General features: G+C 68.0%; 45 protein-coding genes (2 of these 45 cut by a window edge). 10 read left to right on the top strand and 35 right to left on the bottom strand.

Annotation, left to right across the window (positions count from 1 at the left end):
• Positions 1–1,525: the 5' portion of an acyl CoA:acetate/3-ketoacid CoA transferase gene (locus EDD31_RS07575; protein ID WP_123303615.1), read on the bottom strand. The gene continues 107 nt to the left of window position 1, outside the view; 1,525 of the gene's 1,632 nt are visible here — the first part of the coding sequence; its start codon is at positions 1,523–1,525; its stop codon lies beyond the left edge, outside the window.
• Positions 1,522–2,259, bottom strand: coding sequence for an IclR family transcriptional regulator (locus EDD31_RS07570; protein WP_170163236.1), 738 nt, complete (start codon positions 2,257–2,259; stop codon positions 1,522–1,524). The genes EDD31_RS07575 and EDD31_RS07570 overlap by 4 nt, the downstream gene beginning before the upstream one ends.
• Positions 2,260–2,328: 69 nt before the next feature.
• Between EDD31_RS07570 and EDD31_RS07565 the strand changes: the two genes are divergently transcribed.
• Complete coding sequence (locus tag EDD31_RS07565) at positions 2,329–3,099, top strand: SDR family NAD(P)-dependent oxidoreductase (RefSeq protein ID WP_123303613.1); 771 nt, start codon at positions 2,329–2,331, stop codon at positions 3,097–3,099.
• Complete coding sequence (locus EDD31_RS07560; protein WP_245991031.1) at positions 3,096–4,406, top strand: AGE family epimerase/isomerase; 1,311 nt, start codon at positions 3,096–3,098, stop codon at positions 4,404–4,406. Before EDD31_RS07565 ends, EDD31_RS07560 begins: the two co-directional genes overlap by 4 nt.
• On the opposite strand, the gene EDD31_RS07555 is transcribed toward EDD31_RS07560, so the two are convergent.
• The 8 genes from EDD31_RS07555 to EDD31_RS07520 all read right to left on the bottom strand — a co-directional run bounded on the left by EDD31_RS07555 (position 4,394) and on the right by EDD31_RS07520 (position 12,683).
• The gene (locus EDD31_RS07555; protein WP_123303612.1) at positions 4,394–5,152 is read right to left on the bottom strand and encodes an SDR family NAD(P)-dependent oxidoreductase; all 759 of its coding nucleotides are present in this window, start codon (positions 5,150–5,152) and stop codon (positions 4,394–4,396) included. The genes EDD31_RS07560 and EDD31_RS07555 overlap by 13 nt on opposite strands.
• A 58-nt stretch (positions 5,153–5,210) precedes the next feature.
• Entirely contained in the window at positions 5,211–6,446 is a 1,236-nt protein-coding gene (locus EDD31_RS07550; protein ID WP_123303611.1) for an ADP-dependent glucokinase/phosphofructokinase, read from the bottom strand.
• A 14-nt stretch (positions 6,447–6,460) separates the two neighbouring features.
• Entirely contained in the window at positions 6,461–7,657 is a 1,197-nt protein-coding gene (locus EDD31_RS07545; protein ID WP_123303610.1) for an ADP-dependent glucokinase/phosphofructokinase, read from the bottom strand.
• A 13-nt stretch (positions 7,658–7,670) separates the two neighbouring features.
• A complete protein-coding gene (locus EDD31_RS07540) occupies positions 7,671–8,531 on the bottom strand; it encodes a ketose-bisphosphate aldolase (RefSeq protein ID WP_123303609.1) in 861 nt (286 codons plus the stop codon).
• A gap of 24 nt (positions 8,532–8,555) precedes the next feature.
• A complete protein-coding gene (locus EDD31_RS07535) occupies positions 8,556–9,425 on the bottom strand; it encodes a ketose-bisphosphate aldolase (RefSeq protein ID WP_123303608.1) in 870 nt (289 codons plus the stop codon).
• 30 nt (positions 9,426–9,455) lie between these two features.
• Entirely contained in the window at positions 9,456–10,295 is an 840-nt protein-coding gene (locus EDD31_RS07530; RefSeq protein ID WP_123303607.1) for a carbohydrate ABC transporter permease, read from the bottom strand.
• 61 nt (positions 10,296–10,356) lie between these two features.
• Positions 10,357–11,304, bottom strand: a complete 948-nt coding sequence (locus tag EDD31_RS07525; protein WP_123303606.1) for a carbohydrate ABC transporter permease — start codon at positions 11,302–11,304, stop codon at positions 10,357–10,359.
• Positions 11,305–11,363: 59 nt separating this feature from the next.
• Positions 11,364–12,683: an ABC transporter substrate-binding protein gene (locus EDD31_RS07520; RefSeq protein WP_123303605.1), complete on the bottom strand. Its 1,320-nt coding sequence runs from the start codon at positions 12,681–12,683 to the stop codon at positions 11,364–11,366.
• 214 nt (positions 12,684–12,897) lie between these two features.
• Here EDD31_RS07520 and EDD31_RS07515 point away from each other — a divergent pair, with 214 nt between their 5' ends.
• Entirely contained in the window at positions 12,898–13,722 is an 825-nt protein-coding gene (locus EDD31_RS07515) for a DeoR/GlpR family DNA-binding transcription regulator (protein WP_148058897.1), read from the top strand.
• 88 nt (positions 13,723–13,810) lie between these two features.
• Here the strand turns inward: EDD31_RS07515 and EDD31_RS07510 are convergent, their stop codons facing one another.
• The 14 genes from EDD31_RS07510 to iolC form a co-directional block, all read right to left on the bottom strand.
• Positions 13,811–15,028 carry a phosphatase PAP2 family protein gene (locus EDD31_RS07510; RefSeq protein ID WP_123303603.1) on the bottom strand — a complete coding sequence of 406 codons (1,218 nt, stop codon included), beginning with the start codon at positions 15,026–15,028 and terminating at the stop codon, positions 13,811–13,813.
• Between the two features lie 120 nt (positions 15,029–15,148).
• Positions 15,149–16,252 (bottom strand): ABC transporter ATP-binding protein, encoded by a 1,104-nt coding sequence (locus EDD31_RS07505; protein WP_123303602.1) that lies wholly within the window; start codon positions 16,250–16,252, stop codon positions 15,149–15,151.
• Positions 16,249–17,352 (bottom strand): ABC transporter ATP-binding protein, encoded by a 1,104-nt coding sequence (locus EDD31_RS07500; RefSeq protein ID WP_123303601.1) that lies wholly within the window; start codon positions 17,350–17,352, stop codon positions 16,249–16,251. The genes EDD31_RS07505 and EDD31_RS07500 overlap by 4 nt, the downstream gene beginning before the upstream one ends.
• 9 nt (positions 17,353–17,361) lie before the next feature.
• Complete coding sequence (locus EDD31_RS07495; protein WP_123303600.1) at positions 17,362–18,534, bottom strand: ABC transporter permease; 1,173 nt, start codon at positions 18,532–18,534, stop codon at positions 17,362–17,364.
• Between the two features lie 4 nt (positions 18,535–18,538).
• Complete coding sequence (locus EDD31_RS07490) at positions 18,539–19,537, bottom strand: ABC transporter permease (protein ID WP_123303599.1); 999 nt, start codon at positions 19,535–19,537, stop codon at positions 18,539–18,541.
• Positions 19,538–19,666: 129 nt separating this feature from the next.
• A complete protein-coding gene (locus EDD31_RS07485) occupies positions 19,667–21,634 on the bottom strand; it encodes an ABC transporter substrate-binding protein (protein WP_123303598.1) in 1,968 nt (655 codons plus the stop codon).
• A 180-nt stretch (positions 21,635–21,814) separates the two neighbouring features.
• The gene (locus tag EDD31_RS07480) at positions 21,815–22,774 is read right to left on the bottom strand and encodes an inorganic phosphate transporter (protein WP_123303597.1); all 960 of its coding nucleotides are present in this window, start codon (positions 22,772–22,774) and stop codon (positions 21,815–21,817) included.
• 6 nt (positions 22,775–22,780) lie between these two features.
• Positions 22,781–23,374, bottom strand: a complete 594-nt coding sequence (locus EDD31_RS07475) for a DUF47 domain-containing protein (protein WP_170163235.1) — start codon at positions 23,372–23,374, stop codon at positions 22,781–22,783.
• Between the two features lie 343 nt (positions 23,375–23,717).
• Complete coding sequence (locus tag EDD31_RS07470) at positions 23,718–24,581, bottom strand: TIM barrel protein (protein WP_123303595.1); 864 nt, start codon at positions 24,579–24,581, stop codon at positions 23,718–23,720.
• A complete protein-coding gene (locus EDD31_RS07465) occupies positions 24,578–25,606 on the bottom strand; it encodes a Gfo/Idh/MocA family oxidoreductase (protein WP_123303594.1) in 1,029 nt (342 codons plus the stop codon). The genes EDD31_RS07470 and EDD31_RS07465 overlap by 4 nt, the downstream gene beginning before the upstream one ends.
• Before the next feature lie 8 nt (positions 25,607–25,614).
• Complete coding sequence (locus EDD31_RS07460; RefSeq protein ID WP_123303593.1) at positions 25,615–27,120, bottom strand: CoA-acylating methylmalonate-semialdehyde dehydrogenase; 1,506 nt, start codon at positions 27,118–27,120, stop codon at positions 25,615–25,617.
• A gap of 14 nt (positions 27,121–27,134) precedes the next feature.
• Complete coding sequence (iolD, locus tag EDD31_RS07455; RefSeq protein WP_211336082.1) at positions 27,135–29,042, bottom strand: 3D-(3,5/4)-trihydroxycyclohexane-1,2-dione acylhydrolase (decyclizing); 1,908 nt, start codon at positions 29,040–29,042, stop codon at positions 27,135–27,137.
• On the bottom strand, positions 29,039–29,953 hold the full coding sequence (gene iolB / locus EDD31_RS07450) for a 5-deoxy-glucuronate isomerase (RefSeq protein ID WP_123303592.1): 915 nt from the start codon (positions 29,951–29,953) through the stop codon (positions 29,039–29,041). Before iolB ends, iolD begins: the two co-directional genes overlap by 4 nt.
• Positions 29,950–30,927, bottom strand: coding sequence for a 5-dehydro-2-deoxygluconokinase (gene iolC, locus EDD31_RS07445; RefSeq protein WP_123303591.1), 978 nt, complete (start codon positions 30,925–30,927; stop codon positions 29,950–29,952). Before iolC ends, iolB begins: the two co-directional genes overlap by 4 nt.
• A gap of 111 nt (positions 30,928–31,038) precedes the next feature.
• On the opposite strand from iolC, the gene EDD31_RS07440 reads away from it, so the two are divergent.
• Positions 31,039–31,776, top strand: coding sequence for a GntR family transcriptional regulator (locus EDD31_RS07440; protein WP_123303590.1), 738 nt, complete (start codon positions 31,039–31,041; stop codon positions 31,774–31,776).
• Positions 31,777–31,850: 74 nt separating this feature from the next.
• Here the strand turns inward: EDD31_RS07440 and EDD31_RS07435 are convergent, their stop codons facing one another.
• The 7 genes from EDD31_RS07435 to EDD31_RS07405 all read right to left on the bottom strand — a co-directional run bounded on the left by EDD31_RS07435 (position 31,851) and on the right by EDD31_RS07405 (position 41,997).
• Positions 31,851–32,894 (bottom strand): transaldolase family protein, encoded by a 1,044-nt coding sequence (locus EDD31_RS07435; protein ID WP_123305294.1) that lies wholly within the window; start codon positions 32,892–32,894, stop codon positions 31,851–31,853.
• Positions 32,895–33,073: 179 nt separating this feature from the next.
• Positions 33,074–34,096 (bottom strand): SIS domain-containing protein, encoded by a 1,023-nt coding sequence (locus EDD31_RS07430; protein WP_123303589.1) that lies wholly within the window; start codon positions 34,094–34,096, stop codon positions 33,074–33,076.
• Positions 34,093–35,796: a hypothetical protein gene (locus EDD31_RS07425; protein ID WP_123303588.1), complete on the bottom strand. Its 1,704-nt coding sequence runs from the start codon at positions 35,794–35,796 to the stop codon at positions 34,093–34,095. Before EDD31_RS07425 ends, EDD31_RS07430 begins: the two co-directional genes overlap by 4 nt.
• Complete coding sequence (locus tag EDD31_RS07420) at positions 35,793–38,870, bottom strand: alpha-mannosidase (protein WP_123303587.1); 3,078 nt, start codon at positions 38,868–38,870, stop codon at positions 35,793–35,795. The genes EDD31_RS07425 and EDD31_RS07420 overlap by 4 nt, the downstream gene beginning before the upstream one ends.
• A gap of 4 nt (positions 38,871–38,874) precedes the next feature.
• Complete coding sequence (locus EDD31_RS07415; RefSeq protein WP_123303586.1) at positions 38,875–39,777, bottom strand: carbohydrate ABC transporter permease; 903 nt, start codon at positions 39,775–39,777, stop codon at positions 38,875–38,877.
• Positions 39,771–40,715: a carbohydrate ABC transporter permease gene (locus EDD31_RS07410; protein ID WP_123303585.1), complete on the bottom strand. Its 945-nt coding sequence runs from the start codon at positions 40,713–40,715 to the stop codon at positions 39,771–39,773. The genes EDD31_RS07415 and EDD31_RS07410 overlap by 7 nt, the downstream gene beginning before the upstream one ends.
• A 28-nt stretch (positions 40,716–40,743) precedes the next feature.
• Entirely contained in the window at positions 40,744–41,997 is a 1,254-nt protein-coding gene (locus EDD31_RS07405; protein ID WP_245991026.1) for an ABC transporter substrate-binding protein, read from the bottom strand.
• 307 nt (positions 41,998–42,304) lie between these two features.
• On the opposite strand from EDD31_RS07405, the gene EDD31_RS07400 reads away from it, so the two are divergent.
• Together EDD31_RS07400 and EDD31_RS07395 are read left to right on the top strand one after the other, a co-directional pair.
• Positions 42,305–43,441: an ROK family transcriptional regulator gene (locus EDD31_RS07400; protein WP_170163234.1), complete on the top strand. Its 1,137-nt coding sequence runs from the start codon at positions 42,305–42,307 to the stop codon at positions 43,439–43,441.
• A complete protein-coding gene (locus EDD31_RS07395; protein ID WP_170163233.1) occupies positions 43,434–44,369 on the top strand; it encodes an N-acetylglucosamine kinase in 936 nt (311 codons plus the stop codon). The genes EDD31_RS07400 and EDD31_RS07395 overlap by 8 nt, the downstream gene beginning before the upstream one ends.
• A 17-nt stretch (positions 44,370–44,386) precedes the next feature.
• On the opposite strand, the gene EDD31_RS07390 is transcribed toward EDD31_RS07395, so the two are convergent.
• Entirely contained in the window at positions 44,387–46,387 is a 2,001-nt protein-coding gene (locus tag EDD31_RS07390) for a DUF6807 family protein (protein ID WP_123303581.1), read from the bottom strand.
• Between the two features lie 249 nt (positions 46,388–46,636).
• On the opposite strand from EDD31_RS07390, the gene EDD31_RS07385 reads away from it, so the two are divergent.
• From EDD31_RS07385 to EDD31_RS07375, 3 genes are all read left to right on the top strand, one after another.
• Complete coding sequence (locus tag EDD31_RS07385) at positions 46,637–47,794, top strand: Gfo/Idh/MocA family protein (protein WP_123303580.1); 1,158 nt, start codon at positions 46,637–46,639, stop codon at positions 47,792–47,794.
• Positions 47,795–47,801: 7 nt separating this feature from the next.
• A complete protein-coding gene (locus EDD31_RS07380) occupies positions 47,802–48,698 on the top strand; it encodes a sugar phosphate isomerase/epimerase family protein (RefSeq protein WP_245991025.1) in 897 nt (298 codons plus the stop codon).
• A 114-nt stretch (positions 48,699–48,812) separates the two neighbouring features.
• Positions 48,813–49,751, top strand: coding sequence for a phosphoglycerate dehydrogenase (locus EDD31_RS07375; RefSeq protein WP_123303579.1), 939 nt, complete (start codon positions 48,813–48,815; stop codon positions 49,749–49,751).
• 102 nt (positions 49,752–49,853) lie between these two features.
• On the opposite strand, the gene EDD31_RS07370 is transcribed toward EDD31_RS07375, so the two are convergent.
• Positions 49,854–53,948 carry a PQQ-dependent sugar dehydrogenase gene (locus EDD31_RS07370; RefSeq protein WP_245991023.1) on the bottom strand — a complete coding sequence of 1,365 codons (4,095 nt, stop codon included), beginning with the start codon at positions 53,946–53,948 and terminating at the stop codon, positions 49,854–49,856.
• 101 nt (positions 53,949–54,049) lie between these two features.
• Positions 54,050–55,030 (bottom strand): LacI family DNA-binding transcriptional regulator, encoded by a 981-nt coding sequence (locus tag EDD31_RS07365; RefSeq protein ID WP_123303578.1) that lies wholly within the window; start codon positions 55,028–55,030, stop codon positions 54,050–54,052.
• A 91-nt stretch (positions 55,031–55,121) separates the two neighbouring features.
• Between EDD31_RS07365 and EDD31_RS07360 the strand changes: the two genes are divergently transcribed.
• Positions 55,122–56,654 (top strand): UxaA family hydrolase, encoded by a 1,533-nt coding sequence (locus EDD31_RS07360; protein WP_123303577.1) that lies wholly within the window; start codon positions 55,122–55,124, stop codon positions 56,652–56,654.
• Positions 56,655–56,657: 3 nt separating this feature from the next.
• Here EDD31_RS07360 and EDD31_RS07355 read toward each other — a convergent pair whose 3' ends face one another.
• Positions 56,658–57,671: the 3' portion of a mannitol dehydrogenase family protein gene (locus tag EDD31_RS07355; protein ID WP_123303576.1), read on the bottom strand. It continues 471 nt past the right edge of the window; the window shows 1,014 of its 1,485 coding nt (coding positions 472–1,485); its start codon lies off the right edge, out of view — the gene reads right to left on this strand; its stop codon occupies positions 56,658–56,660.

Genomic DNA, 57,671 nt, shown 5'->3' with positions numbered 1-57,671 from the left:
CATCGATGCCGGGAGCGACCTCGATGAGTTCCAGTCCGTCCTCGCCGAGGCGGAAGACGGCTCGTTCGGTGATGTAGAGAACCTCCTGACCCAGCTGGCGGGCACGTTCGGCACTGAAGGTGATCTGAATGACGTCCCGTACGAACTTGCGGATCCGCCCTTCGGAGCGCACGGCCAGCACGCCGTCACCGACGTCGAAGCTCGCGCCCACGGCGGTGAAGGCACCACAGAAGACCACCCGTCGCGTGCCCTGGCTGATGTTGATGAAACCGCCTGCCCCGGAGATCGTGCCGCGGGGGCGGCTGGCATTGACGTTGCCGAACCGGTCGACCTCGGCCATGCCGAGGAAGGCGATGTCCAGTCCGCCTCCGTCGAAGTAGTCGAACTGGTAGCCGGCGTCGATGGAAGACGTGGCGTTGTAGACCGCGCCGAACTCGACACCACCGGCCGGTGACCCACCGATGTGCCCCTGTTCGACGGCGAAGGCCAGATCACGGAGCATGCCGCGCTCAGCAGCGACCTGGGCGATGCCGTCCGGCATACCCACCCCGAGGTTGACCACCGAACCGGGAGCGATCTCCTCGACAGCGCGCTCGGCGACGATGCGCCGGGGACCGGAGGGCAGGACGGGCAAGCTGGTGATGGGCACCCGGCTCTGGCCGGTGAAGCCTGGCTGGAAGTACTGTCGCGCGGTCTGCGGCTGCTCGGGCACCACGGAGATGGTGTCCACCAGGCTGCCGGGGACCTTGACGCGGTGCGGGTGCAAGGAGTGCGCCTCCACGAGGTACTTCACCTGCACATGGACCTTTCCCCCGCAGGCCTGCACCGCCTGCGCGACCGAGAAGGCCTCGAGCAGGGCGGCCTCCTCGTGGAAGCTGAGGTTGCCGTACTCGTCCGCAGCGGTGGCGCGCAGCAGAGCGACATCGAAGCGCGGCGCCCGGTAGAAGAGGTGTTCACTCCCCCCGAGCTCGACCACCTCGACGAGGTCCTCGGTGGTGACGGCGTTCAGGCGGCCGCCCTCGAGACGCGGGTCGACGAAGGTGCCCAGGCCCGTGGTGGTCACCAATCCGGGGCGACGTCCGCCGACCTCGCGCAGCAGCTGGGAGATGACTCCCTGCGGCAGGTTGTAGGCCTCGATACGTTCCTGCTCGGCCAGGGCGGCCATCTTCGGCCCCATGCCCCAGTGACCACCGACGACCCGCTTGACGAGACCTTCGTGGGCCAGCAGGTTCATTCCGGTCTCTTCCCGGTCCCCCACCCCGGAACAGTGCCAGAGGGTGAGGCGACGCGGCGCGTTCTCGGCGCGGAAACGTTCGGATACTGCTTCCAGCAGTGCCCCTGGCTCCTGCAGACCTCCCCCGGAGCCGCCGACGAGCACGGTGGCGTCGTCCGGGAGCTGAGCGGCGACCTCCGCCGGACTCACGACCGGCTTGGGGCCCCAGCGGCCAGGCGGGCGGGCTTCGTCTGCATGGGCGCCGGCCGGAAGAGAGACAGGCGACAGCTCGGCGTGCGTGCGCGTGCTCATCGCGCAACGACTCCGGCGGTCTGCATGGTCGCCACCGTGTCCTCGAGCGCGGCCTTGAACTCGGCACGGCGTTCCGGATTGGCCCGCTGCGCGGGAACGGAGACGCACATGGCGTAGGCACCATCGGGGTCGTTGATCAGCCTCAGCGGGGTGCCGATGGAGACGACCCCCACCTCGTACTCCTCATCGGCGAGCGTGTAGCCGCGCTCAACGCCCCGATCGATCTCGCGCCGGAGGGACTCGACGTCGGTGATGGTGCGCTTGGTGAAGCGGGGCATCTCCAGGCGGCCCATCAGTTCTTCGCGTCGCTCGCGCGGCAGGGCCGTGAGCACCCCCTTGCCCACTGCCGTGCAGTGCAGCGGTCCGCGCTGACTCACACTGCCCTTCACCCCGAGCAGGCCGGGGCCGTGGACCACATCCACGTAGACGAACTCCTCGCCGGTCAGCGTTCCCAGGATGACCGTCTCGCGCAGCCGGGCGGAGAGATCGGCGATCGCGCCGTGCAGATCGGTCAGACGACGACCCTCGAAGACCGCGCCCGCCGCTCCGAGCGCTTGCAGGCCCATGCGATAGGTCATGTCGGTACGCGTCAGCCACCCGCGCTTGGCAAGAGTGGACACCAGCCGGTGCGCCGTACTCAGGGGAAGCCCGAGCTCGCGCGCCACACCGCTGGCGGTATCGCCATGGGGGCGGGCAGCGAAGTGCTGGAGCACATCGAGACCTTTGGTCAGCATGTTCCGCTCAACTTCCACGTTATGGGAGCCTCTCTCGCTTCGTGGGAGTTTGTACCGTAGCATGAAACGATGGATTGCTCTTCCGTCACCGCAGCCGCATCGGATGATCGCTTCGCTTGCCTCGATGGCCGGGTGATTCTCGTGACCGGCGCCGGCGGCGGACTGGGCGCCGCCATCGTCACCTCCTTGACGTCCGCGGGAGCACGCGTGCTCGCCGCAGACCTTCCCGGTGCCGGTGACAGCATCGACGAGGGGCCCGAGGTGCACCGGCTCGAGCTCGATGTCACCTCCGAGGAATCAGTCCGCGATGCGGTGAGCCATGCTCGGCAACGCTGGCCGCAACTCGACGGGCTCGTCGCCAATGCCGGCGTGATGACGGAGGAAGCGGTCGACGGACCACGCATGGCCGAGATCTGGCGCCGCACCATGGACGTCAACCTCGACGGCACCTACCGCACCATTGCGGCCGTCAGCTCGTGGCTCCGGCAGGCGAGAGCGCCGGCGGTGGTGACGGTGGCATCCCAGCTGGCCTACTCCGGCGGCCCGGGCCTGAGCGCCTACGCGGCCTCGAAGGCTGGGATCCTCGGCCTCACCCGCGCGGTCGCGCATGATCTCGGACCGCAGATCCGATGCAACGCCGTGGCACCTGGGCCTCTGCGCACACCGATGACCGAGCGCTACTCCGAGGAGTGGCAGACCAGGAAGACCGCCCGGATGATCCAAGGCAGGTTCGGCCGGGCCGAGGAGGTGGCGCCCGCCGTGCGCTTCCTACTCAGCGACGAGGCCAGCTTCATCACAGGCCAGACCCTGCTCGTCAATGGTGGAGGGGTGATGTCGTGACGGCACATGGCGCCGATGAGATGCTGGCCGAGGCCAGCCACCTGCTCACCTTCGGTGCGGGGTCGCGGCTGAGTGCGGGGGGGTTCGGCTGGATGGACGCCCAGGGGACGCCGATGCCGGCGCACCCCCGGCCGCTGTACGTCACCGGCCGCATGACCCACTCCTTTTCTCTGGGCGCCATGCTCGATGTCCCGGGCGCCGGGGAACTGGCCGATCACGGCATCGCAGCGATACGAGACCTCTTTGCCGACGCCGAGTACGGCGGCTGGTTCACCGCGGTGGATTCAGATTCGGCAACACCGGCGGACGGGGCCAAGTGGGCCTACCCGCACGCCTTCGTCATCCTGGCAGCTTCCTCGGCCACCCTCGCCGGCCGGCCGCACGCCCCGGAGCTTCTCGCGGAGGCTCTCGCCGTCTTCGATCGCTACTTCTGGGACAAGTCGATGCAGATGCCGATCGAGGAGTGGGACCGCGGTTTCACCACCTCGGCCGGATACCGGGGCGCCAATGCCGCCATGCACAGCGTCGAGGCACTGCTGGCAGCCGCCGATGCCAGCGGCGAGGCCCAGTGGGCCGAGCGGGCTGCGCAGATCGCTGGCCGGATCCTCCCAGCAGCCGAGCAGCACGAGTGGCGGCTGCCCGAGCACTACGACGTGGCGTGGCGCCCCCTGCTTGAGCACAACTCCGCGCACAAGGAGGACCCCTTCAAGCCCTACGGTGCGACGCCCGGCCATGCTTGCGAGTGGGCCCGGCTGCTCCTGCACCTGGAGTCCAGCGGAGCGGGCGCCGGTCTCGATCTGCTGGGCGCGGCGCGATCGCTCTTCTCCAGGGCCGTCGACGAGGCCTGGGCCCCGGACGGCACGAACGGCCTGATCTACACCGTGGGCTGGGATGGCGCGCCGGTGATCCGCCAGCGCCTGCACTGGGTGCAATGTGAGGCGATGGCGGCCGCGACCGTGCTCCATCAGCGCACCGGCGAACCCGGCTACGCCCAGTGGCGTGCGCGGCTGTGGAGCTACATCGGCGAGCACCACCTCGACCGCGAGCGCGGCTCGTGGCATCACGAGCTCGACGAGGCCCTGCGCCCCGACGCCCGGGTCCGCCCCGGCAAGGCCGACATTTACCACGCGGTGCAGGCCATGCTGTTGCCCAGCCTCCCGGTGCGGGCCTCGCTCGCCCGGGCGGTCCACGAGGCGCGCAGACTCAGGTTGCCCGCCGTGCAGGCGGGGCGGGCCTCCCGACCGGCACCGGATCAGGGAGCACCCACCCACCGTGGGGCCGCTCCGCGGCCAGATCAGGAGAAGTAGGCACCGCCGTTGACGTCGAGCACGGCTCCGGTCGTGAAGCCCGAGTCGCTGCGCGCCAGATGCTCCGCCGCGCAGGCCACATCAGCCGGGAGGCCGGCTCTGCCGACCGGGATGCCCGCGATCGCCTTCTCCTGATCGGCAACCGGCGTGAAGGTCTCGTGGAAGGGGGTCTCGAGAATCAGGCCGGGGGCGATCGAGTTCACGGTGATCCCCGCTGCAGCCACCTCCTTGGCGAGCGTCCGGGTGAACCCGTCCACGGCCGCCTTCGACGTCGCGTAGACGCCCGCACCGCCCGAGCCCCCGTTCGCACCGGCCAGAGAGGAGATGTTGATGACCCGGCCGCCCTCTCCGAGGTGACGCAGCGCGGCACGCGAGACGTAGAAGACCGAACTCACATTCAGTTTCCAGACGGCATCCCAGTGCTCATCGCTCATTGAGGCCAGCGGATGCCGGGCCACCAGGCCTCCGGCATTGTTCACCACGACGTCGAGACCGCCCATCCGCGCCGCCAGGTCATCGACCACTCGGGTGACGGCTGCGCTGTCGGTGACATCGAGCCGCGCACCAAGCAGGGTGATGCCCTGCCGGGCGGCCTCTGCCACGACCTCCTCGGCGGAGCGGCTGTGGGTCGTCACCGACACCGTGGCGCCGGCACCGACGAAGCGCTCGGCAATGGCACGTCCGATGCCCACGCCGCCACCGGTGATGATCACACGGCGGCCGGTCAGAGTCTGCGGGATGGTCATGGGAGTTCCTCCAAGGGTTGATGAGACGGAGTTGGAGCACGTCGGGGGGTCATGGCCGTCAGGCCGGGCTCGCCTGGGCCAGGAGGTCACCGCTGACGAAGGTGTCCCCCAGGCCGATGGTGGAGTGCGGAGCGGACAGGTAGGGCGTGCTCACCACAGTGGCGTGATATCCGCTGCCGAGGCTGCCGGATCGAGGGCCGCCCTCAGCGAAGGACGCTGCGGCCGGAAGAGTCCACACCCCCCGCGGCTGTCCCGATTCCGCTCGATTGGCCGCCGCAAGGCTCCCCGCCGCCAAGGCGCGCTCCTCACTGCGCGGATCGCCCCGATGCACACTCATCGCCCAGCGATCGGAGTGGACGACCACCCGGCGCAGATCGTGGGCCTGCGCGAAGTCATGGGCAGCCTCGGCCGGCGTGCCCGGGCCGACCAGCCGGCTGAGTTCGTCACCGTTCATCCCCACGGACTGCACGTGGGGGCCGACGATCTCCATCACGCGGGCGAGTTCCTGCCCGTGGGAGTACTCAGCGAGCTCAAGATGCACCAGTCGTGCACCGGCTTCACGCCACCGGGCGACCGTCTCGGCCAGGATCGGCAGGACCACCTCACGGGCGCGCCCGAGGCCGTTGAGGCCGGACACCAGCGCCACGCCACCGCGGACATGGGCCGGGGAGTCCCGCAGAAAACGTTCGTCCATCTGCAGGCGCTTTCTGGTCAGGACCACGGTGATCCTGCTCGAGCGTTCGATGGTGACGTCGCCACCGCGCGTACCGCGAGAGAACTCCAAGACGTGGTTGGAGGGCACCACAGCGTCATCACCGGCTTCGGCCCGGCGCACGGGCTCGGGCCCTGAAGGCCCCAGGACCTGCACGCCGGGGGGTGTCGCATCCAGCTGCCGAGCACTGCGATTCTGCAGCGAGAGAAGGGGCTGAAGCCCCAGGGCGGACCAGCTCCAGCAGGCCTGGATCGACGTCCCACCGCACTGAAGGAGCGCCGGCGGACCGGCCAGCTGCTCCAGCAGCTCCTCCCCTGACTCATCGTCGATGAACAGCTCACCGTCCCGCCCAGCCCGGAGCCACTCCCGCAGCGTGGCGATCCCGTTCCGGAACGCCTCCGACCCACCGACCGTGCCGAGCATGAGCCGCTGCAGATCGGCACTTGAGAGCCGGTGCACGGCATCGGTGGTGGCGCTGAACCCGGCCACGAGAGGTCCGGCCCTCTCGATGAGGGTCGCCTGCTGTTCGACCAGCGCGCTGTAGAACGACCGCCAGTCACGCGGTGAGGAGTGGGGAGCCATGGCCTGCCTTCCGGTCACACGTCACGAGCGAGGGCCAGGCCAGCGAGCAGACCACCGAGGAAGGTGTCGCCGAGCCCGATCGTGGTGGGGTCTTGTGCTTGGACCTGCGGCACGGGAACGACGGCGGTGTGACCGCCTCCGAGCGCTTCGATGCGATCAGCCAGCACAGCGCCACCGTCCTCGGGGCCAGGGCAGGGGAATCTGCGGAAGTCGGTGACATTCCACTGGTCGCCGTGGACGTAGCGTGCCGTGGCCGCCTTGACGCCGAGCTCCAGGGCCGGAGTGAGCCCACTGACGTCACCGTGCGCGAGCGCCCATTCGCCGCTATGCACGATGACGGTCCGCACACCGAGATGGGCGCGGAGGCTGCGCGCTGCCCGATCCACGGCGGTCGCATCGAGCGGATCGAAGGGCATGTTGAGGTAGGCCGCGACCTCGTCCTCGTTCATCGACCACAGGTCCACCTCGGCGGCCAGTCGCCGGGTGATGACGGCGCGCCTCTCGTCATGATGGAAGGCGGCGTCCTCGTAGACCACCATCGCGTCTGCCGGGCGAGCGCGCAGGTACTCGATCAGTTCCTCGATCCGGCGACGGAGCAGATCCTCGGACTCGATCGTGTTGAACCCCGAGATCATGATCAACCGCGCATGTGCCGCGGCCTCACCGAAATCGGGAGCCACCCTCAGCTCGGAGTTGGCGGGATCGTGGACGAAGATCAAGCGGTTGGCCCGCGGGGCGGTCAGCGTCATACCCCCGATCTCGATGACCGCGCCCTGCGGGTACTGCACGATCAGGTGGGGATAGGACGGCGCTGCAGACTCGTGGTGGAGGTACTCCACGCTGCGCGGCAGGAGCTCGCGCACCTGATCATCGACGTGGGCAAGATGCACCGTGGACCGCCGTCCGAGACGGTCCAGCGCAATGGCCGCACGCACATTGGATCCACCCAGCGACACCCTGGTGGCAAAGTGCGCGGACACCTGCGTGAGGATCACCGGGTCGTCCACGTGCCACTCACCGCCCGCACCCCGTCGCAGGCAGTCGACGATCCGCTGGACCAGCGCTCGAGTCGAGCTGATCACCGGTTCGTGCTCCACGCCCATGCCGGCATCGACCTGCCACTGAGAGGCCAGTTCGCTCAGCGCGTCAGCGTCCCACTGGACCTCGGCATCGACGCAACTCCCCATGCCGAGCAGGATCGCCTGACTCATCGCCCGCTCCGGATCAGTAGCTGGAGGCCCGGCCAGCGGCACCGAAGAGCTCGATCTTGTGGATCGCCACCGCGGTCAGGGCCTGCTGGCATGCCGGCTGGATGGCATTGGGCTCTCTCATGCTGGGATCGCTGAGCACCTCACGCATGGCAGAGAAGTACGCCACCTTGATGTCCGAGGAGATGTTGACCTTGTTGATGCCCCGGCGGCATGCGTCAGCGATCTCCCTGTCGGGGTTGTTCGAGCCACCATGGAGCACGAGGGGGACGGAGACCGCAGCATCGATCTCGTCCAGAAGGTCGAGCCTGAGCTCCGGTGTGAGGCTCTCGGGATACAGGCCGTGGCGGGTGCCGATCGCCACCGCGAGCGAGTCGACGCCCGTGCGCTCCACGAACTGCACCGCATCGGCCGGGTTCGTGTAAATGATGTCATCGGCGCCCGCTTCTCCGTACGAGTCCCCCTTGCCGATCGTGCCGAGCTCGGCTTCGACCGAGACGCCGACGGCGTGCGCCGCCTCCGCCACCTGCGTCGAGAGGGCGATGTTCTCCTCGAAGGCAAGGAGCGAGGCATCGATCATGACCGACGTGAACCCGTACTGAATGGCCATCAGCGCCTGCTCGTAGCTGGCGCCGTGGTCCCAGTGGATCGCCGTGGGCACGCTGGAGCGGTGCGCTCGATCGATGAACGCCGGCATCGCCGAACGTCGGAGGTGGGACATCTCATCGGGGTGGATCGCGAGGATGAACGGGGCGTCTGCCTCCTCACAGGCATCGAAGACGGCGTTCATCATGGAGTAGTCGCTGATGTTGAACGCCGGGACGGCGAAGTTGTCGCGGGCTGCGACCTCGAGCAGTTGACGGCCGTTGAGCAGCATGGGGGCTCCTAATCGTGGGCGGGCTCAATGCCCGTAGTGCTGAAGGGTGTCGGCCGACCCGAACAGGCCGATCTTGTGGCGGACCAGCTCACGGGCGCACTCCATGGCCGGAGGTACGACGATCCGCGGGTCCCGGATGGAGCGGTCCTGGAGGGTCTCGCGCAGGCCGTCGTAGAAAGCTCCCTTGATGTCTGAGGAGATGTTCACCTTGTTGATGCCCCGGGTGCACGCCTGCCTGATCTCCTCGTCCGGATTGTTCGATCCGCCGTGAAGCACGAGCGGCACGTCGACCGCGGCATCGATGGAGTCCAGCAGGTCCAGCTTGAGCTCGGGTTTCAGGTCAGGTGGGTAGATGCCGTGCCGGGTGCCGATCGCGATCGCCAGGGAGTCGACACCGGTGCGTTCCGCGAAGGTGACCGCTTCATCAGGCTCGGTGTAGAGGATGTCGTCGGTACCGCCCTCATCGGCGCCCTCGGTCTTCCCGATCGTGCCGAGCTCTCCTTCCACCGACACTCCTGCGGCACGTGCGATCCGGACCACCTCGGCGGTGACCTCGACGTTCTTCTCGAAGGGCTGCAACGAGGCGTCGATCATGACCGAGGTGTAGCCGAGCCGGATGGCGCGGATGACCTCGTCGAGATCGTTGCCGTGATCCCAGTGCAGCGCCGTGGGAACGGAGGATCGGTGAGCCCGGGCGAGGATCGCCGGGATGAAATCCTCACCGATCCAGCCCCCCTCCTTCGGGCCGAGCGCGACCATGAGCGGCGAGCCGACCTCCTCGCAGACCTCGAAGGCGGCAATCATCATATTGTAATCCGACAAATTCAATGCGGGCACTGCAAACCCGTGCTCACTGGCAACCGCCAGTAGCTCAGCCCCTGTTACGAGTGTCATTTTTCAGTCGATCCTCTCATCATCGGACGCCTAGTGCTTCACCGCACCGGAGGTCATTCCTCCGATGAAGTACCGCTGGAAGAAGGTGAACAGCACCAGCACCGGAAGGGAACCCAGAACGCTCATCGCCATCATCTGGTTCCAATCGAACGAATGCTGCCCCATGAGCATTTGGATGCCCACGGGCACGGTGCGCATATTGTCGGTACGCGTCAACGTCAGCGCGAAAAGGAACTCATTCCACGCGAGCATGAACGTGTACATCCCCACCGAGACCAGACCGGGGGCCGAGATCGGGATCAGAATCCGCCACAGCACGCCGAACGAGGAGGTCCCGTCAACCCGCGCCGCTTCATCGAGCTCCCGGGGCAGGGTGTTGAAATATCCCGTCATCATGATGATGGCGTACGGCAGAGTCAGAACCATGTAGGTCAGAATGAGCCCTGGGTACCGATTGTAAAGACCCAGCGTGACGATGAGCCCAAAGTACGGGATCAACAGGGTGACCGGCGGCACGGCTTGAACCGAGATGACGATGACATTGATCAGCCGTTTCCCCGGAAACTCGAACCGACTGAATGCGTAGGCCGCATGCACCGCCACCAGGAGACTCAGCAGCGCCACACAGATCGCCACAAGATAGGAGTTGAAGAAGAACCGGAGCTGCCGTGGATCATTCAGGATGCTGGTGTACGCCTCGATCGTGAAGGACTCGGTGAGGAACCGGGGCGGATAGGCGAAGACCTCCGGATTCGGTTTGAAGGATGAGGACAGCATCCACAGCACAGGTGCGCCTGCGAACACCGCACCCACCAGGAGCCCGATGAGGGTGAGGATCATCGCCGTCCGGCGCCGGGCCGCCCGGCTCATCCCCGTTCGCGCCCCGGCGCCACCGCCGGACCGGTGTGCGAGTGTCTTGTCTTGAGCCATGTCAATCCCTCGCCCTCTGGTGGCGCACATAGGCAACTGCAAGGAGCGCCGTGAGGACCAGGACCACGACGGCGCTCGCCGATGCGGTGGAGAACTGGTACTGCATGAAGGCGTTCTTGTAGGTGTAGGTCGACAGCATCTCCGTGCGGTCGAGTGGCCCACCGCCGGTGGTCATCCAGATCAGCGCGAACTGATGGGAGGTCCAGATCAGGTCCAGCAACCCCATCGAGATGATGATGGGCTGCAACTGCGGAATCGTGATCGAGGAGAACCTCCTGATGGGCCCGGCACCGTCCACCGAAGCCGCCTCGTAGAGCTCATCAGGAATTCCCTGCAGTCCCGCCAGGAGACTGATCATGAAGAACGGGTAGCCGTTCCAGATGCTGATGAGCACCACCGAGAACAGCGCCAGGCGCGGATCCGAGAGCCACTCCTGGGGTTCGCTGATGATCCCCGTGGTGTCGAGAACGTAGTTCAACACGCCATTGGGGTTCATGATCAGCCGCCACAGGACGGCGACGATCGCCACGGTCATCAACCAGGGCAGAACGAAGATCGCCCGGAAGACCGCCTTCACCCAGGGTGGCAGCAACCTCGTGTTGAGCAGCATGGCGAACGTCAGCCCGATGACCAGGTGGGCCGCGACGGAGGCGAACACGAAGACGGCGGTGTTCTTCAGCGCGGCGTGGAACGTCGGGTCGGTCAGAATGGCCCGATAGTGCCGGAGGCCGACGAACTCGGGGTCGGGATTGGTGATGACGTTGTTCTGCAGCGAGTACCAGATGACCATACCGATCGGCAACGCCATCAGAACGGCCAGAAGGATCAGGGTCGGCGAGAGGAAGCCGAGCGCAGAGAATGTCCTGCGCCCGACCCCCTTGCTCGCCGTCGAGGAAAGGCTGGCTGCGTGCTTGACAACCGGCTCAGCCTCGAGGGTCTGCTTCGACATGCGATGTCCCTTCAGCAACACAGCAACGCGATGCGGTGTTCTCGTTCCTGCGGACGGGACTAGAGGATCTCTTCCCACTGCTCCTGAACGGAATCAAGGGCATCCTGGATGTCTTTGTCCTCAGCGAGAATCCGCTGCAGTTCCTCGTTGAAAATGCGCATCAGCTCATCAGCCATGGGAAGCCCGGTGAACTCGCTGACCGGATAGCCGGCATCCCAGATCTCGAAGGCGTCCTCGAAGAGCGGGTCCGCATCGCTGAAGTCAGGGGTCGCTTCCGAGTTCCCGGGGAACCCGTTGGCGTACCCGCTCAAGTCCGCATTCGGCTCGGCACTCATGAGGAACTCGATCAGCTTCCAGGACTCCTCGGGGTGCTCGGTGTTCGCGGCCATGCCGATGCCCCAGGAGGCGTATCGGATGCCCGACTCGCCGGTGTAGCCCTCCTGCACCGGCATGGGAACCACGGAGAAGTCGAGGTCGGGGTTGTTCTCCCTGATGAGATTGATGTGGGCCAGCGAGGACACCATCATCGCGACCCGGCCGTTGGTGAACTCCTCGACCTTGTCCTGCTCGGCCATCGTGAGACCACCCGGCGCGAGCACGCCGTCGTCCCACATCTCCTTGATGAACTCGACGTTGGCAGCCACCTCGGGGTTGTTGATCGCCGGCCCGCCGTCATCGGTGAGCATGCTCCCGCCCGAGGCCCACATCCAGGGGAGCACGTCGATGTGCACGCCGTTCGAGCGCTCCAGGGTCAGGGCGGTGACGAAGCCCGCCGATCCGGTCTCCTCGTGCACGGTCTGCGCCGTCTCCGCGAACTCATCCCAGGTGGTCGGGACCTCGACTCCAGCGGCATCGAGGATGTCGTTGTTCACGAACATGGGGTAGGCAAAGTTCACGACGGGGATCATGTAGGTGGCGCCATCCACCTGGATCTGGGCAGCGAGGGCGGAGTCGTCGTAGTCCGCATCGGCCATGGCCGCGCTCAGATCTCCGATCGAGCCCTGGGTCGCGAAGTCGTGCACCCAGGAGCCGTCGACGCCGAGCACATCGGGCATCGTCTGCGCGGCGGCGCCGGCGACGATCTGGTCACGCACAGTTCCATAGGGGCTGGAGAGCAACTCGACCTCGATGCCCTCGTTCTCTGCCTCGAACTGCTCGATGAGTCCTCGCAGCGCTCCATCCGGGAGCTCCGGCTCCCACCACTGCATGAACTCGATGGTCACAGTCTCACCTCCCGCATCGGCCTCTCCGCCCGTATCCGGGTTCTCGGGGGCGCTGCTGTCGGAACCACATGCCGTCGCCACCAGGGCAAGGGCTGCGGGCAAGGCGACAAGCGTGGCCCGACGGCGCCGCGAGTTCGTCTGAACAACTCTGTTCATGTCTTCCTCCAAAGAGCCTTCGCCGGCGAGAGCATGACGTCGGTGTCATGCCCGGGGATGCCGGCTGCATGCAGATAGTTGCACAGTGCTGCCCGTTCGTGCAAGGTTATGCCTGATCCTGCGCAGTCGCGACGACGGCGTTGCTCGGCAGGTGGCAGTCCCGGCTTGTAGGTTCGAAGCAGCGGACAAAGGTGGAACGGTGGATGAAGAGGTCATGACAACGTCGAACGGCGCAGAGCTCCCTGCTGTGCGGCGCGAGCGCATCGTGGAGTACGTGGAGCAGGTGCAACAGGCGAGCGTGCACGACATCGCCGAGGAGTTCGCGGTCTCCGCGGACACGGTCCGACGGGACCTCATCGCATTACACAAGCGCTCCATGCTGACCCGCACCCGTGGCGGTGCCGTGGCCAACTCGGTGCTGGACAGCCCCGATCGGGAGATCCGCATCCGCCAGCAGCTGAAAGAGCCGGAGAAGCGCGCCATCGGCGCCCGCGCCGCGCAGCTGATTCCCAGCGAGGCGGTGGTCGCCTTCAACGGCGGTACCACCACCCTCGCCGTGGCCCAGCACCTGGGCGCGCACCGCAACCTCACCGTGGCCACGAACAATCTGAGCATCCCCGTCGAGATCCCCCAGCAAGCGGTCCGGAATCTCTACGTCTTCGGTGGGGATGTCCGGTTCAGCTCCCAGGTCACCATCGGCTTCGCCTCATTCCCCGACGCTGACGCTCCGGGCATGGTGCACTTCGACCTGGCGATCATCGGGGTCGGCGGCGTGACACCGGAGGGCTACTCCGTGAGTAACCTCGGAGAGGCCTCCATGATGCGTCAGCTGATCCGTCGCTCGACCACGGTGGTTGTCGTGGCGGACTCGACCAAGTTCTACCGGACTCAGTTCTCGCTCCTGACGTCCCTGGACGCCGCCGACCATCTCGTCACCGACGTCGCCCCGCCGCACGAGCTCAGCGAGGCGATCTCCCGTGCCGGCGTCGAGCTTCATCTCGCCCGCGACGCCGGCACGTCGGGCACCTCGACCGGGTAGAGCCACTCGACCGGCACCACAGGCCTCAGGAACCTGGTCACCTCTTCGGCCGGACGGCTCACCCCGAGCCGCAGGCCTCACGACCGGGTCAGTGAACCTGAACGGCGCCATCCGCGCCCACGGTCACGCGGGCGGTCATCGCCGCCATCAGGTCGAGACGCTGCCAGCCACCGTGCTCGCCCCGAATGTCGAGCGGGTAGCCGGAATCCACAGCCGTGGCTCTCAGGACGTCAGCGCGCTGCTGCTCGTCAAGGGAGGGATGCGCCCCCAGCAGCAGAGCTGGGGCTTCAGCAGGGATCTCGAGCCGCTGACCTCCATCGCCGATCTGGGGGAATCCGTAGGTGAGCAAGCTCCGGTACCACCTGCGAGCCTCACCATCGGACAGGTAGGGCTGATCCGCCTTCGCCACCTCGGCGAGAGGCGCCCCGCACTCCGCTTCCAGCACGCTCCGCAGTTCAGCACGAGCGTCCAGCAGCAGTGGTCGGAACTCCCTGTCACTCCAACGGTTCGCAGCGATATAGCTGCCCATGATCCGGCCACCGATGATATCCAGGGGAAAGTGGGCCCCCATGACGGCTCGGGAATGGCCGGCATCGGCCGTTCGTGCCAGGATCCCCGCTGCCACCTCCGGGAGGAAGGTCGCCAGCATCAGGCCTTGCCAGTAGGCCTCGGAGGTATGGCCGGACGGAAAGGAACCGTCGAGGCCGGCGTGCGCGTCACCGTCGTCAAAGTCGTAGGACTCCAGCTGGTCGGCCACCTGCAGGTACGGGCGCAAGCTCCGGTCCGCCCAGTGCGCCTTCGCGGGGTTGCACGAGGCCCCCTCGCCGCCCACACGGCCGTGGGGGCGATACTTCGACAGCAGCTGGTACGTCCTCGGAGCCTTTCCGGCAAGCATGCACTCCAGGTAGACCGGGCCGAGCTGCTCTCCCAGCCCAGTGTGCAGAGTGAGCAGTTGGTCCTCGTATTGCCCCTGGCGCGCCATATCTTGCAATCGTGGGTCCGATCGAGCCTGGCGGCTGATCTCGACGACCTGGGCGCGGTCGCGCTCGAGAATCTCAGGGTGGTCCTCGAGGAGGACGTCAAAACCCCGAAGGAGCGGGATGAAATCGTGGCCTCCGTGGCCGTCGGACGGAAAGCTCCGGTCGAGTACATGCCGGTCGAAACCGTCCGTCAGTGACTCGAACCGCGGTTCGTACTCCGAGTAGAACCGTGTCCTTCGACCCGCACCACCGGCCTCGGCGCCTCCGGTGTCGTGGGTCCACGACCGCAACCGCGTCCCGGACTCCTCATCGGATGAACTCGTCATCACGCTCCCTCGTCGTCATTCATCCATCCTCGGCCGGGCTCTCGGGCACCGAGGCCCGACAACTCCCTGGAAACGGGCTACGGACACCGGATGCGAGCCGGGGCCACCCCAGAACTCCGCTCAGAGTTCCGCCTCACGCGCGGGATCCTCCCGCGCCTCCATGTCGTCATCTCCGGCAGTCACCGACAGCTGCGCCAGCCCGCGCAGGCTCAGCTCCTCCGCATAGTGGCAGGCGCTGAACCGCCCTTCCTCGACCTCACGCAAGGACGGGCGTTCTTCATGACACCGCTCGGTCGCATAGTGGCAACGAGGAGCGAACAAGCACCCGGGTGGGCGGCTCGCCGGACTGGGAACCTCCCCCTTCGGAACAATGCGCTTCCTGCGCACGTCCGGATCCGGCTGAGGGACCGCCGACAGCAGAATCTCCGTGTAGGGATGCCTCGGCGACGAGAAGATGGCCGAGGTCTCGGCCAACTCCACGATCTGACCCAGGTACATCACGGCGACACGATCGGAGATGTATTCGACGATCGAGAGATCGTGCGCGATGAACAGGTACGTCAGCCCGAGCTCTTCCTGGAGATCCCGGAGGAGGTTGATGATCTGGGCCTGGATGGACACGTCAAGAGCCGACACGGCCTCATCGGCAACAATGACCTGCGGATTCGTGACCAGAGCGCGTGCGATACCGATCCGTTGGCGCTGACCGCCGGAGAACGAGTGCGGATAGCGACGCAGATGTGACGGGTCGAGCCCCACCTTCGCCATGATCTCGCGGACCTTGCCCCGCAGCTCCGCCTTCGACATGTTCGTGGTCGCCCGCAAGGGCTCAGCAATGATCTCGAACACCGTGTGCCGGGGGTTCAGCGACGAGAACGGATCCTGGAAGATCATCTGAATGTCCTTGCGGACCTGCTTGAAATCCCGGCCCTTCAACTTGAGAAAGTCAACTTCTTCACCGCCGGGCGGCGTGTAGTTGACCTCACCGGAGCTCGACTCGATCCCCCGCACGATGCATCGACCGAGGGTCGATTTACCACAACCCGACTCGCCCACCACCGAAAGGGTCTCGCCCTGGTGGAGGGTGAAACTGACCTCGTCCACGGCGGGGAAGGACAGGTTCTTCGCGACTCGAAACTCGCGGGTGAGCTGCTCGACCCGGAGCATCGGCGATCGTGCGCCCGCCGGCGCCGCCGGACTCTCACTGGCATCCACAGCAGTCATGCGGACTCCTCCCTCGGCTCGTGCGGTCCGCTGCCGGCGGCGCCCCGCAACTGCTCAACCCGATCGGGTTCGTGCAGGAAGCACCGCACCACGTGCGTTTCAGTCAGCTCCGTCATGACGGGATTGGCGGTACCGCAGACATCGTCCAGGCGCTCCGAGCAGCGGCCATAGAAACCACACATCGGTGGCATATCAATCGCCTGTGGGACAACTCCGGGGATGACCTCCAGGCGTTCACTGCGACCACGCCCGAGTTTGGGGATGGAGTTGAGCAGACCTCGCGTGTACGGGTGCTGCGGATTCCTGAACACCTCACGAACCGGAGCATGCTCAACAATCTTTCCCAGGTACATCACGGCGACCTCATCGCACATCTCCGCCACCACGGCCAGATCATGAGTGATGAATAGAATCGCCATGCCCAGATCCTCTTGCAGCTGCCGCATGAGCTCCAGCACCTGGGATTGGATCGTCACATCGAGCGCCGTGGTCGGTTCGTCGGCGATCAGCACCTCGGGATTGCAACTCAGCGCGGTTGCGATCATGGCACGTTGACGCATACCACCGGAGAACTCGTGAGGGTACTGGTCGAAACGTCGCTCAGCATCAGCAATACCGACTTTGTCCATCATTTCGATGCTGATTCTACGCGCTTCCTTGGGATCGTCAGTGCGGTGAAGAAGCACCGCCTCCATGATCTGGTTGCCGATGGTGTAGAGAGGCGAGAACGCCGTCATGGGCTCCTGGAAGATCATGGCGACGCGACGGCCACGAACACTGCGGATCACCGGGCCGTCGACCGGCAACGACAACAGCTCCAGCTCGTCATCCTCGCCATGGCCTGCGAGGTTGGCCTCGCCACTCTCCACGAACTGCTTCGGGTTCAGCCGCAACAGTGTCTTCGCCGTCATCGACTTGCCTGATCCTGACTCACCCACCAGGCCCAGAGTGCGGCCGGCACGGAGTGTGAAGGTGACCCCCTCGACCGCTTTGAGTGTCCCATTCTCTGTGGGCAGATGGACGCGAAGATCCTTCACAGAGAGCGTCTCGTCTCCACGCTGAACGCGGCTCCGGGAACCGTCCGTTGCGATGTCAGTCATCATCATCCTTTACTTGTACGGATCCGCGGCGTCCCGCAGGCCGTCACCGAGGAAATTGAATGCCAGGACAGTCATGATCACGAAACCGAGTGGTATCAACTTCCAGGGGTAGTAGGCGACACTGGCCACATTCTGCGCCTCCTGGAGCAGGACGCCCCAACTCGTCGCCGGCGCCTGAATGCCGAGGCCGAGGAAGGAGAGCGCCGTCTCGCCGAGGATCATGGCGGGGATGGCAAGCGTCACAGCGACCACGAGGTAGGACATGAACCCCGGAACGAGGTGGACGGCAATGATCTTGAAGTCATGGACGCCCGAGACACGCGCCGCCATCACGTAGTCCTCATTCTTCAATGACACGAACTTCGACCGCACCACGCGCGCCAGTGTGGTCCATTCGACGAATGCGAGGATGATCGTGATGTAGAGGAACATCTGAACCACTGGTATTCGCGACGGTATCGCTGCGGCCAGCGCCATCCACAAAGGAAGTGTCGGGAATGAACGCAGGATCTCGATCAGCCGCTGGATGATGAAGTCGATGGTGCCGCCGAAGTAGCCGGCCACGGATCCGATGACGAGCCCGAGAACGAAGCTGATCCCCACGCCGACGAGCGGAATGGACAGTGAGACCTGCGAGCCGAGGACGATCCTCGAGAACAGGTCACGGCCCATCGAGTCCGTGCCGAAGAGGAAGACACGACCCGGGTCGTCCACACCGAACAGGTGGGTCGTCGATGAGAACAGACCGAAGAAACTCCACTCGCGACCTTCGGTGAAGAACCGGAGCTGATGCACCTCGGACTCGTCCGGGACCACGATCGTCCGCAGGGTGTCAGGATCCCGGCTGCGCTCGAGCCCATTGACGTGGGGGCCGATGAACTCGCCCTCATGGAAGAGGCGGATCGGCGTCGGCGGCGCATCCACAAAGGAGGAGTCGTAGCTCTGCAGACCGTATGGAGCGATGAATCCTCCGAAGAGGGCGCCGAGGTAGAGCGCGCCCAGGATGACCATGGAGATCTGCGCCAGGCGGTGAGCGCGGAGCTTCTTCCACATGAGCCGCCATTGGCCCGCCGCGTAGTACGACTCCTTGCGTGCGTCTCCCGTCGGGGAGAGCGGGTCCGCTGACTTCGGGGCTTCTTTCCGTGGTCGGAGCAGGCCAGTGTTCGGAATGCTGAACGCCATGTGCTTAGCTCCTGGTTCTTTCGTCGCGAATCCGCGGATCCAGCCAGCCGAGGAGGATGTCAGAGATGAGTGTTCCGATGACCGTCAGCACCGCCATGAACAACAACCAGGTGCCCGCGAGGTACATGTCCTGGCCGAGCATGGCGTCCAGCATGACCGGGCCCTGGGTGGGCAGGTTCAGCACGATGGCGGTGATCGTGGATCCGGTGAAGATGGCCGTGAGCGACCAGCCGATGGTGGAGACGATCGGATTCAGCGCGGCCCGGAGCGGGTACTTCCGGATGACTCGTGACTCCTTCACGCCCTTGGCGCGAGCCGTGATGACATTCGGTTTGTTCATCTCGTCCAGCATCTGCCCGCGCATCACGCGGATGAGCTCACAGGTCGAGGCGGTGCCGATCACCACGATCGGAATGATGAGGTGTTTGAGCAGGTCCAGGACCCGGCCCACGGACCAGTCGGCACCGCGGTACTCAGCCGATTGCAGTCCCAACATGGGATCGCCGAACCAGGTGAACGAGAAGTACATCAGGATGATGGCCAGCAAGAAGTTCGGCGTCGCCATCCCCAAGAACCCGATGGTGGTGAACACGTAGTCACCCACTGAGTACTGCTTGATGGCTGAGTACACGCCGATCGGGATGGCCACGAAGTACGTGAACAGGAAGCTCGCCACCGAGACGATGATGGTCATCACCATGTACTGCTCGACCACGTCGATGACGGGTCTTGCGTAGGCGAAGGAGTAGCCGAAGTCGCCTCGACTGACAATCCCCCAGATCCAGTTCAGGTACTGCTGATAGATCGGTAGGTCCAGTCCGAAGCGCTGTCTCAACGCTTCGCGGTCGGCAGCGGAGAGCTGGTCCCCCTCCTCTGCGAGCTGGCGAGCGTACGTGGAGACGTAGTCACCCGGCGGCAGCTGGATGATCCAGAAGACGATCATGGAGATGATGATGAGGACCGGGATCATCATCAGCGTTCTGCGCGTGATGTATCGGAGCACTGGGCTTCTTTTCGCGAGGGGAATGGTGGTCGCAGATGGTTCAGTCGGTTCTCGGGTAGGGCTGCTGGGCGCGCGGCCCAGCAGCCCTATCCCGCCCCACCGGGCGCGGAGGCCCGGTTCAGGCCAGCGTCAGTCGTCGAGACCGACGAAGGAGAACTGCATAGGACGGCCGTGTCCGAGCTCTCTGAACTCATCCGCGATCGTGGTCTGTTCGGGAACGTTGACGATGTCGTTGTTGACCACGATGAGGTTCGGTACGTGACCGGTGAAGCCCAGGAGCCACTGGTTTTCCATGTGCAACCGCACGATCTCGTCGGAGTAGGACTCGATCGCCTCGACATCCGTGGAAGAGGACAGAGCGCTCCACGCATCCCACATCGCTTCGATCTCCGGCGTGGGCTCGACGCCCGACTCGCCACCGGTCTCGTAGTACGCGCCCCACTGGGAATGCCAGGGCGTCACCATGCTCAGCGGCACGAGGGTGTCGGGGCGGAGGTGGGGGCTCACGCCACCGACGGTGAAGGCGGTGGTGGCGACGTGTTCGTTCGCCCAGAAGGCATCGTCCAGGCTCCCACGGTCGACCAGGCGGACGTTCGTCTGAATGCCGATCTCTTCGAAGTAGAACTGGAGAAGCTCTTCGAAGCGTCCTGCTTGCCCATCGTCGGCCAGCTGGAGAATCTCGAGCGTGACGGGCGTGCCGTCGTCGAAGGTCCACCATTGGCCGTTCTTCTCCAGGCCGATCTCCTCCAGGAGCTGTTCCGAACGATCTGGGTCAAACTCCGCCCACTGCTCTGCCCATCCTTCTTGGTAGTAGGGATGCGCCTCGCTGAAGGATGCTTGAATGGGTTGGCCCAGTCCGAGCGTGAGGATCTCGACCAGTTCCTCACGATCAACGGCGACAGAGAGCGCTTCGCGGAATCGGATGTCCTGGATGAGCTCGCGCAGGTCCTCGTCCTCCACCGTCTGATTGAGCTGGAGGACCTCACTTCCTAGTGCCGCCCAGTCCCACTGGTAGATCCGATAGTTCCCGGCGTCCTGATTCTCGGCCAATGTCGTGAAGTCTTCGAAGCCGAACCTCACGATGTCAAAGTTGCCGGCCATGGTCTCCAACAGGATATGGCTGGCGTCCTGCACCGAGTTCAGCACCAACTCGTCGATGTACGGAAGCTGGTTGCCCTCACCGTCAGTCTTCCAGTAGTACGGGTTTCGCTCCCACACGATACGGTTCTCATTCGGGTCATCGACCGGCTTCCAGGCACGAATCGTGGGACGGTCCGGCCAGATCCAGAAGTAATAGGTGATCGACTCGTAGAAGCCTTCGCGGTCGGCGAAGCCGTACTCCTCCATCACCGCATCCGTGGCGTCGTCACCGACGAACTCGTCGAGGATCTCTTCGAGCCAGTGCGCTGGCGCGTACATCCACTTCGCGTCGATGGCGAGGCGCTCCAGGAAGAGAACCCGGGGGTGGGCGAAGGACACCGTGAAGGTGTGGTCATCGACCTGCTCGATGGTCGCCTGCGTGCGCTCCCCGGTGTCGGGGTCGGTGGAGTAGAACGCGTCGTACACGCTGCGCTGGAAGAGTTCCGGCTGCATGATGTGTTCCCACCAGAAGAGCACGTCGCGGGCGGTGAAGTCTTCGCCATCCGACCACTTCATGCCTTCACGCAAGTAGATCGTGAACTCGGTGTAGTCGTCATTGACGTCGTAGCCCTTGGCCACGTTCGGTTCGACGCCGTCACCCTCTGCGGTAAATCGGAAGAGAGCTTCTTCGGTGATCTTTCCGACCTCCCAGGGCGACTGTTGGCCCATCCACGGCAGATCCCATGAACCACCGTACTCACCGATCTGTTCGTAGACCGGCTCCACCATGATGTCGTCGAGAGCGGGAAGGCGGTCAGCGACTGGAGGTAGATCCCCCGCCTCGACCATGTCGGCCAGCCCGGGGGCCTCCCGCAGATCATCGGCCACATCGGGCCCGTCGCCTGCCACCTCGGCCGGATCGTTGTTGGAACTGTCGTCAGTGTTCGAACCGCAGGCTGCGAGGATCAGCGACGCTACGACGACGCTCACCAGCGATGACTTTCGTATTGCTGTCATGTCTGTTCCCGTCAGGGTAGATGGGTAGGTAGCGAGACCTCGTTATCTCGTACCGCGGAAGCTGCTCTTCCTAGCAGTGCGCTAGGTCACACAGGTTGTCCTGACATTCAGAGTACGGGTGGCCTGTGGCGGAGGTCAAGGCCTTCTCTCTCACTATGAGCAATAAAGCCGGGCTCATGCTCAGAGAACCCACCGCGCCGCCACGACCGCCACCGTGCCGGCCGTTCCCATGGCGAGTGGCAAGGTGAGGAGCCACGCGAGGGCGAGGCTTCGCACGACGCGCCATCGGATCTTCCGGTAGCTCTCCTTGATTCCCGCTCCGAGGAGGGCGCCAACGATCACCTGCGTCATGCTGACCGGCGCACCGAGCGCCGAACTACCGAGCACCGCCGTGGCCGCCGCGAACTCGCCGGTCACCACATGGGCCGGGCGGGATGCGAGGATTCCGCTGCCTACTGAGTGGGCCATACGAGGGAGGCCGAGCATGGTGCCGCCGGCGAAGCCGACGCCCAGGATCGGATACCACCACCAGGAGAGTCGCCCATCGGCACCGGCGAGCCCTGCGGCGAGCAGGAGCACCAGGATCTTCTGACCGTCATTGGCGCCGTAGGCCACGCATTGCAGGGTGAATGCTCCTCGGTGACCCCACGTCATAGCGGAGAGGTACCGCCGGGGGCGAAGCGCGTGCCAGAGCGTCGAACCCAGCAGCGCCAAGGCCATGCCGACGATCGGAGCCAGAGCCGCGATCGAGAGCACCCACCCGACCTGAGTCCACGCCACTGGGGCCCCCAGGCCCCATCCGGCTCCCGCAGCACCGCCGATGACCGCCAAGGAGAGGCTGGTCGGTAGCCCGCGCCTCGTCAGTACCACGACGACGATCACCGCCATGACGAAGCCGATCGCGAGAGCCGTCGCGCCCAGCGGCCCGGGTTCGACGATCGTGTCGGCAAGGGTGTGGGCGACGACGCCACTGGTCAGCCACGGAATGGTCATGACACACGCGGTCAACACCAGCAGGCCGCGGACGACACCGAGGCCCGGGACCCGAAGTCCCGGAGCGAGGATCGCGCCCCCGTCATTGACACCTGTGATGACGACGAAGGCGAGCGCGAGGAGAACCAGGGTCGTCTCGGCCGGCACGGACGTTCAGTAGCCTCGCTTGAGGGCACCGTCGCTCAGCGCATCGGCCGCCTCGCTGATCCGGATCCCCACCCAGTCCAGTCGCTTGATCAGCTCGCGGTGCTTGAGGGAGCCCGTCCCGGCGACCACGGTCCGCGCGAACTCCTCACGATACGCACGGGTCACCCGTCGTGCCGCCTTCTTGACCTCGATCGAACGCATCGGTACCTCGGCGGGCTTGATCCACAGGGTCGCGACCGCTGTCTCGAGCTGCACCAGTGCCTCGTCGGCAGCCACCAGCAGCGGTAAGTACCGCTTCCGATCTTCGAATCCGTACAGGTCCGCTTCCCGCACGAAATCTTGGAGCGTATCGAGAGCGTCGTCGATCGACCGCGAAATGCGGAACAGATCCTCCCGGTCAAGTGGTGTCACCAGCGTGGTACTCAGCCCGCTCACCAGATCAGACCTGCGACGATCACCTCTCCGCTCGACCTCGCCGATCTCGCGGCGCGCCACTGCGGGACTCTCTCCCTCAATCATGCGGCGGGCCACGGCGGCCCCCTCGATGGTCGCTCGCACCTGACCGAGTACCGCGACGCGGAGCGCCGCAGTGCCTCGCACCGGTCGAGCAGACGCCCTCGCACGGCCATGGCCACCGCGCCGGAAAAGACGAACCATCAGGAGTCTCCTCGAATAGCTGGAACAGGCCGAAGGACGTGGGTACTCAGAGCCTCACACTTGACGACGGTGTCAAAGTCGTGGAGATCGTTTCCGCGCGCACATCGCATCCTTGCTCATAGACACAGCGTGGACCGCGCGGGGAGGACGTGCCGAGGGAACTCCCATCCTGATCGGAACGACTTTTCTTGTCAAGGTGATTGAAAAGTGCTGGATTGCGGCCCTCGATCGCCCGCCGCGAGTCGGTATGGATGCCCCTTTCGCTGCGGCGCCGGCACCGCGACACTCAGCGGGGAATCTGCGACCGGAGATACTCCAGGCTCGCGCGCACATCGCGCACGGGCCCCTCCCCCGAGGGCTCTGTGGCCAGCATGGTGTCCTGTTCCAGCACGTACCAACCCGCGAAGCCTGCCTCGTCCAGGGCGGCCACGATCGCCACAAGGTCGACGTCGCCCTGCCCGAGCGGCACGTAGATCCCCTGTGCGACCGCCTCGGTGTAGCTGAGCTCGCCGCTACGCACCTGCTCCACCATGTCGGCCCGGACGTCCTTGGCGTGCACATGGTTGATCCGGCTCGCCCACTGCTGCGTCAGCGCGACGGGGTCGGTGCCCCCGATCATGAGATGGCCGGTGTCCAGGCACAGGTGGACCGAACTGCCGTGCAGCACGCGCTGCACGTCGTCCTCGGTCTCGATCATGGTGCCGACATGGGGATGAACGGTCGCGTGGATCCCGCGACGCTGGGCCACGGCTGCCAGGCGGTCGAGGTTCGCCAGCAGCGTGGCCCACCCCTCGTCGTCGAGCTCGGGCCGGCTGTCGTAGCCGTCCACGCCGGTGGCCGCGGCCAGCACGAGCATGTCTCCGCCGGCCGCCTCGAAGCTGTCGAGTTCCTGCTCGACCTCGGGCACCGGGTCGTGGTCAGTCCGGTGCAGCACCACGGGAACGAAGGCGCCCACGGCCGCTAGGCCGTAGGGCTGGATGGCTTCGGCGCGGGCCGACGGTTCCGTGGGCAGCCAGCCCTGGGGGCCGAACTCGGTCGCGGCGATGCCCAGCTCTGCCATCTCGCGGAGCACCCGCTCCGGCGCCAGTTGATATCCCCAGCCGGGCACTTCACACACGCCCCAGCTGATGGGGGCTCCGGCGATCTTCATGCGCTACTCCTTGCTCCGGGCCGCGTCGCGCCGGCGTCGAGGTTCACCGGCATACCGGTGGTGGCGGATTCAGTGGCGGCGTTCGCCAGTTCGAGAGCTTTCCGGCCATCGAGCATGGTGGGCCCCGGGTTCACCCCGGTGTCCACGGAGGTCAGGAAGCTGTCGAGCTCCGCGCTGTAGGCGGCGGCGTATCGCTCGAGGAAGAAGTGCAGGTACGGATCGGCCATGCCGCTCCCCCCAGCTCCGTTCGCCCGCACCAGAGTGGGTGTCGCATTGCCCACCTCCAGGGAGCCGAGCGGCCCGAAGGCCTCGAGTCGCTGGTCGTACCCGGTGGCGCTCTGGCGCGAGTTGATGATCGTGGCCACGCCGCCGTCGACGCCGGTGAGCGTGGTGACAGCCTGGTCGAAGTCCCCGGCGGCCGCGGTCTCCGGCCGAGTGGAGACCCCCACCGCGTGCACGCTGGCGATCTCGCCCAGCAGGTGCCGGGCCATGTCGAAGTCGTGGATGGTCATGTCGCGGAAGATCCCGCCGGAGCCCGCGAGGTAGGCCTCAGGCGGAGGGGCCGGGTCACGGCTGGTGATCGTGAGCTGCTGCAGCGGGCCGATCTCCCCGGCCTGCACCCGCGTGTACACCTGCGCGAGCGAGGGGTCGAAACGGCGGTTGAAGCCCACCATCACACGGTTCGCCCGCTCTCCGGCGGCCTCGAGGCACTCGTCGAGGCGCGCCATATCCAGTTCCACCGGCTTCTCCACGAGCACGGCCTGGCCGGCGTCGAGGGCCGCCAGGATCTGCGGCACGTGGAATCGGGTGGGCGAGCCGATGATCACGGCGTCGACGTCCGGCGCGGCGAAGACCTCGGCGGCGTCCGAGACGGCCCGAGCGCCCGGTGAGGTCTCCGCCAGGCGCTGCGCGGCGGCGAGATCCGGATCCGCGACCACGGCCAGGGCAGCTCCGGGATGCGCGAGCACGGAGCGGGCGTGCACCACGCCGATCCGCCCCGCACCGATGATGGCGATGCGTAACACGTCGCTCCCTACTTGGCGGAGTCGCCGGAGAAGTGGAAAGAGGCACCCGCGAGGTCATCGCGACGCGGCCACCGCTGGGTGATGACCTTGGCGCGGGTGTAGAAGTGAATGCCCTCGGGGCCATAGATGTGGCTCTCGCCGAAGAGCGAGTCCTTCCAGCCACCGAAGGAATGCCACGCCACGGGGACGGGGACGGGGACGTTGACCCCGATCATGCCCACGTGGACTTGGCGCTGGAAGGTGCGGGCCGCTTCACCCGAGGCGGTGAACACGGCGGTGCCATTGCCATAGGGGTTGGCGTTGATGACCTCGATGGCCTCGGCCAGGTCCTTGACCCGCACGACGTCCAGGACCGGTCCGAAGATCTCCTCGACGTAAGCGGTGTGCTCCGGGCGCACCCGGTCGATCACCGTGGGACCCACGAAGTAGCCGCTCTCGAAGCCGGGCACGATGCAGCCACGGCCGTCGACCACGAGCTCGGCGCCCTCCTGCTCGGCGCTGGTGATGATGCCCTCGATGCGCTCCTTGGCCTCGGCGGTGATGACCGGGCCCATGTCGGTGCCTTCCTGGTCTCCGGCGTTGACCCGCACCCCGCGCGCCCGCTCCGCGAGGCGCTCCACGAGGGCATCGGCCACGGCCTCCTCGACGACCGCGACCGACAGCGCCATGCAGCGCTCGCCCGCAGCGCCGTAGGCGGCGGCAGCCAGGTGGTCCGCGGCGTCGTCGAGGTCAGCATCGGCGAGGACCACGCCGTGGTTCTTCGCACCGCCCAGTGCCTGGACCCGCTTGCCCTGCGCCGTGGCACGGGCGTGGATGGCCCGGGCCACCGGAGTGGAGCCCACGAAGGAGATGGCATCCACGCCGGGGTGGTCCAGTAGGGCATCCACCACGGTCTTGTCGCCGTGGACCACGGAGAACACCCCGTCGGGCAGGCCGGCTTCCTGCCACAGCCGGGCCAGGAACATGGCGGCGCTCGGGTCCCGTTCGGAGGGCTTGAGGATGAAGGCGTTCCCGGTGGCGATGGCGACCGGGGCCATCCACAAGGGCACCATGACGGGGAAGTTGAACGGGGTGATGCCCGCGACCACGCCGAGGGGCTCGCGCATGGAGTAGACGTCGATCCCGGTGGCCGCCTGGCTGGAGTACTCGCCCTTGAGTAGCTGAGGGATCCCGCAGGCAAACTCCACGACCTCGAGCCCGCGGCCGATCTCGCCCTTGGCATCGGAGACGACCTTGCCGTGTTCGTGCGAGACCAGCAGGGCGAGCTCGTCGATGTTGGCCTCGAGCAACTCCCGGAAGCGGAAGAGCACCGCCGATCGCTTGGACAGCGAGGTCTGGCCCCAGGCCTGGGCGGCCCGCTGCGCTGCGGCAACGGCCGCGTCGACGTCCTCTGCCGTGCCCAGCTGCAGGTGGGCGATGACCTCGCCGGTGGCGGGGTTGTCCACCGGCTGGGTGCGCGCACCGTCCGATGCGGTCGGGGCGCCGCCGATCCAGTGGGTGATGGTGGTGGTCACAGTTACTCCTTGGTTCACAGGTAGCGGCGCTGGGCCGCGCGTGCACGCTCATACGCACTGCGGGCGGCCTGGGTGGATTCCAGGGTGGAGACCTCGGAGACCGGCACGTCCCACCAGGCTGAGCTGGGGGGGTTGGGGCCCTGGAGGTCGGTGGTGATGTGGATGACGCTCGCGGTCTCGGCGGCGCGCGCCCGGGTGAAGGCCGCGCGGAACTCCTCAGCGGTGGTGGTCTGTTCCACCGGCACGCCGAAGGACGCTGCGTTGGCGGCGAGATCGACAGCGGGGGCTTGGCCGTCGTGTGCGCGCTGCGGCCCGCGCTGGCGGAAGCGCGTGCCGAAGCGCTGCGATCCCACCGACTCGGAGAGAGCACCGATGGAGGCATAGCCGCCGTTGTCCAGCAACACCACGATGACCTTGATGCCCTCGGAGGCGATGGTGGCCAGTTCCTGCGGGAGCATCTGGTAGGTGCCGTCGCCCACGATGGCCACCACCTCGGCCTCGGGGCGGGCGAGCTTGACGCCGAGGGCGGCGGGGATCTCGTAGCCCATGCAGGAGAAGCCGTACTCGAGGTGGTACTGCCCGGGGCCGCTGGCGCGCCAGAGTGCCTGGAGATCACCGGGCATGGAGCCCGCAGCGTTGACGAGCACCGTGTCTGGGCCCATGAGGTCCTCGAGGACGCCGAAGATCTCCGTCTGCGCGGGCAGGGGGCCGTGCCCGCCGCGGTAGATCTCGGTGGTGATGCGCTGCCAGTCGGCGACCCGTTCGGTGATCTCCGCGCGGTAGGCCTGCGGGGTGGACCAGCCGGTGAGCTCAGCGCGCAGCGCCTCGAGCCCGGCGCGGGCATCGGCCACGACCATCTCAGCCGCGTGCTTCGCGGCGTCGAAGGCGGCCACGTTGAGGTTGACGAAGCGCGCCCCCTCGGCGAACCCGGTGTGGCTCGCGGTGGTGAAGTCGGTGTACCGGGTGCCGACGCCGATGATCACGTCGGCCTGGGCCGCCAGGGCGTTGGCGGCGTCGTTGCCTGTGGCGCCCACTCCGCCGACCGCGCTGGGGTGATCCCAGGCCAGCGCGCCCTTGCCGGCTTGGGTGTCCGCGACCGGGATGCCGGTGGCTTCCGCGAACTCCCGCAGCGCGGAACTGGCCTCGGAGTAGATCACCCCGCCGCCGGCGATCAGCAGCGGACGGCGAGCAGAGCGGATGAGCTCGGCGGCGCGCTGCAGCGCAGCAGGTTCCGGCACCGGGCGTGGGACGTGCCAGGTGCGATCACGGAAGAACTCCACCGGCCAGTCGTAGGCCTCGGCTTGAACGTCTTGCGGCAGGCAGAGCGTGACCGCACCCGTCTCGGCCGGATCGGTCAGCACCCGCATGGCCTGAGGCGCGGAGGCGAGCAGCATCTCCGGGCGCCAGACGCGGTCGAAGTACCGGGAGACGGGCCGGAAGGCATCGTTGACGGTGACATCGGGGCCAAGCGGGTACTCCAGCTGCTGGAGCACCGGGTCGGGCCCTCGGTTGGCGAAGACATCCGAGGGCAGCAGCAGCACCGGGATGCGGTCGATGGTGGCCAGTGCGGCACCGGTCAGCATGTTCGTCGAACCCGGGCCGATGGAGGCCGTGCAGGCAAAGGTCTGCAACCGGTTGGCCGCCCGGGCATATCCGACCGCGGCGTGGACCATGCCCTGCTCGTTGCGCGCCATGAAGTACGGCAGTTCGTCCGGCCCGGGCTCGGCACCGTCGTGCCCGGCGTCGATGGCCTCGTGGTGGGCTTGCAGCAGGCCCTGGCCGATGCCGGCGACGTTCCCGTGGCCGAAGATCCCGAAGGCGCCGCCGAAGAGCCGGCGGTGTTCGCCATCCCGCTCGGTCCACTGGTGGGCGAGAAAACGGACGAGAGCCTGGCCGACAGTCAGGCGCACGGTAGCGCTCACTGGTCCTCCTCGGTGGTGCCGGCGGGAAGGCGGGGGTCGATCGCCTGGTTCTCCCAGGTGCCGCGGATCCAGTGGTAGTGCGGATCATCGACCGACATCCACACCGCCTCCTCGGCCGGGCCGGCCATGACATTGAGGTAATAGAGGTCGTGCCCGGGCGGGGCGGTGCACGGGCCGTGGTAGCCGTGCGGCACGAGAGCGGTGTCGCCGCTGCGCACCTCGGCCAGCACGTCGATCGGGCGATCCTCGGTGCCGTAGGTGCGGTGGTAGGCCACTCCTGCACCGGCCGGGGAGTCGGCGATCTCGAAGTAGTAGATCTCCTCGAGCTCGCGCTCAGTCTCCGAGTGTTCGTCGTGCTTGTGGGGCGGATAGGAGGACCAGTTCCCGCCCGGGGTGATGACCTCGCAGACCAGGAGCCGGTTCACGGCCACGTCGGTGCCGATCGTGTAGTTGGTGACGTGGCGGCTGCAGTTGCCGGCGCCGCGCAGCTCCAGGCCACTCTCCGCTGCGGCCACGATCCGGAAGGGGTGCGGCTGCACGGCGCGGGCCGTGGCGAGCGCCAGGCGTGCCCCGCCTGGGCCGCCGCCGGGGCCGGTAGCCGTCACGGTGACCTGGCTGCCCACCGGAAGGTAGGCCACGTCGGAGGGCCCCTCGAAGACTCCGCGACGCCCGTGCAGCACCGCATGCTCGGTCTCGGCCCCCCGCCCGGCGCGCACCTGAAGCTCAGCACCACCCGCGAGCGGCACGAGCAAAGCCTCGTCCGCAGAGAGTTCCCAGCTGTGCGTCTCACCGGCGTCGAGCTCGACCACGCACAGGCCGCTGTAGCCCCACCCGGCCGACTCCGGGGTGATGTCGGTGCGCACGGGAGCGGGCGCACGGCGCACGAGGTAGCGGTCGTTGTCGCTGGTCATGGAGTGGTCCTTTCCTCGTGGCCCGCACGCGCGGGCACGTACCCGAGCCGGAGCACCTCGTCGATCTGCCCGGCCGTGGGCATGGCCGGGGCGCAGGCCAGTTCGGCGGCGACGATCGCGCCGGCCGCCACGCAGCGCCGCAGGGTGTGTTCCAGTCCCCATCCGGCGAGCAGTCCGTGGGCGAGCACGCCACCGAAGGCGTCACCGGCGCCGAGGCCGTTGACCACGGTGCAGGGCAGAGCCGGGAGTTGAACGCGCTCATCGCGGCTCAGGGCCAGGGCGCCGTGCGGGCCGCGCTTGACGACCGCCAGCCGCGCTCCGGCGTCGAGGAGTGCCCGGGCGCAGTCCTCGGGATCGCGCTCACCGGTGGCCACCTGGCACTCCTGCTCGTTGCCCACCACCACGTCCATGTCTGCGAGCACCTCGCCGATGGCGGCGCGTGCCTCCTGCGGGGAGGACCAGAAGGCAGAGCGGTAGTCCAGGTCGAGCACGATGGGCGCACCGGCCCGAGCGGCGATCATGGCGTGGTGGGCCTCGCGGCTGGAGTTCTGCGAAAAGCCAGGCCCGGTCAGCCACAGCACGCCGGCCTCGCGCACCACGGTCAGGTCGATGTCGGCGCTCGTCAGTCGGAGTTCGGGAGCGGGACTGTCGCGGTAGAAGTGCAGGGGGAAATGATCGGGCGGGAAGAGCTCACAGAAGGTCACCGAGGTCCGCGCCCCGGGCATGGTCAGCACTCCGGTGACGGCGACGCCGAGCCGCTGCAGTTCGCTCCGGACGAAGCGACCGAAGGCGTCGTCCCCCACGGCGGTGATCACGGCGGAGGACCGACCCTGGCGGGCTGCCGCGACGGCCACGTTCGCCGGACTGCCCCCGAGGAAGGTGCTCAGCGTGGTGACGTGCTCCAAGGTCACCCCGGATTGCCGGGGGTAGGCGTCCACGCCACTGCGGCCGATGGTGAGCACATCCACGACCATCGGGACTCCTCCATCGGACCGGCTCCAGCCATCGCCTAGACTACGGCGCACGAAGCAGACCCGGATGCGCAGAGTGCGAGCACTCCCGTCCGGCGGCGAAGGAGGAGCTCGGTGGCTGTCACGGTGCAGATCAACCTCGACCGCTCCAGCCCGGTCCCCCTGTACCACCAGGTGGCCTCGGCCATCGAACGCTCCATCGATGCCGGAGAGTTGCCCACCGGCACCTTCCTGGAGACCGAGATCGCGATGGCTTCCCGGCTGGGCATCTCGCGCCCGACGGCGCGCCAGGCCCTGCAGGAACTGGTCGACAAGGGGCGCCTGGTGCGCAAGCGCGGTGTGGGCACGCAGGTGGCTCCGGACCGGATCCGGCGATCGGTGGAGCTCACCTCGCTGCACGACGACCTCGCGGGCAGCGGGAGACTCCCCGAGACCCGCATCCGCGGTCATGTGACCATCGAGGCCGACGCCGAGATCTCGCGGCTGCTCGAAGTGCCCGAGGGCACCGAGGTGGTGCGCCTCGACCGGCTGCGGCTGGCTGACGGAGCTCCGCTGGCACTGATGCGCAACTACCTCCCGGCCCGCACGGCGCCGACGGCCGAGGAACTCGCCACCGACGGCCTCTACGCGGCGTTGCGCGCGCGTGGCATCCGCCCCCATGTGGCGCGTCAACGGATCGGTGCCCGCACGGTGACCGGAGAGGAAGCCCCCCTGCTCGATGAACCTGCCGGGGCAGCGCTGCTGACGATGGAACGCACCGCTTACGACGGCAGTGGCGTGATCATCGAGCACGGCAGCCACGTCTATCGGGCCTCCCGCTACATGTTCGACACCACGGTCTTCGCCGACTGACGAGCCGCCGTCAGCGCACCCGCGCTGCGGCCGTGCCGTGAGAGAAAACATGGTGCGGTCCGTGATCGTGCCGCTCAGGGCACCGGGACGAGGACGTTGCGCACCAGTGCGTCGAGCTGTTCGCTGGCCTCGAGGAACTGGCGCACCGTGGCGCGCGCAGCACCGAAGTGCTCGAACTCCTCCACCGAGAGCCCATCGGGCTCGTAGGCGCGCCGGAACTCCGGCAGCTGCTCCAGTTCGGCAAGGATCTCCGGCGCCACCGGCTCATCGATCCTGGCGGGCAGGTCGGCCACGTGATCGTTGATCCGGCGCTGCCACTCGAAGGGCGGTGAGACCACCAGGTCGCCACCGACCAGCTCGCTGAGCTGGAGCCGGTTACGGAAGGCGGCCGAGAGCACGCGGGTGCGGAAGCCGCGTTCGGTGAAGATCGCGTGGGCACGCTTCAGCGCGGCGACGCCGGCCCAGTCGAGCACGCCGGGGGTGAGCAGCATCTTCTCGCGCTGGGTCACGGTCTTGAGCCAGTCGTCGAGCCGGCCGCCCATGATGGTGGCCACGTGGCCGAGCTCAACCTCGGGGAGCCCCTGCTCGGCCCGGCGGGCGTGCGCCCGTTCGATCGCCTCGGCAACGGCGAGCGCCTGGGCCACGGTGAAGGACACGGTCGCGTTGATGGCGATGCCGCGGAAGGCGGCCTCCTCGATGGCCTCGATACCGGCCTGGGTGGCCGGGATCTTCACGATGATGTTGGGCGCGAGCGCGGCGAAGCGTTCCGCCTGAGCCAGCAGCGCCTCCGGATCGCGCCGCAGGCGCGGGTCGGTCTGGATGGACAGGCGACCATCGCGGCCACCGCTGGCCACGAAGGCCGGCTCGAGCAGTCGAGCCGCTTCGACCGAGAGTTCCTCGACGACCTGCCAGCCGATATCGGAGTCCGTGGCGGTGGGCCGCTCCTCAGCGATCTCCGCGATCCGGGCACTCCAGCGCGGAAGGTCGGCCGAGAGTGCGGCCACGGCAATGACGGGGTTACAGGTGGCGCCGACCGCCCCGAAGCCGATGGAGGTGGCGAGCTGGGCCGGGTCCGCAGAATCGTTCCAGAGCGCGGTCTGCGGGAACTGCTCACGCATCCGCCGGAGAACGGTCTGCGGTGCGCCGCCCAGTGTGGGCTCGGACTGCGGGGCATGGGTCATCTGGTGCCTCCTGGATGGCAACGCTGCACGACGGGGTCTACGCCCCTGCCACCATCATTCGCCAGCCTCCACAGCTTGTCAACCGAATGTCCTGACAAATGCAGTCCAGTCCGCGATCAGCCGACGCTGGTGGTCTTGGTGTCGAGCCGGGTGAAGACGGGGGCGTCGATGTCCACTCCTCGCAGCGCTGCCACGCGCAGTGCCAGATCCTGCACGAGGATCGTCGTGCACAACGCCTCGCCGATCGGATCGGCCTCAGCTTGCTTCACCCCGAACGCCACCGCTGCCTCCTGAGGAAGCGGCGTCAGTGCGGTGGTGAGGTAGACCAGCCGGGTGGTCTGCTCGGCGAGTTGCCTGGCCAGCAGTGCCTCGCGCTCGCCACCGAGGATCAGGTGCCCACCCGCGCCGGCAGCATCCATCGGCCCGTGCAGGTAGTGCCGGGTCTCCATGCCCGTCGCGGGCACCCGAGGGCCTTCCCGGAACATCAGGGCAGCCTCCTCGGCGACACCGCGCAACGCGGCCGGCGCCACGACGTCGATGAACTCGCCTGCCGCCAGCACCTCGGCTGCTGCGTCCAGGTGCACTGCGGCCGCCTGGGCCTGGTGGATTGCCGAGTCGACCACTCCCTGCCACCGGTCGAGGTCCACGACGCCGCTCCAGTGCTCGGTGAGCATCCCCAGGGCCACGAGCGTGCCGGTGAAGCTCAGGAAGGACACCGAGCTGTCCGCGTGATTGCCGAGGTTCAGGCTCTGGCCGGCCAGATCACCCAGCGGCGAGGGGTCGTAGTTGGTGAGCGCGAGCACGCGTTCCGCAGGGAACTGGCGGGCCAGGTCGACCACTTCGGCTGAGCGACCGCTCTGCGAGATGGCCAGCACCAGGCCGGGCCCGTCGGTTCCCGGCAACTCCCCCGGGAGGTGGCGGGTCGCATCGATGCCCGCACCGCGCATGCCGCGCACTCCGGCGGCAGCAGCCGCGTGGCTCGCGCCGATACCGACCACCAGCACGCGGCTGGGCCGGCCCGGTAGCTGTGCGAGCTGCTCGTGGATCAGGGCCGGCAGGCCGGAGAGCACCTGGGGCTGGGCAGCAAAGGAGTCCGCGGCCGGAATCCAGGCGCGTGGTGCGTGGCGGGTGCTGTTCATCGAGTCTCCGTGGTGGAAGGTGTGCCGCCACGAATGTGGAGGCGCACGGTCGCCGGCGATCGCCAGGTCAGGTAGAGCCGCAGGCCCGCCATGGCGTCCGTACCGGCGAGGAAGGTGTAGGCCTCTCCCGGGTCGTACGTGGCCTCGACGTCTGCGGAGCTGGCGGTGTCCGGCTCGATCACCACGGTGTCCGCCCCACGACGCAGTGTCGTCGCGCCGGTGAGGAGGTAGCGGCCCTCACCCAGGTCCTGCGCTCCCTCGATCGAGGTGTCCGCGGGCAGGGCGATCTCCAGGGCGTGCCCACTGGCTGCACCCTCGGTCCCGATGCTCACGAGGCTGCCATCCGTGCCGGGCTCGTAGGTCACCGTGGTGCTCAGGCGGACCGGGTCCGCGTCACGCTCGGAGAAGGCCATTGCTGCCGCGAACCGCCCCTCGTGCTCGAGGCGGTACTCCCCGGCGGCATTCCGGCTCCGCTCGGGCAGCGGCTGGTAGTACGCGGTCTTCAGTTCCTCGCGCAGCACCATGCGATCGGCCTCGCGCACAGCCTGCTCGGCCCGGAAGGGGCCCATGGCGAAGAAGTCCCGGGACAGGCGCATAGCAGAGAACTCCACCGCGCCCCATCCGGCGCGCAGGAAGGTGGGGTTGGTGGCCAGACCGGAGCCGATCCGTCCTGCTGCGGGCACATCGGAACCGCCGTAGACGCTGCTCCAGTGCCCGCCCTCGCTGCGCCGCCACAGCCGGGGCCCGGCGAACCATCGGTCCACCGGTGGTTCCGGCTCGGGCACCGCGGCGCTGCGTCCTGCCGCGCGCAGCCCTGCGGCCACTCGCTCATCGAGCTCGGTGCGCACCAGGACATCGACGGCGTCGAGATCGGGGGCGCCCAGCGCGCGCCGGGCGCCGTGGCGGCACCGTCCGCACTCGGCAGCGAAGACAGCGAAGTGGGACGCGAAGGGTCCGAGCGGGAAGGGCCCGTCGAACTGGTCCTGGCGCCGGGAGTGGATGGTCTCGATGCCACCGTCGGGTGCGGTCAGGTCAAGCTGGGCGTGCAGGTTCTCGTGCACGATGCCGGCGAGTTCCGGGCGGTCCAGGCTCTGTGCGAGGGTCAGCAGCGCGGGGTTGGACACGTAAGCCGCGTAGTTGGGGCTGCGCTCGGAGTACAGGCCCTCGGCGTCGACGTCCACCCCTTCCCCGAGCCAGTCGGCTGCGCGGTGCGTGGCGGCGGTGGCGAGATCGCCACCGAGCAGATCACCGGCGGCCACCAGGGCGCTGGCGATCTCCCAGCGGTGGTTGGGCGTGTGGACGCCACCAGTGATCAGGGCAGGCAGTGCCCGGGCCATGATCCCCTCGAGCCGGGGCGCCAGGGCATCCTCCGCGGCGTGACGGCGCAGATAGGCGACCGTGAGAGCGGCGTCGTTGATCGTGAAGGCCGAATCCGGCGGGGAGGCCAGGTTGTCCCCCGAGGTGAACAGGCCGCTGGGGGCCTGGAGCGCCTCCAGCTCGCCCAGCCAGCGTTCAGCCACGTCCACCACACCAGTGCCGGACTTCAGGCCGGAATGGTGGCCGACCAGCGCGGCCTTGACCATCGCCATCCATCCGCGGTGCCCGCGGGGCCGCTTGCCCAGCGCCTCCACACCATGCTCGAGCAGGGTGTGAACCTCCCGCGCAGCCTGACTCCTCAGCGCGTCGGTGCGCTCACTCATCGCGATTCTCCCAGGGTGATGCGGAGGGTGCGGACCTCGAAGGGCCGCAGCACCAGGTGCGCCTCGCCGGCGTCGTCCAGCGCCACGTCCACGGCGCCGAGTTCGGTCAGGTCGCACTCACGCACGCTGGTCACCGGCAGCCTGAGGCGCAACCGTGCGTGAGTGCGCGCCCCGGCAGCCTCGTAGAGGCGGACCACGAGATCGCCACTGCGGTCGGCGGCGAGCTTCACGGCGGAGAGCACGGCGGACGTGCCCTCGCCCAGTTCCACGAGGGGTTCCTGGGCCTGCTCACCGGTGACACGGCGCAGCGGAGCGGCCAGCAGGGCGCCCAGCCGGAGGGCCTCGGCCGGCATCGGCGACGGCGCCAGGAGCGTGGTGAACTCGTGGCTCCCCTGGTCTGCTTCCGGGTCGGGGAAGGTCGGGGCACGCAGCAGCGACTGCCGGACCGTAGTGGTGACGTGAGCATTCTGGCTCTCGCGGCTGACGTCGTGGCCGTAGGTTCCGGCATTGACCACTGCCACACCGAAGCCCGGCTCGCCCACATGGACCCACCGGTGCGCACACACCTCGTAGCGGGCTTCGTCCCAGCTGGTGTTGGCGTGCACCGGGCGGCGCACGTGGCCGAACTGCGTCTCGTAGGAGGCCTCATCGGCGGCGAGGTCGAGCGGGAAGGCGAGCTTCAGGAGTCGCTGACGCTCGTGCCACTGCACCTGGGTGTTGATCCGCAGGGCAGCGCCGTCCGCGGTCAGCCCGATGTGCTGTTCGGCGGTACTCTGCCCGAAGCGGAAGCGGAGCGTGACCTGCTTCTCGCACATCACCACCTCCTCGGCGGCCAGATCCTGCGGGTTCCGCAGGGCAGCGCGATCGAGATCCCAGGCATCCCAGCGCGCCGGTGCATCCACGTGGAGCTGCAGGACGGCTGTGCGCCGGCCCTCCGGCACCAGATTCCGGCCGGTGCGCCGGTCCCGGACCGCGGTCAGGGCGCCATCGGGCGCCACCTCGATCTCGAGCGCGGCGGAGCGGAGCCGCGCGCCTCCTTCGGGAGTCGCGGAGAGTTCCTGACCGGCGGAGGGCTCAGGGCTGGGCCCTCCTCCGCCCGCGGAGAGCCCGTGCCGGGCGAAGGGGGCCGGATTGAAGGCCAGGTCCTCGGTGCCGCTGCCAGCCAGCGCCTGGAGCGCCCCGGTGATCAGCTCCTCGAGCCGGGCGCCGGCTCGCCGGTGCGCAGCCTCGGTCTCGCGATGCACCCAGGCGATGGCCGTACCGGGGAGGATGTCGTGGAACTGGGCGAGCAGCGCGATGCGCCACAGCTCGTCGAGCTCGTCATAGGGGTACGGGACGCCGGCGCGGAGGTGGGCAGTGGCGCACCACAGCTCGGCCTCCACCAGGAGAGCCTCCACCCGGCGGTTGCCGCGCTTGGTGCGGGCCTGCGAAGTGTAGATGCCCCGGTGGAACTCCAAGTACATCTCCCCCAGCCACACAGGCGGATCGGCGTACTCAGCCTGGACCTGGGTGAAGAACTCCTCGGGGGTGCCGAGCGCCACGCGCGCCGAGCCCTCCAGATCGGACTGGAGCCGGGCGTCACGGACCATCTCGCGGGTGGGTCCTCCGCCGCCATCGCCGTAGCCGATGGGCATCAGGGACGCCGAGGCGCCGCCGTGGTCGGCGAAGTTGCGCACGCTGCGCGCGAGTTCGGTGGGACGCATGTCGCCGCTGTAGGTGTTGTTGGGCGGGAAGTGCGTGAGGATCCGGCTGCCGTCCGTTCCCTCCCAGGTGAAGGTGTGGTGCGGCATGGTGTTCGCGTCGTTCCAGCACATCTTCTGGGTGAAGAACCAGCGCAGGCCGGCCTGGCGCAGCAGCTGCGGCAAGGAGGCCGGGTAGCCGAAGGAGTCGGGGAGCCAGCCCACCTCGCTGCGCCGGCCGAACTCCTCGAGGAAGAACCGCGCCCCGTACAGCAGCTGACGGGCCAGGGACTCCCCCGAGGGCATGGTGACGTCGGATTCGACCCACATGTTGCCCACCGGGATGAAGCGGCCTTCGCGCACCCGCTCACGCACGCGGGCATAGAGCTCGGGGTCGCCCTCCTTGACCCAGGCGAAGTGCTGGGCGGAGGAGCACGTGAAGGTGATCTCGGGATCCTCGTCCATCAGCTGCAGGACATTGGCGAAGGTCCGGGTGACCTTGCGGACCGTCTCGCGGGAGGGCCAGAGCCAGGCGGAGTCGATGTGGGCGTGGCCGGTGGCCAGGATGCGGTGGGACGAGGCGTCGGCCGGGCTCGCGAGCAGCGGCCCGAGTGCCTCGCGGACGGCCGGTGCGCTCGCCGCGATCGCGCTGGGGTCCAGGCGGTCGAGTGCCCGGTCGAGACCGACGAGGAGTTGCGCGCGGCGCGGGGTGGCCGCGGGGAGCTCGGCGGTCAGCCCGGTGAGCACGGTCAGTTCCCGGATGAGCAGTTCGACCGTCTCATCGATGAGCTGTAGTTCGATCCGTCCCAGACGATAGAGCGGGACCGCGCCGGCGGTCTCCTTGGTGCCCATCGGCGTGGGCGCGTAGGCGGTGGGGTGCTTGAAGTCGTTCGCGCCGGCGAAGTCGGGGTTTCCGGCCGCCTCCGCGAAGTAGACGAACCTCTGCCCCGCCGTGGCGTCCACCGGCACGTGGTGATTGCGCGGTTCCAGTCCCTTGACCGCGATGCCCTGCGCCGACCGCACCAGGCCTTCGGCCTGGAATCCGGGCTTGATGTCATCGAAACCGAGATCGACGGACAGCTCGATGCGTCGCGCTGCCTCCCCGGCGCCCTGAGCCGCTTCCGGCCAGCTCGCGGGCACCTCGCCCTCGAGGCGGAACCACGTGGTGCTCCACGGCGCGCCCCACGGCTCGCCGCGGCCGGCTTCGGAGAAGACGGCGCGCTCGCGCATGTGCGCGAAGGACACCGGTTCGCCGGCACCGGCTGCGCCGGGCTCGGGTGGCACATCCCACCGGGAGACCCGGATCGCGCGGGAGTCGGCGACCAGGGCACGGGGGAGATAGTCGCCGAGGAGGCGCTGGGCCCGCGCCAGGATCAGCTCAGGCTGGAGATGCACCGAATCAGTCCTTGAGTCCCGCGCTGAGATTGGACGAGGTGATGTACCGCTGGAAGACCAGGTAGATCACCACGAGCGGGATCATCGAGATGACCGAGGCCGCCAACAGGATCGACCAGTCGATGTTCTCCGCACCGATCAGGGTGCGCAGAGCGATCTGCAGAGTGAAGCGGTCCGGGTCGGAGAGAATGATCAACGGGAAAATGTAGTCGTTCCAGCGCCACTGGAAGGAGATCACCGCCAGGGTGAGCAGGATGGGCTTGGCCAGCGGGATCATGATCCGGAAGAAGATCGACAGTTCCCGGGCACCATCGATCCGGGCCGCGTCGATCAGCTCGTCGGGCACCGAGACGAAGAACTGCCGGAACATGAACACACCCGTGGGCGTCACGATCGACGGCATGATCACGCCCCACAGCGAGTTGTACATGCCCAGGTCGCGCACCACGACGAACATCGGGTTCAGCATGATCTCGCCCGGAAGCATGGTCATGGTGAGGATGCACAGGCCGAACACCGCGAGCCAGGGGTTCTTGTACTTCGCCAGGGCGTAGCCGGCGGCCGCGCACAGGAAGACCGTCAGGAAGGTGGTCACGGAGGCCACGATGAGGGTGTTGGTGAAGTACTGGACGAAGTCCAGTCGCTCCCAAGCGCGCTGGTAGCCGTCGAGCGACCATTCTCGTGGGAAGAAAGTCAGCGGGAAGCTGAAGAGCTCGCCCGGGTGCTTCACCGAGGAGAGGAGGAACCACAGCAGGGGGAAGCCCATCAGGGTGACCAGCACCCACAGGGTGGCCGTGGGCAGCACCGAGCGACGGAAGGTCAGCCACCGCGAGATGACCCGCCGGGGCGGGGCGGCCTTCGCGCTCGCAGACCCGGATCGCGGGCGGTTCGTCACGTCGGTCACCATGCCTTCGCCTTTCCTCGGCGGCTCACCATCAGCTGGATGAAGGCCAGAGCGAGCAGCACGACCAGGAAGATCATTGAGGCGGCACTGGCATAGCCCATGGCAGCCCGCTCGAACCCGGTCTCGTAGATGTACTGGATCATCAGCCGGTTCGCCGTCCCGGGACCACCCCCGTTGAGGGCCTGGATCATGGCGAACTCCTTCATCTGCCCGAGGGTGAGCAGCAGGATGACCAGGACCGAGGTCGGTGCGATCGAGGGCAGGGTGATGCTCCGGAACTTCCGCCACGGCCCTGCGCCGTCGAGTTCGGCAGCCTCGTAGAGCGAGATGGGCACGTTGCTGAGCGCGGCGATGAAGAGCAGCATGTTGAAGGCGGCGCCGGCCCAGGCCGAGGCGAAGACCACCACCGCCAGCGAGAGGTCGGCGTTCGTCGACCAGGAGAGCCGCTCCCCACCGAGGCTGGTGATCATGTAGTTTACGAAGCCGAAGTTCTCGCCGAACATCCAGCGCCAGATGACGCCGGTGACGATCGGGGAGACCAGCCACGGCAGGAAGAAGATGATCCTGGCCGGGGTCTTGCCGCGAGCCCGCGGGTTGGTGATGGTCACCGCCATGGCGAGGGCGAGGGCGTAGCCCAGCGGCACGGAGAAGAGCGCATAGACCATCGTGCGCCCGAGTGCCCGGTAGAACTCCGGGTCACCGATCAACCCTCGGTAGTTCTCCAGCCCCACGAAGTCCCAGTCGCCGTAGCCCCGGTAATCGGTCAGGGAGTACGCCAATCCGAGAACCCCGGGCCAGAAGAAGAACAGCGCGAACAGGATGGCGGCGCCGGCGATGAGGATCGCGGGTGCGAGGCGATACTTGGGGCGCCGCCGCCGCCGGCCCGAAACCTCCTTACGGAGTTCCGGGCCGGCGGAGGGGGCGCTCGTGAGTGTGGTCATCGGCTACGGCTCCCGAGATCGGAAAGGCTCAGCCTTCCCGGGTCTCCGTGGTGACGGTCAGGATGTTCTCGATGGCCTCATCGAGAGTGATTTCGTCGTTCAGGTACCGCACGGTCTCGTCCTGCAGCGGCTCCGAGTCCACGGCGGTGCCGAGGTAGTTCGAGCGCATGTGCTTGATGTGCTGCAGCTCGAACAGACCCGAGGAGGCGGCGATCTCGCCGTTGTAGATCTCGAAGGCGTAGGCGTTGTCGCCGTAGTCGATGTCGAGCCCCTCCATCGGCGGCAGGCAGCGGGACATTTCGCAGTAGATCTCGTAGTTCTCCGCAGAGTAGAACCACTCGGCGAAGTCCAGGGTCTCCTCCTCGACTCCCGTACCGTCGAAGGCCACGAAGGCCGAGGCCTGCCCGTAGTTGGTGGCGCGGACCGGCTGCTGGGGCATCGGCACCGACATCCACTCGAACTCGGTCACGGTCTCCTCGAAGTCCGCGATCTGCCAGGAACCGGAGTAGTAGGCAGCCACGCGGCCGGACTTGAAGGTGGCGCTGGGGTCATCCCCGGCGGTCCACACCGAGCGGGGCATGAAGCCCGAGTCGTGCATGTCGTAGAAGTACTCCAGCGCCGTGGCGGTCTCCGGTGAGGTGACGGCCTCGCCGTCCTCGAGCCAGACGCTCTTGCTACCGAACTGGTGCAGGAAGGCACGCAGTCGGTGGGCCGAGGAGTCCATCACCAGGCCGAACTCGGCATCGGTGCTGTCCACGACCTCGGTGGCTGCGTCGACGAACTCGTCCCAGCTCCACTCCTCCTCGAGCGTGGTGGGGAACTCGACCCCAGCCTCTTCCCAGAGGTCGACGTTGACGAACATGCCGACCGCGGTCAGGGTCGACGGCAGTGACTTGATCAGCCCGTCATTGGGGTCTTCGAGGTTGAGCTCGGGGTAGAAGCCCGCACTCTCGCTGATCTCGGTGAGATCGAGCATCTGATCCGTCCACACGGGATCGATGTTCGGGGAGAAGGCCATCGCGGGCAGGTCTTCCGCCTGCGCGCTGTTGCGCAACCGTGTGCGCAGATCTGCGTTGGGGACCTCGACGACGTCGATCTGGACGCCGGTCTCCTCCTCGTACAGATCTGCCATGTGCTGGAGCGCGCCGCCCTGCTGGCCGTCGCCGGACTGGACGATGCTCAAGCTCACGTCGCCGGAGTCAGCGCCGTTCGAGCAGGCGGCCAGGCCCAGCAGCGCCGCAGCAGCGGCTGCGGTAGTGAGACGGGTAGTGCGGGTTCTCATCATTGGGACTCCTTCACAGAACCGGGGCGAGACACCCTCGGTGGTCCTTTCGTATCAGTGCGAGTGGTAACTCTCCAGTCCATATGCCGTGTTGAGACCGAATAGTTACCGTGCTGAAACAGGCGCCCCACGCGGTGGCCCTGTCTACCCCTTGAGTGGAGAGCGGCCACCATGATTACATACTGGCCTGATCAGAAAGTCTCGCGGTCATGGCAGAGTGGCGGCGAGCGGCGCCACCACAGGCGGTGCGCGACACCAGAGAGGGCCGAGGATGACCACAGCCAGCGCAGGCGATCGAGCCGGCGCGATGACGGCTACCACCCGCACGGTCACCCACATCAACCGGACCGCAATTCTCGACGCGCTCCAGGACCACGGGCCCCTCTCGCGCGCTCAGCTGCGCGAGATCACCGGTTTGGGATCGGCCACCGTCCAGCGGCTGTGCGCGGGCCTGCTCGAGGAGGGATTCATCGCCCAGGAAGGCGTGCAGAGCGCCTCGGTCGGGCGTCCCTCCCACCTGTTCCGGTACTCAGGCGAAGGCCGGATCATCGCCGCGCTCGACATCACCGACTCCGCGGTGCGGGCGGTCCTGGTCAATCTCGACGGCAAGACCGTGGAGGAGTTCTCGCAACAACTGGCCCGCGACGACGGCTCGATCGACGCCGATGCCCGGCTGGACGGCACCCTGTCCGCCATCGATGAGCTGATCGCCCGGGCCAAGCACCGCAAACAACCCTGCCTCGCGATCGGAATCAGCGCTCCGGGGCTGGTGAGCAGCGAGGGCGTGGTGAGCAACTCCGTGGAACTTGGCTGGCAGGCCCTCCCCCTGGGCTCGATCGTCCGATCCCGTTACGACATCCCGGTCCTCATCGAGAACGATGCCAACGCCGTGGCCTTCGCCGAATGGGCCCTGGGCAATGGCGGCGCAACCTCCAGCCTGGTCTCCTACGTCTTCGGCGTCGGTATCGGAGCCGGGCTGATCAGCGAGGGACGCTTGGTCCGCGGCCACCACGCTGCGGCCGGCGAGATCGGCTACCTCCTGCCCCACCGGGAGGCTCTCCAGCGCTTCTACCCCGATCAGGGCGCCTTCGAAGCCACCATCTTCGAGCTCGGGCGCTCCCACAGTTCCACCCGGCGCAGCACGATCGCGGAGCACATCGACGCCATGGCGGACGACCCCTCGCCCGAGGCCGAGGAACTCTATGACTACCTCGCCCTGTCGATCGCGGCGATCTCCACCGTGATCGCGCCGGACCGCCTCGTCTTCGCCGGGCACGTCCCCCAGCGGGCGGACCGGATGATCGAACGCATCGGGCAGCGCCTTCTGGGGCGCATCCCGCACCCCCCGGAGTTGTCCACCACCACCCTCGGGGAGAAGGCCGCCCTGGTGGGTGTGGCCGAGCTCGCCATGCGCAAGGCCAAGGGATCGGCCTACCTTGCCTGAGGCGATCCACCTGCCTGCCAGCCGCGACCAGGTTCGGCATGCCGGGATCGACGTGGGCGGGACCAAGACACATCTGGCGTGGAGCGGGCCGGGCCTGGGCGAACACGAGGTGATCGTGCCCACGCGCCAGTGGGCCCGCACGTCCGCCTTGCAGGATCCCGCCAATCTGGTGCATCTGGCAGCCCTGGTCCGCAACCTCGCCGGCGATCTCCGCGGGGCCAGCGTGGTGGTCGGGCTCCACGGCGGCGACACGGCCGAACAGCGCGAGGCCGCACGGCGCAGCCTGTCCGGACATCTCGCCGCCGAGGTCGACGTCGTCAATGACGCGCAGCTCCTCGGGCCGGCCGCCGGAGTTGGCCCCTGCATCAGCGTGATCGCGGGCACCGGCGCCATCGTGGTGGGGGTCGATTCCACCGGCGGGATCCTCACTGCCGATGGCTACGGCTGGCTGATCAGTGACCTGGGCAGCGCGCCCGCCATCGCGCGTGACGCCGTGATCCGGGTGCTTCGCCACGCCGATCGTCATCACCCCCAGGCCGCGCTGGCCGACCCCCTGGGCCGGGCACTGAGCGAGGCACTGGGGGCGGGCGACACCTTCGAGCTCGCGGCCAGCTTCTCCGAGCAGCCCAGTGCCGCCGAGTGGGGGGCACTCGCACCGGTGGTCTTCGATGCCGCCCTGGCGGGTTCCGTTCTCGCACACGAGGTGATCGACCGCTCCGGCCATGCCCTGGCCGACGGCGTGCACGCGGTCCTGCAGCGCGGCGCCGTGGCCACCTCGGTGGTGGCCGCCGGCGGCGTCATCACGAATCAACCGCTGCTCGAACAGAGCCTGCGCCGCGCCCTCGAGTCGAAGGAACCGCGCCTGCCGCTGCACGTCCTGCGCGAGCCCCCCGTCCGGGGCGCACTCGCCCTGGCCAAGCGCCTCTGACGCCTCAGCCAGGCACCTCAACCCGCCAGGCGCGCCCCAGCGGCGCGGAGCTGCTGTTCGTCCAGCCGGCCGTCGGCCACCAGAGAGCGATAGCTGCGGTGCACGCTGGCGCCCCCGGGCACCGTCACCGGCGTCTCCCAGGCGAGAGCGGCCCCCACGCCGGGGTAGTCGCTCACCCGCACGAACCAACGGTCCGCATCAGCGCCATCGCCGCCTGTGGGACGGGCCAGCACGAGGGTGAAGTCCGACTCGGCGCGTGCCGTCCACGCGATCCACGGATCGGCCGAACCGTGCGTCTGCGTCTCGCCCCGCGAGGTGGCGGTACGCACCTCGACGTCGGTGCAGGCCGGGAGCCGCCAGAAGAAGCCGCCGTAGCCGCCGCCCTCCCGGCCATTCGACCCCGGCGAACCCAGCGTCAGCGGCGCCTCACCGGCGGCCGTGATCTCGCTGTCGAACTCCAGCTCCCACCCTTCGGGTGCTGGCTGCCAGCGCAGGGCGCGACGTTCGGTGGCCAGCAGTTCGCCGTCGCCGCGGCGCCAGGCCAGGCGCTGGAGGGCGCTGCCACCCGCGGCGCTCTCATGCGGCTCCTCGAGCCAGCCCTCGTGGGTGATCCGGCCGTGGTCCTCCAGCCAGCGGTAGCCGCGGTCGCGGACGTAGGTGGCCCCGCCCCAGAGGTTCGCGCCGCAGACGTCCTGCACGGCCATGCTCACCCCCGCATGCCAGGTGTGATCCTCCGGCGCCACATCGGTGACCCCGGTGCCACCCAGGGTGCGCAACGGGTGCAGGTGCGGGCGGGGGCCGTCCAGCGCCGCGGTGCCCGCGCCGTCGACGTACGTGGCCACCGCCCGGCCGGCGATCTGGAGTTCGGCGAGCACGCCCTGCTCCGGTGCCCAGGGCGCGCCGAGCGCCGTGAAGGTCCGCAGTTCCCGGGCCACGCGTGCACACCACTGCTCCACATCGCGCACCTGCACGAAGACCTCACCCGGGGCCTGCAGCCGGCTGAGGTGCCGCGGCTCGATGGGCGCCGGATCCTCGGCCCGGCGCACCGCCTCGAGGACCCGCATGAAGGCGCCGGAGGCCTCTAGCGGGGACAATAACGCCGCTCCCTCGCGGACATGCGCCACGAGATTGCCCAGCAGGCTGGTCACCTCGGTGTTCCACGAGCGCGTCCCGGAGCGCCCCGCCACCTCAACCCGCCCGGCCGTGTACCAGTAGGTCACCGTGCCGGCGCTGCCGTGCACCACCACATAGGGTTCTGCGGTCTCGGTGGCACAAACGGTCAGGCCCGCGGCCACCGGCAGCCCTTTGGCGGTGAGGAGGCGAAGCGAGGAGGTGTCATCGGCCTCGATCTCGTGGGCGTGGAAGAGCTCCACCTCGATGGTGGCGACATCCTCGGCGCGGCGCGCCCCAGCCAGGCGCAGTGCGGCCTGGATGGCGTGCGCGAAAGGGTTGGTGACCGCACCGTCGACGATGTCCACCCCGTCCATGCGCCGGCGCCCGGCCCAGGCGGCGCGCTCGTAGTAGGCGGTCGATCGCACCCAGGTCCCGCAGGCACCGACGCCCCGGAGCTCGCCGATCTCCCCGTCCGAGATCAACTCCTCGATGTCGGCGTAGGCCGAGGAGCCCTCGTCCTGGAAGCCGATCTGCACCGAGCGGCCGGTCTCCTCGGCTACTGCGAGCAGACGCTCGAAGTCGGACTGCGAGGCGGCCACCGGCTTCTCCAGCAGCACATCGCACCCGGCGCGCAGGGCTTCCTCCGCGAGGGGACGGTGCGTGGGGATCGGCGTCGCGATGGTGACGATGTCCGGCCGCTGCGCGGCCAGCAGGTCGGCCAACGCGCGATAGTGCGGGACTCCGGCCGCCAGCTCTGCGGCGTCGCCGTCCAGGGGAGCCGGATCGGCGACCGCACTCAGCCGGGCGCCCGGGATCCGCGTGATGTCGGCCAGATGGCGGCGTCCGTAGCCTCGGGCTCCCACCACCGCGACGGTGACTTCCTGGTGTTCGGCATCCGCAGTCATGGCGGAAACGCTAGCTGAGCCGGGTCGCGATGCTGTGCGGCGTCCGGCTCCCGGGCCGCCCCGGCAACCCTGGGAATCGCCCGCTCGTCGGCGCGGTCCCCGTGCCGCTGGAGGCTGCGGCGCGGCCACCTGGCCGACCTCGCGCTGCGGGTGGCCACCACGCTCGTTGACACTGCCTCCGCACACTGGGTAACTTGGACAGAAAGCGCTTTCCGATTCGCACCCAGCCCCCGCCTCGAGGGAGAGACGATGTCCACCCGCACGCTCCGCATCGCCATGAACGGCGTCACCGGCCGCATGGGCTACCGCCAGCACCTGGTCCGTTCGCTCCTGCCCATCCGCGACGCCGGCGGCATCGAACTCGAGGACGGCTCCCGCCTCCAGGTCGAGCTGGTCCTGGTGGGCCGCCGCGAGGGCAAGCTCGCCGAGCTGGCCGCACTGCATGACATCGAGGAGTGGACCACCGACGTAGAGAAGGCCATCGCCGTGTGCGACGTCTACTTCGACGCCCAGGTCACCTCACGCCGCCCCGCCGCGCTGCGCGCCGCCATGGCAGCGGGCAAGCACATCTACACCGAGAAGCCCACCGCCGAGACGCTGGACGAGGCCATCGAGCTCGCACGCCTGGCGGAGAAGTCCGGGGTGACCGTCGGCGTGGTGCACGACAAGCTCTACCTCCCCGGCCTGGTCAAACTGCGCCGCCTAGTGGAGGAGGGCTTCTTCGGACGCATCCTCTCGCTGCGCGGGGAGTTCGGCTACTGGGTCCTCGAGGGCGATCACCAGCCGGCCCAGCGCCCCAGCTGGAACTACCGCAAGGAGGACGGCGGCGGCATCGCCGTGGACATGTTCTGCCACTGGAACTATGTCCTCGAAGGCATCCTCGGCCGGGTGGACACGGTCACCGCGAAGACCGTGACCCACATCCCCACGCGCTGGGACGAGGCCGGCAAGGAGTACACCGCCACCGCGGACGACGCCGCTTACGGCACCTTCGAGATCACCACCCCCGGCGGGGATCCGGTCATCGCGCAGATCAACTCCTCCTGGACGGTGCGCGTGCACCGCGACGAGCTGGTCGAGTTCCAGGTGGACGGCACCCACGGCTCGGCTGTGGCCGGCCTGCGCAACTGCGTGGCCCAGCAGCGCGCCCACACCCCGAAGCCGGTGTGGAATCCCGACTTGCCGGCCACCGAGCCCTTCCGCGAGCAGTGGATGGACGTGCCGGCGAACGGCGAGCTGGACAACGGATTCAAGGTGCAGTGGGAAGAGTTCCTGCGCGACGTCGCCGCAGGCCGCCAGCACCGCTTCGGTCTGCTCTCCGCCGCCCGCGGCGTCCAGCTCGCCGAGCTCGGGCTGGCCTCCTCCGAGCAGGGCCGCACGCTGCCCGTGCCCGAGATCTCCCTGTGAGCCGAGGGTGAGCACCGAACCCGGCGCAGCGGCACCTGATCTGTCCCGGCTCTCACTGAACACCGCGACCACCAAGGCCTGGACCCTGGAACAGGCCGTCGAGGGCGCAGTGGCGGCCGGGATCCCGGCCGTGGGGCTCTGGCGCGACAGCGTGGCGGAGGCCGGCCTGGAGCGGGCCGCGCAGTTGGTCAGCAGCGCCGGACTGCGCGTCTCCTCCCTGTGCCGCGGCGGGTTCCTCACCGCCGCCGACGACGCCGGCATCGCCGCCGCCCGGGAGGACAACAAGGCCGCCATCGTGGAGGCCGCCACCCTGGGCACGCGGGAACTGATCATGGTGGTCGGGGGCCTGCCGGCAGCCACCGGCCCGAACGCGCCGGCTGCGCCGGAGGGCGATCGCGACCTGGTCGCCGCACGCCAGCGGGTCTCGGAGCGGATCGCAGAGCTCGTGCCCTTCGCCGCCGAACACCATGTGCGGCTGGTGCTCGAGCCGTTGCACCCGATTTTCGCTGCCGACCGGGCGGTGCTCTCCACATTGGGCCAATGCCTCACCCTGGCCGAGCCCTTCCCGGCCGAGACCGTGGGCGTGGTGGTCGACACCTACCACGTGTGGTGGGACCCCGACCTGGAGGCACTCATCCACCATGCGGCGCGAACCGGGCGGCTCGCCTCGTATCAGGTGTGTGACTGGTCGCTGCCGATCCAGGCGAACCCCCTGCTCTCGCGTGGCTTCATGGGCGATGGCTTCGTGGACTTCTCTGCCATCACTTCCTGGGTGCGCGAGGCCGGCTACGCCGGTGACGTCGAGGTGGAGATCTTCAATCAGGAGATCTGGGACGCCCCGGGCGAGCAGACCCTGCAGACCATGATCGATCGCTACCGCCAGCTGGTGGCTCCGCACCTCTGACCACCTGGCCGAGCGCGCCACATACGCGCCGTCGCGCCACTTGTGGGGGCCTGTGAGTGGCGGGTTCCCGGGCGACTGGCGCGATCGGTGGGAGGGCGTGGCAGAGTCCATGACATGAAGCTGCTGCTGCCGACGAACATCCCGCTGGATCCCGAGCTGCCCGGTGGGGTCACCGCCGTTCCCTACGATCCGGCCAAGCCGGTTCCGCAGGAGCATCTCGACGCCGAAGCGCTGGTGGCCTGGGCCAACGACAAGAGCGCACTCGCCGAGTCGACGTCCCAGATGTCACGGCTGCGCTGGATCCAGGCCCTCTCGGCCGGAGTGGACCACACCCTGAACCCGGACATGCCGGACGGCGTGGTCATCACCTCCGGTGTAGGCCTACACGACACGACCGTGGCCGAGCACGCCCTCACTCTCACTCTCGCCCTCGTGCGCAGGCTACCGGCCTCGGCCCGGGCTCAGGCCGAGCGCCGATGGGACCGCGCCCTCGGCGGCGTGCAACCGCTGCACCCGCCCGGCCCCGTGACCACCCTGCTCGGAGCGCGCGTGCTCATCTGGGGTTTCGGCTCCATCGGCCAGACCCTGGCGCCGATGCTGGCGGGCTTGGGCGCCGAGGTCACCGGAGTGGCCCGGTCCGCCGGAGAACGTTCCGGCTTCCGGGTCATCGCCGACACCGAGCTCGACCAGGCGCTGTCCGAGGCCGACGTCCTGGTGATGATCCTGCCCAGCACGCCCCAGACCGAGAAGGCCCTCGACGCGCGCCGCCTGGCGCTGCTGCAAGATGCCTACGTGGTCAATGTGGGGCGGGGAAGCACGGCCGACGAGGGCGCCATCGCCACCGCTCTGCAGGACGGTTCGCTGCCCGGCATGGCCACCGACGTCACCGAGACGGAACCACTGCCGGCGGAGTCTTCGCTGTGGGAGGCACCGAACCTGATCCTCACCCCGCATGCCGCCGGGGGCCGGCCCGTGGGCGCCGACGCGCTGATCGCATCCAACGTGCGTGCCCTGCTCGCCGGGAAGGAGATGCGCAACGTCGTCGCCGGCTGAGCAGCCAGAGGAGGCCGCGCAGAACCATCGGGCCCTGCACGGCCGCCCCAGCGTCGCCCCTATGGAGCCGGCCAAGTCGCCGGCCCCAGCAGCAGGCCGTGATCAGTTCGAGTTCTGGCGGCGCCTCCAGACGATGACGCCAAGACCAGCAGCCACGAGCAGCACAGCTGCGGCGATCAGCCACGCGACCTCGGATCCGGTCGCAGGCATCCGGCCGTCGCCGCCCGCCGCGCCGTCGTCGCCAGGGCCGTCGCCGCCCGCCGCGCCGTCGTCGCCAGGGCCGTCGTCACCCGAGCTGTCATCGCCGGGGCCGTCGTCACCCACGTCGGTCTGCGCGATCACCTCGAAGGTCACGCTCTGGTCCACGTAGCCGTCCGCGGACAAGGTGAAGGCATGCGAGCCCAACTCGGCGTCGGCCGGGATCTGCCAGGTGAAGGCGACGTTGCCGTCGGCGTCGGCCACCTCCGTTCCCAGATCGATCTGTGGCGACGAGTTCATAGAGCCCTGAACCTCGGTACCGGGCTCCAAGCCTGACCCCGAGCCGGTCTGGATTTCCAGGCGCTCGATGACCTCATGCCCCACCTCGATTCCGAACTCCTCCTCGGGTTGCTCGCCGTCATCCTCGGCGTCGGCAATCCAGACGGTGAGGTCACGCATGCGGCCGGTGTTGTCGAAGGAGCCGAATCCGATCCGGCCCGAGTCGAAGGTGGTGTCGGTCGCGGTCATCAGCGGCCGATCCAGCCCGTCGACCCACACCGCGATCTCGCCGGTGCCGGCGCAGTGCACCAGCCGGACATGGTGGTACTCCTCGTCCGTGACGGCCGGCGGGGCACCGAACTCACCGTTCCACTGGTCGTCGATCCGTTCCCGGTCGGCATTGTTCACGCGATAGATGCCGTTGTGCGGGTAGATCGTGTTGTCCTGGGACAGGTGCGCGTAGTAGTACTCCGTGTCCGACTGGTGCCCGAAGACCAGGATGACATCCCGGTTGTTCACCGAGGCCGGCGTATCGAGGCGCACTTCGGCCTCGAACTGCACCGAGCCCGGGACGTCCCGCTCGAGCAGGGCGTACTCGAAGGGGCGCCGGATGCCATCGCCCGGGTTGTCCCCGTCCTCAGCGAGGATGATCTCCTCACCGGGGAACTCCCACTTCTCCGGGGTGCGCGGCAGCCAGTTCTCGCCGTCCATCAGGTCGGTCACCGGCTCACCGAGCGAACACTGCGGAATCTGCGGCTCTGCCGGCTCCTCCGCACCGAAGATGGCGAACTGCTCGGCCATCTGCTCCGGCGTCACCGCGACGTCCAGGAACATCAGGTCATCCATCCGGCCGTGGAAGGGGTTCGATTCCGAGGTGTTCTGCGGATAGCTCCCCCCGATCTTGATCCCGGCCGGATCCGTCGGTGACGTCGGCCCAGCACCCCAGGGGTTGGACGCCGTGTAGCTGCCCTCGAGCGGCTCACCGTTCATGAACAGCTGCATCTCACCTTGGGCGAAGTCGAAGGTCGCCGCCAGGTGGACCCACTCGCCCTGCTCCAGGATCTCCTCCCAGGGCATGTCAGCCGCGTAGGTCCACGAGCCGGCACCGTCGATCCGGCGCCCGAGTGCGACGAGCTTGAGCTCGCCGTCCACCTGGATCACCTCGAGCAGCGCGCGCACCCCGTGACCGTTGGAGTCACCGCTGAGCACGCCGGCGAGCCCGACTGCGTTGTACGGATTGCCGGAGTTGTTCTGGCCTGGGTTCGGGCCGGTGGGCTTGAACCAGCCCATGACCGTGGTCGCGTCGACGCCGGCGAGCGCACTCAGCGAGTCCACGCCGTCGGGGTCGTAGATCCCGGCCTTCCAGTCATCGTTCGACGCCTGCCCCGGGCTCATCTGCTGGGTTTGCAGGGCTCGACCGGCGCCCGGATAGGCGGGATCGGCCACGCGCATCTCCACGCCGCCGTTGATCAGTTCGATCTCGGTGCCGGAGATGCCCCGGTCGGCCTCGAAGGTGGCGGCGCCGTCGACCGGGTGGTCGAAGTCGTAGTGCGCCACCACATGACCCGCAAGTTCCGGATGCACGATCGGGGACTCAGCACCCACATGGCGCGCCCCGGTCACGGTCCAGATCTTCCCGTTCGCCTTGGAGACCAGGTAGAGCTCGCCGTCGGCGTCGGAGCCGAAACGCAGGTCCACGCGGGTGTCTCCGACGAGCTCGGCGAAGCTGGTCTCGACCCCCTCGTGGAAGACCCGGAGGTGCTCGATGGTCGCCAGATCCTCGATATCGCCGTCGTTGCGGACCATCTCGTCCACGTTGGTGGCGTAGACCCAGCCGCGGACCAGGTCGGAGAAGATGTACTTGCCGCGCAGTTCCTCGATCTCGCCGCGGTAGACGAAGCCGCCGTTGACGGCCACGCCGGCGTCACCGGTCTGTCCCGGGTCACGGGTGTGGTCGTAGGCCGCCACCGGGTACGTGAAGCCGAACTCTGAGTCGTTCTCCGGCAAGGGGTAGATCTGCCGGCCCTCGGCGACGAAGGGGCCCTCACGAACGGACCAACCGAAGTCGTCACCAGGCTGCACCTCGTAGATGGACTCGACCTGCCACTCGCCGATGTTCGCCAGATACATGGCGTTCTCACCCTCGGGGTCCCAGCTGATCCGATGCGGGTCACGAGCGCCCACTGCGTAGGTCTCCGGCAACGCGCCCTCGACGTCGAGGAAGGGATTGTCCTGGGGGATGCCGTACTGGCCGTTGGCGCTGTCGTCACCGAGCGGATCGACGCGGAAGATCGATCCTTGCGGCGTGGCCGGGTTCCGCGGATTGTCGTTGTCGACGCCGTTACCGCCGTCGCCGACGAGGATGTAGAGCATGCCGTAGTCCGGATCGCCAGGCCCGGCCGTGCGGTTGAAGTCCATCTGCTGCACGGTGTGCACGCGCCCGGCGAAGGGAACCCGCATGAGCTCGCGCCGGGTGCCCTCGAAGGCATTCGCCGCGGGGTCCGCCGCCGTCCACTCGGTGACCACGCTGTGGAAGGCCGTGGTGCCGAAGGCCGGGAAGTCCGGTTCGTACTCCTGGAGCGCGCCACCGGCTTCGGTGTGCACGGTGTAGAACAGGCCGTTCTCGGCGAACTCGGGATGGAAGGTGGCCGATCCGAGGCCGGTGCCCAGGCCGGCGTGATTGTGATAGTGCTCGATGAACTCGTCGCGCACGTTCACGTACGGGAAGTACTCCCCGGTGTCCTTGTCGACCAGATACAGGATCTCGTTGTTGTCCGGCACCATCAGGCGACCCGATCCGTCCGGGACCTCGTCCAGGTGGGTGATGCGGTTGTGGCGCACCAGTCTCTGGTCCTGAGTGGCCGGGGTGGTCTGGGACTCCGGGAGCTGGGCGAGTTCGGTGACCTCGATGCCCAGGGTGGACAGCTGCGGATCGGGCAGCGGGTTGAGCAGCGGTTGGTTCTCGTTGCCCGCGTAGGAGCAATCGGCCGGATTACCGGTCGGGATGCTCAGGTTCTCGCCGGTGGTGTCCACGGCGACGTCGTCGAGCAGGAGCCGGCCTTGGCTGTTCGCGCCGTTGATCCAGAAGAAGCGGTCCAGTGCGCCGCTGACGCTCTGGCGGAAACCGAAGTCTGCGACGGTGTCCTCGGGCAGGCGGGTGAGTTCCTCGTAGGGGCCGCCCTGGCTGTAGACGCTCACCCGGTCGTTGTCGTTGTCGGCCACGAGCCAGACGCACTGCCAGGCGTCCCGGCCCCACATACCCACCGGGCGGAACTGGCCGCCGTCGCGGACGAGCATGACGTCATTGTTCTGGTTGTTCACATAGGCCCGGCTATGCGCGTAGTCGCTGGGCTCGGCGACATTGGTGACGCCGAAGGAGGTGTCCACCGAGCCGATGCGCATGAACCGGAAAAACACGGTCCCGATCTCGCCGGCTTCGATCGCGGGGATCTCCCGCCGAATGTACTGGGCGCCGCCGACCATCTCGGCGACCTGGTTGTTGGCGTTGAGCGGATCGGCGATCACGGTGGCGGCGGAGGTCCCGCTCCAGCCGTCCTGACCGTGCAGGCCGGAGCGTTCGTAGGTTTCGAAGGTCAGGAGTTCGGTGAACTCGTCCCCGTCGGCGCGTGCCGGGCCGGCGAGGAGGGCCGCGCTCACAGCGATGGCCGAAGCGGCCAGCATGGCGATGAGCGTTCGACCCGATGTGCGAATTGTCGTCATTGTCAATCCCATCGGTAAGCGCTTTCTGATGCGCTCTTCGACCATATGGGCGTGACGCCGGGCATACAACCCTACGAAGGTGCTGGAATAGTCCGTCCGAATTACTGCGCCGCAGCCGCTGTCGACTCCCGGAGAAGGACCGGACAGGGCAGCACCTCAGTGGCCACCGGCGCCTCCGGGTCAGCCAGGCGCCGGGTGAGCAGGTCCGCCGCGAGCACTCCAAGGTCGTCACCATGGGCGGAGACGGTACTGAGCGCCGGCGAGACCATCCCCTCCTCCAGGGCGTCGTCGAAGCCGGCGACGCTCAGGTCTGCCGGGACCCCGACCCCGAGTTCGCTGGCCTTGGTGAGCAGACCCCAGGCCAGGAGGTCGTTGAAGGCCAGCGCCGCGGTGACGCCACTGGCCAGCACCATCTCCGCGGCAGCCCGCCCTGCCGCGAAGGTCGGCGCCTCTGTGCTCCACGTGACGAGATCGAGGCCGTGCGCTGCTGCCGCAGAGTCCAGCCCGGCTCGCTTGACCTCCCCGGATCGCGACGCACTCGGGCCGTCGAGATAACCCACGCGCTGGTGACCGAGTCCGGCGATGGCGGTGAGCAGTTCCGCCATCCCGTGCGCCGCGTCGATGCTGACCGAGTCCACGCCGTCCGCCTGCCGGTTCGTGACCACCACCGGCAGCTTGCCGGCGAGTTCCTTGACGTCAGACTCGGACATCCGCGACGAGACGAGGATGAGACCGTCGACCTGCTGGGAGAGCCGCCGGGCAAGCTCCTTCTCCCGGCCCGGCATCTCCTGGGAGTCAGCCAGCACGATGCCAAAGTCTCGCTGCTGCACGCTTCGCGTGATTCCGGCGAGCACCCGGGAGAAGAGGGGGTTGGCCACGTCCGGGACAAGCACACCCAGGGTGCCGTGCCGGCCGGTGGCCAGGCCGCGGGCGGCATGACTGGGATGGAAGTCCAGGTCGGCAGCGGCCTGGAGCACCCGCTCTCGCGTGCGGTCGTGCACGCGCGGGCCGCCGTTCAACGCGCGCGAGACCGTCGCGATGGAGACGCCGGCGACTTGTGCGACGTCGTGAATCGTGGCCATGGGGTGCCCTCTCGATGGGGATACCGGAGCATTATGCTAGTGGAAGCGTTTCCGCGGTGCGTTGGTGCCGCGAGCCAACCGAGGAGAGCGCATGCCCACCGCCAGCCCACTGTTGCGCCTACGGCCCGACGACGACGTCGCGATCGCCACGCGAGATCTGCACCGAGGCGAGGAGTTCGCCCTCAGCGACAGCAGCACACTCGTCGTCGCCAGCACGGTGCCACGAGCACACAAGATCGCCCTCCGGGCGCTCGGCCGGGGATCGGCGGTGCGCAAGTACGGCCAGGTCATCGGCGTCACCACCCGCGACATCGCCGTCGGCCAGCCGGTGCACAGTCACAACCTGGCCTTCGAGCCCGGGTCCCGCGACTACGAGTTCGGGGTCGACCGGCCGGCGATCCCCACCACCATGACCGGGCGCACCTTCGACGGCTACGTGCGCGGGGATGGGCGCGTGGGCACACGCAATGCCATCGGCGTGATCACCTCGGTGAACTGCTCGGCCTCCTCGGCCCGGCTCATTGCTGGCCAGTTCCGCGGACTCGGCTCCGCAGACACCGAGCACGTCGACGGCGTGATGGCGCTGACCCACGGCTCCGGTTGTGGGCTCGTGCCCGGCTCGGAGGGTGGCGACACCCTGCTGCGCACCCTGCGCGGCTACGCCCGCCACCCGAACTTCGGCGGGCTGCTGGTTCTCGGCCTGGGATGCGAGATGGTTCCCGTCGCCGCGCTGGTCGAAGATCTGAACCTGCCGCCGGACACCGTGGTGGAGACCCTCAATGTGCAGGACCTCGGCGGGATCCGCGCGACGGTGCGGGTCGGCAGCGAGCGCATTCGCGCGATGATGCCCCGGGTGGCACGTGCCCGGCGCGAACCGGTTGACATCTCCCATCTTGTTCTGGGGCTCAACTGCGGCGGCTCGGACGGCTACTCCGGAATCAGCGCGAACCCCGCACTGGGCTACGCCTCGGACCTCCTCGTGGGCGCAGGCGGCACCTCGGTGCTGGCCGAGACCCCGGAGATCTTCGGCGCGGAGCACCTGCTCACCCGGCGGGCCGCCACCCCAGAGGTAGGTCAGGCGCTGCTGGAGCGGCTGGCGTGGTGGCAGGACTACGCCACCGCCGGTGGCGGCACCCTGGACAACAACCCCTCCCCCGGGAACAAGGCCGGCGGCCTGACCACCATCCTGGAGAAGTCACTCGGCGCCGTCGCCAAGGCCGGATCGGCCGAGCTGCGAGCGGTCTACCGGTATGCCGAGCAGATCACCCAGCGGGGCCTGGGCTTCATGGACACCCCGGGCTACGATCCGGTCTCGGTCACCGGGCTGGTGGCGGGCGGGGCGAACCTCATCTGCTTCACCACCGGCCGCGGCTCCGTGCTGGGTTCCAAGCCGGCCCCCACCGTGAAGGTCGCCACGAACACTCCGATGTATGAGCGCATGCACGAGGACATGGATCTCGATGCCGGCCGGATCGTGGATGGCGGGGCCACCGTGGAGGAGGTCGGCGAGGAGCTCTTCGAGCTACTCGTCGACGTCGCCTCCGGCCGGCGCCGCAGCGTGAGCGAGGAACTGGACCTGGGGCAGGACGAGTTCCAGCCTTGGCAGCTGGGCGCCGTCACCTAGGACTCACGCCAGGTCAGTGACCTGCTCACGCACGGCCGAGCGGAAGCGCTCGTCGCCGGCGAGCGCCGGGGGGAAGATCTGTTCCAGGTCGAGCAGGCGGTCGGCGAGCGCCGCGCCGCTTGCCGCGCCTGCGACGGCGGCGCCGAGCACCTCGGCCTGTGGGTCATCGAGAACCAGGGGTGAGGAGCCATCGGCGGCTCGGGCCACGAACACCATCCAGGCCGCCACTGCGCGTGCTGTCCGCTCGGGAATCGCCCCTGCGGTGAGCCGGTCGGCGGCGGTGCCGAGCAGACGCACGGGCAGTTTCTGGGAGCCGTCCATGGCCACTTGCTGCGTCGTGTGACCCAGTGCCGGGTTGGCGAAGCGTTCCAGCACGGAGTCGCGATACTGCCCGAGGTCGACGCCCGGAGGCGGCGTGAGGGTGGGGATGACATCGTGATCGATGAAGGCACTCACCTCAGCACCCAGTCCCGCATCGGTCACGGCCTCGGCGATTGTGGCGTGGCCGAGCAAAGCGCCGCGATAAGCCAGGTAGGAGTGGGTACCGTTGAGAATGCGGAGCTTGGCTTCCTCGAAGGGGGCAACATCGCTCGTGAGCGTGGCGCCCGCCCGTTCCCATGCTGGCCGAGGGCCGGCGAAGGAGTCCTCGATCACCCATTGCCGGTAGGGCTCCGCGACAACCAGGCCTTCGTCCTGCAGTCCACTGATCGCTTCGGCGGCCGCACGCTCGGCGGCGGTGGTCGCCGGCACGATGCGGTCGACCATGGTGGCCGGGAAGGTCACGTGGTCGGCGACCCAGGCCGCCGCGCCGTCGGCGCCCGCCGCCAGGAGGAACTCGGAGACCAGACGGCCCACCATCGGGCCGTTGTGCACGATGTTGTCGCAGCAGACCACGCTCATCGGCGTCGCCGCGCCGTGAGCGCGCCGGGCCAGGCCGCGGGCCAGCATGCCGATCGGGCTTCCTGCTGCGGTCTCCACTGCCGTGCCGGTGCGCCGTTCCTCGCGCAGTGCAGCGAG

The sequence above is a fragment of the Bogoriella caseilytica genome (assembly GCF_003752405.1).
In the GTDB taxonomy this organism is placed as follows: domain Bacteria; phylum Actinomycetota; class Actinomycetes; order Actinomycetales; family Actinomycetaceae; genus Allobogoriella; species Allobogoriella caseilytica.
The sequence above is the reverse complement of the archived record's forward strand: the minus strand, read 5'-3'. Positions and strand labels throughout refer to the sequence as shown.

What these genes read in the sequence shown, in the direction of transcription:
- EDD31_RS07570 (WP_170163236.1), bottom strand. Translation starts at nt 2,259, where the DNA reads ATGCTGACCAAAGGTCTCGATGTGCTCCAGCACTTCGCTGCCCGCCCC.
- EDD31_RS07565 (WP_123303613.1), top strand. Translation starts at nt 2,329, where the DNA reads ATGGATTGCTCTTCCGTCACCGCAGCCGCATCGGATGATCGCTTCGCT.
- EDD31_RS07555 (WP_123303612.1), bottom strand. Translation starts at nt 5,152, where the DNA reads ATGACCATCCCGCAGACTCTGACCGGCCGCCGTGTGATCATCACCGGT.
- EDD31_RS07550 (WP_123303611.1), bottom strand. Translation starts at nt 6,446, where the DNA reads ATGGCTCCCCACTCCTCACCGCGTGACTGGCGGTCGTTCTACAGCGCG.
- EDD31_RS07545 (WP_123303610.1), bottom strand. Translation starts at nt 7,657, where the DNA reads ATGAGTCAGGCGATCCTGCTCGGCATGGGGAGTTGCGTCGATGCCGAG.
- EDD31_RS07540 (WP_123303609.1), bottom strand. Translation starts at nt 8,531, where the DNA reads ATGCTGCTCAACGGCCGTCAACTGCTCGAGGTCGCAGCCCGCGACAAC.
- EDD31_RS07535 (WP_123303608.1), bottom strand. Translation starts at nt 9,425, where the DNA reads ATGACACTCGTAACAGGGGCTGAGCTACTGGCGGTTGCCAGTGAGCAC.
- EDD31_RS07530 (WP_123303607.1), bottom strand. Translation starts at nt 10,295, where the DNA reads ATGAGCCGGGCGGCCCGGCGCCGGACGGCGATGATCCTCACCCTCATC.
- EDD31_RS07525 (WP_123303606.1), bottom strand. Translation starts at nt 11,304, where the DNA reads ATGTCGAAGCAGACCCTCGAGGCTGAGCCGGTTGTCAAGCACGCAGCC.
- EDD31_RS07520 (WP_123303605.1), bottom strand. Translation starts at nt 12,683, where the DNA reads ATGAACAGAGTTGTTCAGACGAACTCGCGGCGCCGTCGGGCCACGCTT.
- EDD31_RS07515 (WP_148058897.1), top strand. Translation starts at nt 12,898, where the DNA reads ATGACAACGTCGAACGGCGCAGAGCTCCCTGCTGTGCGGCGCGAGCGC.
- EDD31_RS07510 (WP_123303603.1), bottom strand. Translation starts at nt 15,028, where the DNA reads ATGACGAGTTCATCCGATGAGGAGTCCGGGACGCGGTTGCGGTCGTGG.
- EDD31_RS07505 (WP_123303602.1), bottom strand. Translation starts at nt 16,252, where the DNA reads ATGACTGCTGTGGATGCCAGTGAGAGTCCGGCGGCGCCGGCGGGCGCA.
- EDD31_RS07500 (WP_123303601.1), bottom strand. Translation starts at nt 17,352, where the DNA reads ATGACTGACATCGCAACGGACGGTTCCCGGAGCCGCGTTCAGCGTGGA.
- EDD31_RS07495 (WP_123303600.1), bottom strand. Translation starts at nt 18,534, where the DNA reads ATGGCGTTCAGCATTCCGAACACTGGCCTGCTCCGACCACGGAAAGAA.
- EDD31_RS07485 (WP_123303598.1), bottom strand. Translation starts at nt 21,634, where the DNA reads ATGACAGCAATACGAAAGTCATCGCTGGTGAGCGTCGTCGTAGCGTCG.
- EDD31_RS07470 (WP_123303595.1), bottom strand. Translation starts at nt 24,581, where the DNA reads ATGAAGATCGCCGGAGCCCCCATCAGCTGGGGCGTGTGTGAAGTGCCC.
- iolB (WP_123303592.1), bottom strand. Translation starts at nt 29,953, where the DNA reads ATGACCAGCGACAACGACCGCTACCTCGTGCGCCGTGCGCCCGCTCCC.
- iolC (WP_123303591.1), bottom strand. Translation starts at nt 30,927, where the DNA reads ATGGTCGTGGATGTGCTCACCATCGGCCGCAGTGGCGTGGACGCCTAC.
- EDD31_RS07435 (WP_123305294.1), bottom strand. Translation starts at nt 32,894, where the DNA reads ATGCGTGAGCAGTTCCCGCAGACCGCGCTCTGGAACGATTCTGCGGAC.
- EDD31_RS07430 (WP_123303589.1), bottom strand. Translation starts at nt 34,096, where the DNA reads ATGAACAGCACCCGCCACGCACCACGCGCCTGGATTCCGGCCGCGGAC.
- EDD31_RS07425 (WP_123303588.1), bottom strand. Translation starts at nt 35,796, where the DNA reads ATGAGTGAGCGCACCGACGCGCTGAGGAGTCAGGCTGCGCGGGAGGTT.
- EDD31_RS07415 (WP_123303586.1), bottom strand. Translation starts at nt 39,777, where the DNA reads ATGGTGACCGACGTGACGAACCGCCCGCGATCCGGGTCTGCGAGCGCG.
- EDD31_RS07410 (WP_123303585.1), bottom strand. Translation starts at nt 40,715, where the DNA reads ATGACCACACTCACGAGCGCCCCCTCCGCCGGCCCGGAACTCCGTAAG.
- EDD31_RS07405 (WP_245991026.1), bottom strand. Translation starts at nt 41,997, where the DNA reads ATGAGAACCCGCACTACCCGTCTCACTACCGCAGCCGCTGCTGCGGCG.
- EDD31_RS07400 (WP_170163234.1), top strand. Translation starts at nt 42,305, where the DNA reads ATGACGGCTACCACCCGCACGGTCACCCACATCAACCGGACCGCAATT.
- EDD31_RS07390 (WP_123303581.1), bottom strand. Translation starts at nt 46,387, where the DNA reads ATGACTGCGGATGCCGAACACCAGGAAGTCACCGTCGCGGTGGTGGGA.
- EDD31_RS07385 (WP_123303580.1), top strand. Translation starts at nt 46,637, where the DNA reads ATGTCCACCCGCACGCTCCGCATCGCCATGAACGGCGTCACCGGCCGC.
- EDD31_RS07375 (WP_123303579.1), top strand. Translation starts at nt 48,813, where the DNA reads ATGAAGCTGCTGCTGCCGACGAACATCCCGCTGGATCCCGAGCTGCCC.
- EDD31_RS07370 (WP_245991023.1), bottom strand. Translation starts at nt 53,948, where the DNA reads ATGACGACAATTCGCACATCGGGTCGAACGCTCATCGCCATGCTGGCC.
- EDD31_RS07365 (WP_123303578.1), bottom strand. Translation starts at nt 55,030, where the DNA reads ATGGCCACGATTCACGACGTCGCACAAGTCGCCGGCGTCTCCATCGCG.
- EDD31_RS07360 (WP_123303577.1), top strand. Translation starts at nt 55,122, where the DNA reads ATGCCCACCGCCAGCCCACTGTTGCGCCTACGGCCCGACGACGACGTC.